Origin of the sequence: Actinoplanes sp. NBRC 103695, from assembly GCF_030269485.1 — a bacterium.
Classification (GTDB): domain Bacteria; phylum Actinomycetota; class Actinomycetes; order Mycobacteriales; family Micromonosporaceae; genus Actinoplanes.
Genome location: NZ_BSTL01000029.1, coordinates 57,672 through 115,342 on the forward strand (window position 1 = coordinate 57,672; position 57,671 = coordinate 115,342).

The 57,671-nt window shown below is 71.6% G+C and carries 45 protein-coding genes and 1 pseudogene (2 of these 46 cut by a window edge); 20 read left to right on the plus strand and 26 right to left on the minus strand.

Annotated elements, in window-relative coordinates:
• The 3 genes in view from alr to QSK31_RS38430 are tightly spaced (at most 11 nt apart) and all read right to left on the minus strand, a layout consistent with a single transcriptional unit that may run on beyond the window.
• Positions 1-6: the start of an alanine racemase gene (alr, locus tag QSK31_RS38420; RefSeq protein WP_285689639.1), read on the minus strand. 1,101 nt of this gene lie to the left of the window's left edge; the window shows 6 of its 1,107 coding nt (coding positions 1-6); it begins with the start codon at positions 4-6; its stop codon lies off the left edge, out of view.
• A gap of 11 nt (positions 7-17) precedes the next feature.
• Positions 18-1,091: a D-alanine--D-alanine ligase family protein gene (locus tag QSK31_RS38425; protein ID WP_285689640.1), complete on the minus strand. Its 1,074-nt coding sequence runs from the start codon at positions 1,089-1,091 to the stop codon at positions 18-20.
• Positions 1,088-2,458: a UDP-N-acetylmuramoyl-tripeptide--D-alanyl-D-alanine ligase gene (locus tag QSK31_RS38430; protein WP_285689690.1), complete on the minus strand. Its 1,371-nt coding sequence runs from the start codon at positions 2,456-2,458 to the stop codon at positions 1,088-1,090. The genes QSK31_RS38425 and QSK31_RS38430 overlap by 4 nt, the downstream gene beginning before the upstream one ends.
• 112 nt (positions 2,459-2,570) lie before the next feature.
• Between QSK31_RS38430 and QSK31_RS38435 the strand changes: the two genes are divergently transcribed.
• Positions 2,571-3,290, plus strand: coding sequence for a TylF/MycF/NovP-related O-methyltransferase (locus QSK31_RS38435; RefSeq protein WP_285689641.1), 720 nt, complete (start codon positions 2,571-2,573; stop codon positions 3,288-3,290).
• A gap of 60 nt (positions 3,291-3,350) precedes the next feature.
• Here the strand turns inward: QSK31_RS38435 and QSK31_RS38440 are convergent, their stop codons facing one another.
• Both QSK31_RS38440 and QSK31_RS38445 read right to left on the minus strand, forming a co-directional pair.
• Positions 3,351-3,962: a response regulator transcription factor gene (locus QSK31_RS38440; protein ID WP_285689642.1), complete on the minus strand. Its 612-nt coding sequence runs from the start codon at positions 3,960-3,962 to the stop codon at positions 3,351-3,353.
• A 402-nt stretch (positions 3,963-4,364) separates the two neighbouring features.
• The gene (locus tag QSK31_RS38445; RefSeq protein WP_285689643.1) at positions 4,365-4,766 is read right to left on the minus strand and encodes a nuclear transport factor 2 family protein; all 402 of its coding nucleotides are present in this window, start codon (positions 4,764-4,766) and stop codon (positions 4,365-4,367) included.
• A 141-nt stretch (positions 4,767-4,907) separates the two neighbouring features.
• On the opposite strand from QSK31_RS38445, the gene QSK31_RS38450 reads away from it, so the two are divergent.
• From QSK31_RS38450 to QSK31_RS38465, 4 genes are read left to right on the plus strand one after another with little or no spacing between them, the layout of a single operon-like run.
• Positions 4,908-6,206 (plus strand): cation:proton antiporter domain-containing protein, encoded by a 1,299-nt coding sequence (locus QSK31_RS38450; protein ID WP_285689644.1) that lies wholly within the window; start codon positions 4,908-4,910, stop codon positions 6,204-6,206.
• Positions 6,203-6,394, plus strand: a complete 192-nt coding sequence (locus QSK31_RS38455) for an MbtH family protein (RefSeq protein ID WP_285689645.1) — start codon at positions 6,203-6,205, stop codon at positions 6,392-6,394. The genes QSK31_RS38450 and QSK31_RS38455 overlap by 4 nt, the downstream gene beginning before the upstream one ends.
• 19 nt (positions 6,395-6,413) lie before the next feature.
• Positions 6,414-9,701 (plus strand): non-ribosomal peptide synthetase, encoded by a 3,288-nt coding sequence (locus tag QSK31_RS38460; RefSeq protein WP_285689646.1) that lies wholly within the window; start codon positions 6,414-6,416, stop codon positions 9,699-9,701.
• The gene (locus QSK31_RS38465; protein ID WP_285689647.1) at positions 9,698-9,985 is read left to right on the plus strand and encodes a hypothetical protein; all 288 of its coding nucleotides are present in this window, start codon (positions 9,698-9,700) and stop codon (positions 9,983-9,985) included. The genes QSK31_RS38460 and QSK31_RS38465 overlap by 4 nt, the downstream gene beginning before the upstream one ends.
• Before the next feature lie 221 nt (positions 9,986-10,206).
• Here QSK31_RS38465 and QSK31_RS38470 read toward each other — a convergent pair whose 3' ends face one another.
• Entirely contained in the window at positions 10,207-11,139 is a 933-nt protein-coding gene (locus QSK31_RS38470; RefSeq protein WP_285689649.1) for a ParB/RepB/Spo0J family partition protein, read from the minus strand.
• 59 nt (positions 11,140-11,198) lie between these two features.
• On the minus strand, positions 11,199-11,954 hold the full coding sequence (locus tag QSK31_RS38475; RefSeq protein ID WP_285689650.1) for a leucyl/phenylalanyl-tRNA--protein transferase: 756 nt from the start codon (positions 11,952-11,954) through the stop codon (positions 11,199-11,201).
• An 82-nt stretch (positions 11,955-12,036) separates the two neighbouring features.
• Between QSK31_RS38475 and QSK31_RS38480 the strand changes: the two genes are divergently transcribed.
• From QSK31_RS38480 to QSK31_RS38495, 4 genes are read left to right on the plus strand one after another with little or no spacing between them, the layout of a single operon-like run.
• A complete protein-coding gene (locus QSK31_RS38480; RefSeq protein WP_285689651.1) occupies positions 12,037-12,804 on the plus strand; it encodes a thioesterase II family protein in 768 nt (255 codons plus the stop codon).
• Between the two features lie 44 nt (positions 12,805-12,848).
• Positions 12,849-13,865: a fatty acid desaturase family protein gene (locus tag QSK31_RS38485; protein WP_285689652.1), complete on the plus strand. Its 1,017-nt coding sequence runs from the start codon at positions 12,849-12,851 to the stop codon at positions 13,863-13,865.
• Positions 13,862-15,094: an ATP-grasp domain-containing protein gene (locus tag QSK31_RS38490; protein WP_285689653.1), complete on the plus strand. Its 1,233-nt coding sequence runs from the start codon at positions 13,862-13,864 to the stop codon at positions 15,092-15,094. Before QSK31_RS38485 ends, QSK31_RS38490 begins: the two co-directional genes overlap by 4 nt.
• 20 nt (positions 15,095-15,114) lie before the next feature.
• Positions 15,115-16,890: a PA domain-containing protein gene (locus QSK31_RS38495; protein ID WP_285689654.1), complete on the plus strand. Its 1,776-nt coding sequence runs from the start codon at positions 15,115-15,117 to the stop codon at positions 16,888-16,890.
• A gap of 41 nt (positions 16,891-16,931) precedes the next feature.
• On the opposite strand, the gene QSK31_RS38500 is transcribed toward QSK31_RS38495, so the two are convergent.
• The 4 genes from QSK31_RS38500 to QSK31_RS38515 form a co-directional block, all read right to left on the minus strand.
• Entirely contained in the window at positions 16,932-17,057 is a 126-nt protein-coding gene (locus tag QSK31_RS38500; protein WP_285689655.1) for a hypothetical protein, read from the minus strand.
• A 19-nt stretch (positions 17,058-17,076) separates the two neighbouring features.
• On the minus strand, positions 17,077-18,912 hold the full coding sequence (locus QSK31_RS38505) for a carbamoyltransferase family protein (protein ID WP_285689656.1): 1,836 nt from the start codon (positions 18,910-18,912) through the stop codon (positions 17,077-17,079).
• A 14-nt stretch (positions 18,913-18,926) separates the two neighbouring features.
• The gene (locus tag QSK31_RS38510; protein WP_285689657.1) at positions 18,927-21,026 is read right to left on the minus strand and encodes an iron-containing redox enzyme family protein; all 2,100 of its coding nucleotides are present in this window, start codon (positions 21,024-21,026) and stop codon (positions 18,927-18,929) included.
• 80 nt (positions 21,027-21,106) lie between these two features.
• Positions 21,107-22,150 (minus strand): SGNH/GDSL hydrolase family protein, encoded by a 1,044-nt coding sequence (locus tag QSK31_RS38515; RefSeq protein ID WP_285689658.1) that lies wholly within the window; start codon positions 22,148-22,150, stop codon positions 21,107-21,109.
• A 153-nt stretch (positions 22,151-22,303) separates the two neighbouring features.
• Here QSK31_RS38515 and QSK31_RS38520 point away from each other — a divergent pair, with 153 nt between their 5' ends.
• From QSK31_RS38520 to QSK31_RS38560, 9 genes are all read left to right on the plus strand, one after another.
• Positions 22,304-22,792 (plus strand): GNAT family N-acetyltransferase, encoded by a 489-nt coding sequence (locus QSK31_RS38520; RefSeq protein WP_285689659.1) that lies wholly within the window; start codon positions 22,304-22,306, stop codon positions 22,790-22,792.
• A gap of 168 nt (positions 22,793-22,960) precedes the next feature.
• A complete protein-coding gene (locus QSK31_RS38525) occupies positions 22,961-23,926 on the plus strand; it encodes a fatty acid desaturase family protein (protein ID WP_285689660.1) in 966 nt (321 codons plus the stop codon).
• Positions 23,923-25,617, plus strand: coding sequence for a SidA/IucD/PvdA family monooxygenase (locus QSK31_RS38530; protein WP_285689661.1), 1,695 nt, complete (start codon positions 23,923-23,925; stop codon positions 25,615-25,617). The genes QSK31_RS38525 and QSK31_RS38530 overlap by 4 nt, the downstream gene beginning before the upstream one ends.
• Positions 25,614-25,814, plus strand: coding sequence for an MbtH family protein (locus tag QSK31_RS38535; RefSeq protein WP_285689662.1), 201 nt, complete (start codon positions 25,614-25,616; stop codon positions 25,812-25,814). Before QSK31_RS38530 ends, QSK31_RS38535 begins: the two co-directional genes overlap by 4 nt.
• Positions 25,815-25,828: 14 nt before the next feature.
• On the plus strand, positions 25,829-26,914 hold the full coding sequence (locus QSK31_RS38540) for an amidinotransferase (RefSeq protein WP_285689663.1): 1,086 nt from the start codon (positions 25,829-25,831) through the stop codon (positions 26,912-26,914).
• A gap of 5 nt (positions 26,915-26,919) precedes the next feature.
• Positions 26,920-28,710 carry an ABC transporter ATP-binding protein gene (locus QSK31_RS38545; RefSeq protein ID WP_285689664.1) on the plus strand — a complete coding sequence of 597 codons (1,791 nt, stop codon included), beginning with the start codon at positions 26,920-26,922 and terminating at the stop codon, positions 28,708-28,710.
• A complete protein-coding gene (locus tag QSK31_RS38550; protein WP_285689665.1) occupies positions 28,707-30,488 on the plus strand; it encodes an ABC transporter ATP-binding protein in 1,782 nt (593 codons plus the stop codon). Before QSK31_RS38545 ends, QSK31_RS38550 begins: the two co-directional genes overlap by 4 nt.
• Before the next feature lie 63 nt (positions 30,489-30,551).
• Positions 30,552-35,411, plus strand: a complete 4,860-nt coding sequence (locus QSK31_RS38555) for a non-ribosomal peptide synthetase (RefSeq protein ID WP_285689666.1) — start codon at positions 30,552-30,554, stop codon at positions 35,409-35,411.
• 4 nt (positions 35,412-35,415) lie between these two features.
• Positions 35,416-39,123, plus strand: a complete 3,708-nt coding sequence (locus tag QSK31_RS38560) for a non-ribosomal peptide synthetase (RefSeq protein ID WP_285689667.1) — start codon at positions 35,416-35,418, stop codon at positions 39,121-39,123.
• A gap of 103 nt (positions 39,124-39,226) precedes the next feature.
• On the opposite strand, the gene QSK31_RS38565 is transcribed toward QSK31_RS38560, so the two are convergent.
• The 11 genes and pseudogenes from QSK31_RS38565 to QSK31_RS38615 all read right to left on the minus strand — a co-directional run bounded on the left by QSK31_RS38565 (position 39,227) and on the right by QSK31_RS38615 (position 50,880).
• Positions 39,227-39,895 (minus strand): FMN-binding negative transcriptional regulator, encoded by a 669-nt coding sequence (locus tag QSK31_RS38565; protein WP_285689668.1) that lies wholly within the window; start codon positions 39,893-39,895, stop codon positions 39,227-39,229.
• Between the two features lie 25 nt (positions 39,896-39,920).
• Positions 39,921-41,723, minus strand: a complete 1,803-nt coding sequence (locus QSK31_RS38570; RefSeq protein ID WP_285689669.1) for a gamma-glutamyltransferase family protein — start codon at positions 41,721-41,723, stop codon at positions 39,921-39,923.
• Positions 41,720-42,895 (minus strand): 3-methyl-L-tyrosine peroxygenase-related protein, encoded by a 1,176-nt coding sequence (locus tag QSK31_RS38575; protein ID WP_502873075.1) that lies wholly within the window; start codon positions 42,893-42,895, stop codon positions 41,720-41,722. The genes QSK31_RS38570 and QSK31_RS38575 overlap by 4 nt, the downstream gene beginning before the upstream one ends.
• A pseudogene (locus QSK31_RS49300) lies at positions 42,868-43,149 on the minus strand (VOC family protein); the annotation flags it as partial. The gene QSK31_RS38575 and the pseudogene QSK31_RS49300, both read right to left, overlap by 28 nt.
• Positions 43,150-43,177: 28 nt before the next feature.
• Positions 43,178-44,041 (minus strand): aspartyl/asparaginyl beta-hydroxylase domain-containing protein, encoded by an 864-nt coding sequence (locus QSK31_RS38585; RefSeq protein ID WP_285689672.1) that lies wholly within the window; start codon positions 44,039-44,041, stop codon positions 43,178-43,180.
• Positions 44,042-44,117: 76 nt separating this feature from the next.
• Complete coding sequence (locus QSK31_RS38590) at positions 44,118-45,008, minus strand: LLM class flavin-dependent oxidoreductase (protein WP_285689673.1); 891 nt, start codon at positions 45,006-45,008, stop codon at positions 44,118-44,120.
• Positions 45,005-46,402 (minus strand): FAD-binding oxidoreductase, encoded by a 1,398-nt coding sequence (locus tag QSK31_RS38595; protein WP_285689674.1) that lies wholly within the window; start codon positions 46,400-46,402, stop codon positions 45,005-45,007. The genes QSK31_RS38590 and QSK31_RS38595 overlap by 4 nt, the downstream gene beginning before the upstream one ends.
• Complete coding sequence (locus tag QSK31_RS38600; protein WP_285689675.1) at positions 46,390-48,708, minus strand: non-ribosomal peptide synthetase; 2,319 nt, start codon at positions 48,706-48,708, stop codon at positions 46,390-46,392. The genes QSK31_RS38595 and QSK31_RS38600 overlap by 13 nt, the downstream gene beginning before the upstream one ends.
• Positions 48,705-49,637 carry a hypothetical protein gene (locus tag QSK31_RS38605; protein ID WP_285689676.1) on the minus strand — a complete coding sequence of 311 codons (933 nt, stop codon included), beginning with the start codon at positions 49,635-49,637 and terminating at the stop codon, positions 48,705-48,707. Before QSK31_RS38605 ends, QSK31_RS38600 begins: the two co-directional genes overlap by 4 nt.
• A gap of 45 nt (positions 49,638-49,682) precedes the next feature.
• Positions 49,683-49,964 carry a hypothetical protein gene (locus tag QSK31_RS38610; RefSeq protein WP_285689677.1) on the minus strand — a complete coding sequence of 94 codons (282 nt, stop codon included), beginning with the start codon at positions 49,962-49,964 and terminating at the stop codon, positions 49,683-49,685.
• Positions 49,954-50,880 carry a chlorinating enzyme gene (locus tag QSK31_RS38615; protein WP_285689678.1) on the minus strand — a complete coding sequence of 309 codons (927 nt, stop codon included), beginning with the start codon at positions 50,878-50,880 and terminating at the stop codon, positions 49,954-49,956. The genes QSK31_RS38610 and QSK31_RS38615 overlap by 11 nt, the downstream gene beginning before the upstream one ends.
• 128 nt (positions 50,881-51,008) lie before the next feature.
• On the opposite strand from QSK31_RS38615, the gene QSK31_RS38620 reads away from it, so the two are divergent.
• Positions 51,009-52,508 carry a M1 family metallopeptidase gene (locus QSK31_RS38620; RefSeq protein WP_285689679.1) on the plus strand — a complete coding sequence of 500 codons (1,500 nt, stop codon included), beginning with the start codon at positions 51,009-51,011 and terminating at the stop codon, positions 52,506-52,508.
• 55 nt (positions 52,509-52,563) lie between these two features.
• Here the strand turns inward: QSK31_RS38620 and QSK31_RS38625 are convergent, their stop codons facing one another.
• Positions 52,564-52,929, minus strand: a complete 366-nt coding sequence (locus tag QSK31_RS38625) for a VOC family protein (protein ID WP_285689680.1) — start codon at positions 52,927-52,929, stop codon at positions 52,564-52,566.
• Positions 52,930-53,051: 122 nt separating this feature from the next.
• Between QSK31_RS38625 and QSK31_RS38630 the strand changes: the two genes are divergently transcribed.
• A complete protein-coding gene (locus QSK31_RS38630) occupies positions 53,052-54,905 on the plus strand; it encodes a Xaa-Pro dipeptidyl-peptidase (protein WP_285689681.1) in 1,854 nt (617 codons plus the stop codon).
• A gap of 19 nt (positions 54,906-54,924) precedes the next feature.
• Here the strand turns inward: QSK31_RS38630 and QSK31_RS38635 are convergent, their stop codons facing one another.
• The 3 genes from QSK31_RS38635 to QSK31_RS38645 all read right to left on the minus strand — a co-directional run.
• Positions 54,925-56,082: a UDP-N-acetylglucosamine--N-acetylmuramyl-(pentapeptide) pyrophosphoryl-undecaprenol N-acetylglucosamine transferase gene (locus tag QSK31_RS38635; protein ID WP_285689682.1), complete on the minus strand. Its 1,158-nt coding sequence runs from the start codon at positions 56,080-56,082 to the stop codon at positions 54,925-54,927.
• Between the two features lie 228 nt (positions 56,083-56,310).
• On the minus strand, positions 56,311-57,303 hold the full coding sequence (locus tag QSK31_RS38640; protein WP_285689683.1) for a Gfo/Idh/MocA family protein: 993 nt from the start codon (positions 57,301-57,303) through the stop codon (positions 56,311-56,313).
• Positions 57,296-57,671, minus strand: the end of a protein-coding gene (locus tag QSK31_RS38645; RefSeq protein WP_285689684.1) for a ThuA domain-containing protein. 401 nt of this gene lie beyond the right edge of the window; only the last 376 of its 777 coding nucleotides appear in the window; its start codon lies beyond the right edge, outside the window — the gene reads right to left on this strand; its stop codon occupies positions 57,296-57,298. The genes QSK31_RS38640 and QSK31_RS38645 overlap by 8 nt, the downstream gene beginning before the upstream one ends.

A 57,671-nucleotide genomic window follows, 5' to 3' on the forward strand; every position in this document is an offset into this window, starting at 1 on the left:
CGCCATCGGTGCCCTGCTCATCCGGTGGGCGCGGTCCTGCGTGCCAGGGCGGTGTCGATCAGGATCCCGAGCAGTTCCGTGTACGGGACACCGGCCGCCCGCCACGCCGCCGGGAACTGGGACACCGACGTCAGGCCGGGCATGGTGTTCACCTCGTTCAGCACGACCTCGGTGACGCCGTTCGCGCCGGCGTGCACGAAGAAGTCCACCCGGATCAGTCCCGCGCAGCCCAGCGCCCGGAAGGCCCGCACCGCCGCGTCGGCCAGGTACCACCCGGTGTCGGCGTCGACCGGCGCCGGGATGCCGAACTTCGTGGAGCCGTCCCGGTACTTGGCCGTCGCGCTGAAGAAGTGGTGCCGGTGCGCGTCCATCAGGATCTCTAGAGGCGGGCCCGCCTCGACGCGCCCGTCGGGATGCTCCAGGACGGCGATGTCGATCTCCCGGCCCGGCACGGCCGGCTCGACCAGCACCTTGGTGTCGCCCGCGAACGCCGTGGCGACGGCCTGGTCGAGGTCGGCCCAGTCGGTGACCCGGGTGACGCCGACGCTGGAGCCGCCCGAGGCGGGCTTGACGAAGACCGGCAGGCCGAGGCGCTTGCGCTCGACGTCGGTCACGGTGTCCTCGGGGTCGCGCAGCACGAGGCCGTCGGCCACCGCGATGCCCTCGGCCTTCAGGAGCGCCTTGGTGATCTCCTTGTCCATGCCGGTCGCGCCGGCCAGCACACCGGCGCCGACGTACGGCACGCCGAGCAGGTCCAGCAGCCCGGCGACGGTGCCGTCCTCGCCGAGGGCGCCGTGCAGCACCGGGAAGACCACGTCCACCGACCCGAGCGCCTCGATCGCCGCGGCCATGCTCGCCGCCCGCGTGCTGACGTCGTTGCTGGTCAGCGCGACCAGCTGGTCGGCGTCGAGCTCGGCCGGGAACTCGGCGACGGTCGCGACGTGCCACGCGCCGTCCTGGCCGATCCGGACGGGCACCGCGCGGAACCGGCCGCGGTCCAGGTTGTCCAGCACGCTCACCGCCGACCGGCAGGACACGTCGTACTCGGTGTTCTGGCCGCCGAAGACGACGCCCACCACGATCTCGGTCATCGTCCACCCTGTTCGATCAGCCGATCCGCCGCGGCCTGCAGACCCACGGCGTTGGACCCCTTCATGAGTACGACGTCACCCGGCGCCAGCCGAGGGTGCAGGAGCGCGAGCGCCGTGGCGGCGTCCGGCACGTGCTCGGCCTCCACCCCGGCCTCGCGAGCCGCCGCGACGATCCGGCCGGCGTCGTCGTTGCCCACCCCGATCAGGTAGCGGACACCGGCGTCCACGGCGGCGTTGCCGACGGCCGTGTGGTGCCCGGCCGACTCCGGGCCGAGCTCGTTCATCTGCCCGAGCACGGCCACCAGCCGGCGGTCGCGGGCCAGGCCGGCGGCCGTGCGCAGAGCGGCGATCGCGGAGGCGGGGCTGGCGTTGTAGGCGTCGTCGACCACGGTCACGCCGCCGGCCGTGTCGCGGACGTGCATGCGCCCGCCGGAGACCCGGTCGGCGTGGCTGAGCGCGTCTGCCACGGCCGCGACGTCGTCGGTGAGGGTCAGCGCCGCCGAGGCCGCCGCCAGCGCGTTCGAGACGTAGTGCTCGCCGTGCAGACGCAACGCCACCCGGACGGAGCCGGTGGGGGAGCAGAGGCGGAAGGATGCGCGGCCGGCCTCGTCGACGGTGACGTGCTCCGCGCGTACCGAAGCATGGGTTGTGGTCCCGAAGAGAGTGACCGGCGCGCTGGACCGCGCGGCCATGGCCGCCACCCGCGGATCGTCGGCGTTGAGCACCGCGTGGCCGCCGGCCGGCAGCGCCTCGACCAACTCCGCCTTGGCCGCGGTGGTGTTCTCCAGGCTGCCGAACTCGCTGAGGTGCGAGACGCCGACGCTGGTCACGACGCCGATCCGCGGTGCCACCAGCCGGGCCAGGTACGCGACGTCGCCGAGGTTGCGGGCGCCCAGCTCGGCCACCAGGTAACGGGTGTCCGGCCTGATCAGCGATACCGTCGCCGGGACGCCGATCTCGTTGTTGAGGTTGCCGGGCGGCGCCACCGTCGGGCCCAGCCGGGCCAGCACCTGCCCGAGCAGATCCTTCGTCGTGGTCTTGCCCACCGACCCCGTGACGCCGATGACGGTCAGGTCCGTCGCCCGGCTGATCAGGGTCGCGGCGAGCCGGCCGAACCCGGCCAGGACGTCGTCGACGACCACCGCGGGAACGCCGACCGGCCGACCGGCCAGCACCGCGGCGGCGCCCCGGGTGACCGCCAGCTCGGCGAAGTCATGACCATCGGCACGTGCCCCCGGGAACGCCACGAACAGATCACCGGGCCCGACCAGCCGGGAGTCGTAGCGTGCGACACCGGTGACCAGCCGGCCCGGGGCGGCGTCGTGCAGTGCTCCCCCGACGGCGTTCCCGATGTCCTGCAGCGTCATGGGCAACACGTGCGGCACCGTATGCGCGCGGGCGGGTACAAGATCAACGTCCCTCTTTCGGGACGGACCGTCCGCATTGCGCCCGGCGACATCGCCTTTGAGCATGCGACCCATGACTTTGGAAAGCGCACTGGCGTTCGGCGGCACCCAGGACGACTGGGCGGCCACCCGAGGCCGGATCACCTATCCGACCCGGGCGCAGGTGCTGGAGACGGCCTTCTTCCTGTCCCGCGCGGTGCCCGGCAACATTATCGAGTTCGGGACGTACCAGGGCTATTCCATGCGGGTGCTGCGCGACGAGCTGTGGCGGGCCAAGGTCTGGGACCGGCGCCAGCGCGGCAAGCGGCTCTACGCCTGCGACTCGTTCGAGGGTCTGCCGGAGGGCTACGAGCACCTGGCCAGCGGCACGTTCGCGACACCCGTGCCGAAGCTGCGCGGCGTACGCATCGTGAAGGGTTTCTTCGACGCGTCGCTGACGCCGGAGCTGGCGGCGGAGGTCGGCCGGGTGAGCCTCGCGCACCTCGACGCCGACCTGTACAGCTCGACGGTGACCGTCCTGGACTGGCTGGGCCCGCTGCTCGGGCCGGGCAGCCTGCTGCTGTTCGACGAGTTCCTCGGCGAGGACCCGGCCGAGGCACGGGCGTTCGCCGAGTGGTGCGAGAAGCAGGGGATCAAGGTCGCCTTGCTGGCGCTGTTCGGGCGCGAGCCCAGCGGCAAGGGCGACAGCAGCGACCGGCGGGCGCTCTACCAGATCGTCGGCGACCAGCGGATCGACAAGCCGGCGCCGCTCACCCCGGACCGCTGGCGGCGCCGCCTCTCGTCCACCTGGTGAGCTGTGTCAGGGGCTGACGCTCGCGTCGTCAGCCCCTGACCGGGATCGGTCAGCGGCATCTCAGGCGACGCGGACGGTTTTGGCCATGCGGGCCAGCAGTGCGATGCGGGTGAGCTCGGCCTTGTTGCCCACCCCGAGCTTGGCGCGGATGCGTTTGACGTAGGTGTCGACGGTGTGCGGGCTGATGCCGAGGCGGGTGGCGATCTGCCCGTGGGTCAGGCCCCGAGAGATCTGGATGAGCACCTGCTCCTCGCGTTCGGACAGGTTCAGTGCGGGCGGGTCGGGATGCTCCGCGAGGTTCGGGGCGCAGTGGCCCTCGGGTACGACATGAGTTCCGGCCGTGACCGCCTGCAGCGCGTCGACCAGTTCCTCGCCGGACACCCGCTTGTCGATCAGGCCGGAGGCGCCGGCCCGCAGGTATTCCTGTGCGGGCAAAACTAATTCGCTGACCATCACCAGGGCCTGCGTGGTCCGGGCGGTCTCGGCGATGTAGTCGAGGATGCCGGCCGGCGCGAGTGCGTCGGCGTCGATCAAAGCAGCGTCGGCGAGCCAGGAGACGGGATCGGCCGGAGAGGTCCGGGTCTGGACGATGGCGATCCCTCCTTCGGTCAGGACCTGGATGAGCCCGACTAGATAGACCGGAGAGCTGATGAGCACGTCAACCCGAAGCACGGCACCCCCACAAGCGATCGGCTCGAATATCCAATTGCCCCCGCGCCGTCCGCTGGCGGACGGCGGGCCGGTGTCGTGCAAGGTGTCCCCCCACCGTGGACGACGCCAGCTCTGTTCGAACCATAACGATCATGTGCTCTTTTGGGAGAGATGTGTCGGTCGCGCCAATCGGGGACATTGACGCACTGCAATGTCTGCTGTACGGTGCCGCGTTGATCTCCATTGGACGCTCTGGCCTGGGCGGACTCTCCGGCTCCGGAGGAGGGCACTCGTTCGCAGGCAGCCCCCTGGCAGGCTCGATGCATCCTGGATCGCTGCGGTGTCGTACGGCGGGCTGAGGGGTGAAGTCGGGGTAAAGGCCGACGCATGACGGAAAGGCGACAGTTCGCCCGGATCCGGTCGTCAGGCTCCGTGCGGCGTCATCTGGAAACTGATGAACCGCCACCCGCGCTGGTCGTCGCGGCGCAGAATCTGAGTCGCCACGCCCTCGATGGTGCGTTCGCCGCCGTCCGGCGTACGCAACCGGTTGATGAGCGGCCCGGTGATCACCGCGACGTCGCCGACCAGGCGGATGAGCAGCTCACCTCGCGTGACGCCGAGGTAGGGGCGGCGGTTCGCGGTGTGCTCGATCAGCTCCGCCTTGGTGTGCGTGATGCCGTGTGCGTGCGTGTGCACCAGGGTCTCGTCGAACAGGTCGTCGAGCGCGACCAGGTCGACGGCGACGAGGGCGCGCTGCCGCCGCCGCTCGATCTCGTGAAGCTCCGACGTCACCTGCGCGCCGGGTGGATGAACGGCAGTGTCCATGTCGACTCCTCGGGGTGAGGCGGCCATCTTCCGTCGTGGCCGGGCCAGGCTGCCGGTCGCCGGTTCACGTGACTCCGCCGCCCTGCCCGTTCCCACCTACGGTCGATCACAGGTGCCCGTGGGTGCGAAGGGACGGTTCGGATGGACATCGATGACATCACCACGTTCGTACGCGCACTCGTAGTCATCATCGTGGTCGCCCGCCTCCTGGGCCTCCTCTGCCGGCGGCTCGGCCAGCCGGAGGTGATCGGCGAGATCGCCGGCGGCATCCTGCTCGGCCCGAGCCTGTTCCACGGCGCGATCACCCGCGAGCTGTTCCCGGCCGGGATCCGGCCCACACTGGCCACCGTGTCGGCCGTCGGGGTCTGCGTCTTCATGTTCTTCGTCGGGCTGCACCTGGCCGACGGCAGACTGCGCGGGCAGGGACGCACCGCCCTGGCCCTGTCCGTCGGCTCGATGGTGGTGCCGTTCGTCCTGGGGACCGTCTTCGCCTTCGGGATCGCGGACGACCGGTCCGGCCGCACCGCCGTGCTGTTCTGCCTGTACGTCGGCACGGCCATGTCGATCACCGCGTTCCCCGTGCTGGCCCGGATCCTGACCGACCGCGACCTGATCGACACCCCGATCGGCAGCCTGGCCCTGGCTACCGCGGCGATCGGTGACGTCCTGGCCTGGGCGATGCTGGCTGTGCTGGTCGCCCTCTCCCGGGGTGACGGGCCGCCGGGACGGGTCCTGTTCGTGATCCCGTTCGTCGCGGTCCTCGTCGGTCTGGTACGGCCGCTGCTGTCCCGGCTCGCCACGCGGGGAACCGCGGTGCGGGAGCGGGGCAGGGGAATCCGGATGGCCGTCGGCGCCGGCGTGTTGATCGGGCTGGCCGGGGCACTGTGGCTGTCGTCGGCGGCGACCGACTGGATGGGTCTGCACCAGATCTTCGGCGCCTTCCTGCTCGGCGCGATCATGCCCGCGGCCGGCGGCTCGGCCCTCCGCACGCGGGTGCTCCCGTGGATCGAACGCATCGTCCGGATCGTGTTGCTGCCCGCCTTCTTCGTGGTCGCCGGCCTCGCCGTCGACCTGTCCGGCATGGACGTCGGCGCGTTCGGCCTGCTGGCCCTGATCCTGCTGGTCGCCATCGCCGGGAAGATGGGCGGAGCCTTCGGCGCCGCGAAGCTGCTCCGGGTGTCCACCCGGCACAGCGCCGCCCTCGCCCTGCTGGTCAACACCCGCGGGCTCACCGAGCTGATCGTGCTGGCCGTCGGTCTCCAGATCGGCCTGCTCGACCAGCGTCTCTACTCCTTGATGGTCCTGATGGCGCTGGTCACCACATCGATGGCGGGCCTGCTGCTGCCGTTCGTGTACCCGTCGTCGATGGCGCGGCAGGACCGGGAACGACGGGTGGGCGCCGTGCCCGCACCGCTGGTCGGAAAGGAATCGACGCCATGAACCCGTTCGACGACCCCGAGGGCCGTTTCCTGGTGCTCGTCAACCACGAGGAGCAGCACTCGCTGTGGCCCAGCCACCGTGCGGTTCCGGCCGGCTGGCGGATCGTGCACGGCGAGGACAGCCGGCAGGCCTGCCTGGACCACATCGAGCACCACTGGACCGACCTGCGCCCGCTCAGCGCCCGCTGACCGGGGAGAAAGGGCATCCGTGCTTGCGATCCACGACTTCCTGGAAGAACTGCGTCTGGCCGGCGTCCAGTTGTGGCTGCAGGACGGCCGGTTGCGCTACCGGCCGGCCGGCGGCCTCGACGGTGCGCGGCTGGCGGTGCTCCGGGAGCGCCGCGACGAGGTGATCGCCGCGATGCGCGCCGACCCGGCGCCGCGGGCCCGGCCCGGCACCGTCCCGCTGTCCGAGCACCAGCAAGGCATGTGGTTCCTCGAGCAGATGGGTGTGATGGGCCCGGCGTACAGTCAGACGGCGCTGTACCGCGTCGCCGGCGACCTGGACGTGGACGCGCTGCGGTCGGCGGTCGCCGAGATCCTGCGGCGGCACGAGATCCTGCGGACCGCCTTCCCCGCGCGCGACGGGGCCGGCGTCCAGGTGGTGGAGCCGGCCGGAGACCCCCGCTTCACCTTCCACGACCTGTCCGGCCGGCCCGCCGCCGAGCAGGAACACTGGCTGGACGAGCGCAAACGGGCCTACGCCGAGCATCGGTTCGACATCGCCGAGGCGGCAAACTTCCGGACCGAGCTGATCCGGCTCGCCCCGGCCGACCACGTGCTGGTCTTCCACTCGTACCACCTGGTCATCGACGGGCCGTCGCAGGCCATCTTCAATCACGAGCTGCGCACGCTCGTCACGGCGTACCGCACCGGCATCCCGGCCGAGCTGCCCGAACCAGTCATGCAGTACGCCGACTACGCGCTGTGGCAGGCCGCCCGGGACGACGGCGAGGCGAAGCGGCACCTGGACTACTGGACGGAGCGGCTGGCCGGAGCGCCGCACACGCTCGACCTGCCGACCGACCGGCCCCGCCCGGCTGTCGCCGAATTCGCCGGTGGCGTGGTCGAGGTGCCGGTGCCGGCCGAGGTGGCCGGGGCGCTGCGCCGGCTGGCCCGGCAGGAGCAGGCCACGATGTTCACGGTGCTGCTGACCGCCTTCCACACGCTGCTGTACCGGTGGAGCGGGCAGACCGACGTCAGCGTCGGGATGATCGCCGACGGGCGGGCGCACCCGGACGTCGCCGGCACCATCGGCCACTTCGTCAACCCGGTCGTGCTGCGCGGAGACCTCGCCGGGCAACCGACCTTCACCGCCCTGCTCGCCCAGCTCAAGTCGCGGCTGCTGGAGGCTCTGGAGCACCGGCACGTGCCGTTCGACCGGCTGGTGGCCGAGCTCCGGCCACAACGGGACATGTCGGTGCAGCCGCTGTTCCAGGTGCTGTTCACCTATCTGGTGGCGGAGCCGTTCGAACTCCTGGACGGGCTGACCGTCACGGCGATCGAGCCCGCCGATCAGAAGGCGATGTTCGACATCACGCTGCTGGCCTCGGAGAACGAGGCCGGCGACCTGTATGTCGGCATGGCCTACCAGAAGGCGCTGTTCGATCGGGTCAGCATCGAGCGGCTGGCCGGCTACCTGGTCACCCTGCTGAGCGCGGTGGCCGCCGAGCCGGGCGTACCCATCGACGATCTGCCTTTGATGTCGGCCGCGCAGCGGCGCGAGGTGATCGAGGACTGGAACGACACGGCTCACCCCTTCGACGACGAGATCTGCCTGCACCACCTGGTCGAGCGGCAGGCCGCGGCCACCCCGGACGCGGTCGCGGCGGTGTTCGGAGACGGCGAGCTGACCTACCGCGACCTCGACCAGCGGGCCAACGCCCTGGCCCGCCACCTGCGGGAGCTGGGCGTCGGCCCGGACGAGCGGGTCGGCATCGGGCTGCCCCGCTCGCTCGATCTGGTCGTCGCCAACCTGGCCGTGCTCAAGGCCGGTGGCGCCTGCGTGCCGATCGACCCGACCTACCCGGCCGCCCGCCGGGAACTGATCGCCGAGGACGCGGCGCTGCGGCTGCTGATCGACCCGCCGATGCTGGCGAGATTCGGCGCCCCGGTCAGCGCCACCGGCCCGGCCGACCTCGCCTGCCCGGCGAACATCGCCTGGGTGCTGTACACCTCCGGATCCACCGGCCGGCCCAAGGGTGTGGCCATGTCGCACCGGGCGCTGCACAACCAGGTGCAGTGGCAGCAACGGCAGGGGGCCGGGGGCCGAGGGCGGACGCTGCAGTGGGCCGCCCTCAGCTTCGACATCTTCTACCAGGAGATGCTGACCACGCTGTCCGTCGGCGACACGCTCGTGCTGGTCGGCGAGGACGTCCGGCACGACTTCGGCCGGCTGCTCGACGTCATCGACGAGCAGCGGATCGAGCGGATCTTCATGCCGTTCGTGGCCCTGCACGGGCTCACCGAGCTGGCGGTGCGCCTCGACCGGGTTCCGCGGTCGCTGCGCGCGGTGCTCACCGCGGGGGAGCAGCTGCAGGCCACCCCGGCCGTCCGGGCCTTCTTCGCGCGGCTGCCCGGGTGCACCCTGTTCAACCAGTACGGGCCGATCGAGGTGCACCTGGGCACCTCGCACCAGCTCGACCACCACCCCGAGCGGTGGCCGGCCCTGCCCCCGATCGGCCGGCCCTTCGACAACGTGCGGGCGTACGTGCTGGACCCGGGGCTGCGGCCGGTGCCGCCCGGGGTGGCCGGCGAGCTGTTCATCGGCGGCGCGGCGCCGGCCCGCGGCTACCTGGGCCGGCCCGACCTCACCGCGGAGAAGTTCCTGCCCGACCCGTTCCGCACCGGCGAGCGGATGTACCGCACCGGCGACCGGGTCCGCTGGAACCCGGCCGGGCAGCTCGAGTTCATCGGGCGCTTCGACCACCAGGTGAAGGTCCGCGGGTTCCGCGTCGAGGTGGCCGAGATCGAGGCGGCCCTCACCGGCTGCCCCGGGGTGAAGGAGTGCGCCGTCGCCGCCCACCGCTACGGCGTCGGCGACCGGCGTCTCGTGGCCTACGTCGTGCCGGACCCGGGCGGGGCGCCGTCCGCCGCCGAGATGCGTGCCTTCCTGGACACCACCCTGCCCGACTACATGGTGCCGGCCGTCTACCTGACGGTGGCGGAGCTGCCCCGTACGCCCAGCGGCAAGCTGAGCCGTGCGTCGCTGCCCCGGCCGGACGACGACGCCGAATGGGCCGGCGCGGCGCGCTACGAGCCACCGGAAACCCCGCTGGAGCAGCACATCGCCGAGATCTGGGCCGAGGTGCTGTCGGTACCCCGGGTCTCCCGCCGGGACAACTTCTTCGAGCTCGGCGGCCACTCGCTGCTCGCTGTCGGCGTCGTCACCCGGCTGAGCGAGGTCACCGGGCGTACGGTCACCCTGCGTACCCTGTTCGAGGCGCCGGTCCTGGCCGACCTGGCCGCCCGGCTGAGCGATGCCGGGCCGCGATGACCAGCCAGCCGGCCGTCTTCTGCGTGGCCTGCCCGATTCGGCGGTTCCGGGTCGGCGCCTTCGACGTCGAGCACCGGCCCAAGGCGTCGACCCGGTTCGACCCGGCGACCGGGTCCCGCACGATCCCCGAGTCGGGCATCCCGGTCTGCGTGCACCCGGAGCGGATCGGGTTGCCGCCGGGGGCCTACGCGAGCGCGGGGGCGCCGCTGCCGTACCTGCGGAAGCTCTGGCTGCGGATCCGGCTCGCCCTGACCGTCACCACCGGCCCCCGCGGGCGCTACTGATTTGGACCTGGTGCTTTCGCCGGGGTGCCTGCTCACTCTCGCTGCCGCCAGTCGCGCTCGGCGCGGGTAAAGCCCGGCTGCAAGGCCCCCCGGGTGCCTGCTCACCCTTGCTGCCGCCGCTTGCGGCCGTGGCTGGGCGCGGTCGGTGGTAGGAGCAGGCGCGATTGGTAGGCGAGGCGAGCAGCGGTGGGGCAGGACGGTGTCCGGGGCCGAAAAGAGTCTTAGCCGGCCTGGTCGTCCTCGAGCCCCATCGCCAGCTGGATCCAGGCCGCCGCGCACGACCGCGCCAGCGAGCCGAGGTTGAGCCGGGAGTGCGGCGGGATCCGGCCCAGCGAGAGCGGGATCTCGTCCGGCAGCAGCACCCGGGAACCGAGAAAACGCAGCAGCACCCGGCCGGATTCGGTGTAGCGCAGGGACGGATCCCGCTGGATGACCTCCAGCAGCGACCGCAGCTCGTCGGACGGATCGTCCTCGGGCAGCCGCACGGTCATCTCCCGGTTCGCCTCGCGATCGGCCCGCTCCGGCCGGGTCCGGCGGTCCAGCACCGGGTCCTCGCCGGCCCGTATCCGGGCGCGGACACTGCGGGCGGTCTCCACCGAGATGCCGGCGTCCCGGGCGATCCGGCGCAGCGTCGCCTCCGGATGGCTGGCGATCAGCTCGGCAGCGGCCTGCCGCCCGGCCGAGGCGTCGATCGGCCGGACCCGGCCGTCCTGGCCGATCCGCGCCTGGACCGGCGGCACGCCGATCTCGCGGCGCAGCGATCCGACGGTCTTCGCGGCCAGACCGGCGGTCACGGCGATGGTCCGGTCGGAGAGGTCCGGCCGGGCACGGATGATCCGGACCGCGGCCGCGCGCCGGTCGGTGAGCGTCAGCGGCAGCCCGTGCGACACATTGGACCGGACCGCGAGCAGGAACGCCTCGTCGTCGTCACCGTCGAAGAGGACCGCCGCGATCTCGGGCTCGCCGCGCAGCCGGGCCGCGGCGAGCCGGTGCATGCCGTCGATCACCCGCATGGTGGCCCGGTGCACCAGGATCGGGGGCAGGTCCGCCTCGGTCTGCGCCAGCGCTCGCGCGTGCGCCATGTCCACGCCCGCGGACCGGGGCGAATCGGCCTCGCGGATGGCCGAGATCGGCAACCGTACGACTGAGGTCACCACCCCATCCTGAGCACGCCGCCGGACGCGGGGGACTCACCTGTTTAGGGGTCAGCCGATCACCCGGCGGGCGTGCGCAGGAATCCCAGGCGGCGAACCTCCTCGGCGCCGTCGGCGGGCCGGACCGGATCGCCGCCCCGGGCCAGCGCGGCCAGGAAGTCCGGCCGCGGCACCGGCCCGGCGCCGCGCTGCTGGTTCAGCTCGCTGTCCCACTCGACGTCCAGCAGCGTCACGCCGGTGCCGAGCAGCCGGTACTCGAGGTCGAGCAGTGCCACCTTCGAAGCGTTGGCCCGCCGGTGGAAACAGGTCTCGAGCGCGAAGACCGTGCCGGTGCCGACCCCGACGGCACCGCCGATCAACTCGTCGCCGTCCCACACCTCCACGCTGTGCGCCCAGCCCTGCTTGTGCAGCTCCACCATGCACTCGCACAGCTCGCCGGTCAGCCACTCGGGGGTGCGGTCGCGACGGCACTCGTCGAGCACCAGGTCGAAGCACCGGTTGACGGTGGTGGTCCACGGCAGCCGGTTACGCAACAGCTTCATGAGACTGCGTGGTTTGGTCAGTCGTCCGTACGGGATGACCGGGCGAGGGTCGGGCGACCACCAGGTCAGCGCGTACGGGTCGGGGAGCGGGGAATCGAGCACCGCGGTCGTGCCGGCGGCGACCGAGTCCTCGTACAGGAAATGGTTGGCCTCGATCTCGGCCCCGGACGCCGCCGGCATCGGGAAGGCGCCGTGCCGGTAACCGCCGAGAACCGTGGCCGCCTCGATCCGCCCGCCGATCGCGACCGGCAGGTCGGCCGGTGCACCATCCATGCCGAGTCCGTCCCAGACGCATCCCTCGCAATCAGCCACGTCCGGATTGTGGCCTGAAGACCGTGACTGACGGGAGTCCCCGATGACCGTACCCACGACAATGGACACCAACGGCGCGTCGGCGCGCTGGCTGCGCCGGCCACACCCGCGCCCGGAGCCGTCGGCCCGCCTCGTCTGCCTGCCGCACGCCGGCGGCTCGGCCGGCGCCTACAACTCCTGGCCGGCGCGGCTGCCGGCCAGGATCGAACTGGTCGCCGTGCAGTATCCCGGGCGGCAGGACCGGCTGGCCGAGCCCTGCGCGCGGTCCGTGACCGAGATCGCCGACGCGCTCGTCCCGGCGCTCGCCGGGCTCGCCGACCAGCCGCTGTACCTGTTCGGGCACAGCATGGGCGCTCTGGTCGCCTACGAGCTCGCGATCCGCCTGGAGAGCGGTGGCGGGCCGGACCCGGCCGGACTGTTCGTCTCCGGTCAGCTGGCGCCGCACCGGTTCTCGCCACCGCCGGAGGGAGCGCTCGACGATGCAGGCGTCGAGGCGGAGGCGCGGGCGTCCGGCTGGAGCGACCCGATGGTGTTCGACCACCCGGAGCTGCGCGAGCTCGTGCTTCCGGCGTTGCTGGCCGACGTCCGGGCGGCGCTGTCCTACCACCGTCCCGATCCGGTGCGGCTCCGGTGCCCGATCGCCGCGTACGGCGGCACCGGCGACCCCGGCGACGTCACGGCCGAGCTGACCGCCTGGGGTGAGACGACCACCGGCCCGTCCGCCTGGCGGGCGTTCGACGGCGACCACTTCTACCTCCAGGCCCGGGAGGCCGAGCTGATCGCCGACATCCTGTCCCGGATGTCTAACTGAGGAGAGTCATCAGTTGGACACCCGTGACCGAAGGGACTTCAGGCGTGAGCAACGCGGATCTCGCGGAGCGGTACCGCTTCGCGCCGGACATCCTGGCCGAGGTCCGGAGGGCGTCCCGGCCGGACAACTGGCACGGGCCGCTGGAAGCCGTCCGGCACTGGGTCTGGATCGCCCTCTGGTGCGCGGCCACGGTGCTGACGTGGCGGCACGCCCCCTGGTGGGCGGCGGCTCTCGTCTACGTCGCGGCGGCGTTCTTCATCGGCGGCCGGCAGCGAGGCATCGCCGGGATGCTGCACATGGCCACGCACCGGGCGTTCATGGCCGACCGCCGCATCGGCAGCGTGATCGGGGCGGTCCTCGGTGGATACCCGGTGCTGCAGAGCTACACCGGTTACCGGGCCTCGCATCTCGGCGAGCACCACGGCCGCCTGGGCGACCCCGACCGTGACCCGGACTACCAGCAGTACCGGGACAACGGCCTGTGCGGCGACGACCTGAGCCGCAAGGCGTTGCGCCGTTATCTGCGCAGCGTGGTGACGCCGAAGGCGACCGCCTCGTACGTCATGTACCTGCTGCGGCACCGGATCGTCGCGGCCGGCGAGACCGTGGGGGAGCGGGCTCTGCGCGTGGTGCTGCTGGCAGGCGTGCTGGCCTGGGCCGTGCTGGCCGGTTGGTGGCCGTGGCTGCTGCTGTTGTGGTTCGTGCCGTTGGTCACCACCCAGGTCTGGATCGGCGCGGTGGCCGAGCTGATGGAGCATTTCCCGATCATCGAGACGAATCCCAGGATGGACATCTACATGACCTGGAACCGCGTCTACGGCTTCCCGACCCGGTTTCTGCTGGGCGAGATCGACGGCGAGGGCTTCCACCTGGTCCACCATCTCTTTCCCCGGACGCCGATGTGGCAGCTGCGGGAGGTCGACGCGATCCTGCGGCGTGACCCGGTGTACGCGGCGCTGCCCCGGCTGGGCGGCGCGCTGGGCGGTCTGGAGCACATCTACCGCTCGCTGCCGCCGAGCCCCGGCCAGAAACGCGCCGGCACCGTCCTCGAAAGCGCATGACCGGCCCGGTGGTCGTGGTCTACACGGCCGGCGCCGCCACCCCGATCGAGCTGGCCGCCGACGCCGAGGACCACGAGCTGCTGTTCGCCGCGCCCGTCGGCGACCTGCCGGAGGGGCTGGCCGAGCTGCTGGCGGTGGTCGGCCGGCTCGTCGACGTGACCGACGAGGCGGCCGGGGCCGCCGCGCTGGCCGCCCATCGGCCGGCCGGCATCGTGGCGTTCTCCGACCGCGATCTGCCGCTGGCGTCGCGGTTGGCGGCCCGCCTGGGCCTGCGCTACCACTCGGAAAACACGATGTGCGCGGCCACCGAGAAGGACATCCAGCGGGAACTGTTCCGCGCGGCCGGGTTGCGGGTGCCGCGGGTCCGCGTGATCGACCGGCCCGGGCAGGTGGTGGACGCCTTGGCCGCGGTGGGCGCACCGGCCGTGCTCAAACCGGTCCGGGGCGCGTCCAGCCGGCACGTGTACCGCCTGGACGGCCCGCAGGACGCGCTGCGGCACGCCACCGGCGCGTTCGCCACGGGCGAGGCCGAGCGGTACGTGGTGGAGGAGATGCTGGTCGGCTGCCCGTCGGTCGCCGGGCCGGACGTCGGCGACTACGTCTCGGTCGAGATGCTGTTCTTCCACGGCGAGGTCGTCTACCGGATGCTCATCTCGCGGCTGCCGCTGCGGGAACCGTTCCGGGAGACCGGCTTCTTCGTGCCCGGCCTCCTGCCCGCCGACGTCGAGCACGAGGCCTACCGGATCACCGAGGCGGCCTGCCGGGCCCTCGGCGTCGAGGACGGCTGGAACAACGTCGAGCTGAAGCTGACCGCCGACGGTCCGGTGGTGATCGAGGTGAACGCCCGCCTGGGCGGTTACGTCGCGGCCATGCTCTACCGCTCGTACGGCGTGGAAGCCGTCAGGATGGCGTTCGACGTGGCCGTCGGTCGCCGCCCGGCCGTGCCCGCCGGCCCGGCCGCCGCGGTCGCCTTCTGCTACCAGATCCTGCCACCGGTGGGCGACTGGCGGCTCGAGTCCTGGGGGAGGGTGGCCGAGCTCGAGGACCACCCCGGCATCCTCTCGGTCGTGCTCGCCGCCGGCCTCGGCGACCGGATGGACTGGCGGCTGGGCAGCCAGGGCGCGATCGGGGTGGTGGAGGGGCTGGCCGACCGGCCGGAGGCGGTGCTCGCCAGTGTCCGCGCGATCGAGAAGACGATCGCCGACCAGGTGGTCTTCAGCCCATGGTGACCGAGGATCAGGGAGATCTCATGCTGGAAGAAGGACGGCTGCCGGCCATCGCGCACGGGGTGCGGCTGGTGGGCCGGGCGCAGGTCAACAACCCGTCGGGGGCGGGCCTCGAGCGGCACATCGCGGACCTGGCCGCATACGGCGACCACGCGTTCCTGACGGCGTACCGGGAGCCGACGTGCGAGCGGACCGGTGCGTACGTCATCGACATCAGTGATCCGGAGAAGCCCTTCGAGGTCGAGAGCGCGTTCATGGAGACCACGCCGGGCAACTATGTCGGCGAGGGCCCGAGCGTGATCGAGATCGACAACGAGCACTTCCGCGGCCCGTTGTTCATCCACCCCAACGAGATCTACGCCCAGGCCCACGCGCCGGACCCGACCGGCCCGCGTCAGCGCGGGGGCATCAACATCTGGGACATCACCGATCCGGAGCATCCCGAGCTTCTGGCCGCACACGCCGGCGACTACACCGACGCCGGTGGGGCGACGGTCTCCCAGGCCGTGGAGGTGTACTTCACCTGCGCCTGGACAAATACCGCCACCGGCCGCGCGTACGCCGGTCTGGTGGACGTCACGACGGCGAACGACACCTGTGTGCTGGACATCACCGACCCCCGCAACCCCGTTCTGGTCAACGCCTTCGATCTGAAGGCGGCGCCGTTCGGCGTCACCCAGGACATCTCGAAGGGTCTCACCTCGGTGTTCGGGCACGCGCTGACGGTGCGGGCGGTCGGCGACCGGTACGTCATGGCGGTGTCGTACTGGGACGGCGGATACGTACTTCTCGACGTGACCGATCCGGCGCCGGGCCGTGTCTCGCTGATCGCCCGGTCGGAGCACGCCGAGTTCGACGAGGAACGGGCCAAGCACGGGCAGCAGTCCCCGCCCAAGGGTGGCGCCGAGCACAGCGACCTCTCGCCCGACGCCCGGTTCCTGGTCGGCGCCGACGAGGACATCAACCGGTACCGCCTGCTCGGCACCATCACGTCGGGCCCGTACGCCGGCACCGGGTACACCGCGGCCTGGAGCCCGGGTGCGGGACCGGTCGACACCGGGACCGCCATCTCCGGCACGCCGACCTTCGTCGGCTTCGGCTGCCCGGGCACGGTCCAGCCCGGGTCCGGCATCGCGCTGATCGAGCGCAACGTGTCGATCCTGACCGCCGGGTCGGCCCCGGGCTGCTCGTTCCAGGAGAAGCTGGACGCCGTGGCCGAGGCCGGTTACGACGCCGCCATCATCTTCAACCACCTGGGCCCGGACGCCCTCCAGCAGTTCCCGACGTCGGCCCTGGGCAAGATCCCGCTGATGTTCGTCAACCGCCTGACCGGCCTGAAACTGCTCGGGGTGCCCGGCGTGACCGAGGAGACGGCAGGCGCCACCGAGACACCGGCCGCGCCCACGCTCTCCTCGACCGAGATCCGGGCGGTGTTCGACGGCTGGGGTTACCTCCGGCTGTTCCGGACCGAGATCCCGCCCGGCGGCGGCGCCGGCTCGATGACGCAGATCGGCACCTACGCCATCCCCGAGTCGCAGGACCCGAGGTTCGCCGCCGGGTTCGGCGACCTCACGGCCTCCCACGTGGCGATCGACCCGGACCGCAGGTTGGTCTACGCCACCTTCTACGCGGGCGGTCTGCGGGTGCTCGAGTACGGCGACGACGGCCTGCGGGAGGTCGGCGCCTTCCGGGAGCCCGGCAACGACTTCCTGGGCGTGGTGCGCCACCGGATCGGCGACAAGCACTACCTGCTGGTCACCGACCGGAACTACGGCCTCTACATCCTCGAGGTCCTCTGAGCGGACGACGATGGCGCGCCCCTTAGGGGACGCGCCATCGTTCACGACCAGTAGCTCTGCCGGCCCGGTGACCAGTGCCGGCGCATCGGATCCCGGATGACCCGGGCGACCAGGCCGGCTGGGACCACGAGCAGGACGTAGGCGATGGTGAGCAGGGCTCTGCGCATCAAGGGATCCTTCGTGGAGTCAGTCGAGGGGGACTTCCGTACGCCAGTCCAGCTCCTCCCTCCACTCGGGCTGATCCGCCTTCTCCAGCAGGAATCCGCCGAGCGCGAGCACGTCGATGTTCGTCCGCATGAAGCACGTGTACGCCTCGTGCGGCGTGTTCACGATGGGTTCGCCGCGCACGTTGAACGACGTGTTCACCACGACGCTGCTGCCGGTCTCCTGTTTCAGCGCGACCAGCAGCCGGTGGTACGCGGGATTGTCCCGCTCCCGGACCGTCTGCACGCGCGCGGAGCAGTCCACGTGGGTGACCGCCGGAATCGTCGACCGGGGGACCTTGAGCAGGTCGAGACCGGTCAGGCCGGAGTCCGCCTCGACCGCGAGCCGGGCCGCCTCGGCGACCGGCGCGACCACGAGCATGTACGGGCTGTCCTGCGGAAGGTCGAAGAAGTCCTTCGCGTCGTCGGCCAGCACCGACGGGGCGAACGGCCGGAACGACTCCCGGAACTTGATCTTCAGGTTCATCACCGACTGGGTCCGCGGATCGCGCGGGTCGCCGAGGATCGACCGGGCGCCGAGCGCACGTGGGCCGAACTCCATCCGGCCCTGGAACCAGCCCACCACCTTGCCCGCCGCGATCGCCCGGGCGACCTCGGCCGGCAGCTCGGCCGGACCGAGCCGCCGGTGCGGGATCCCGCCCGCGGCCAGGTAATCGGCGATCTGGTCGTCGCTGTACGCGGGCCCCAGCAACGATCCGGACATGGCGTCGAGCCCGGTGCCGAGATGCGTGCGGCCGGCGCCCCGGTCGGCCGCCAGCGCGAGCGCCGCGCCCAGCGCGCCGCCGGCGTCGCCCGCCGCGGGCTGGACCCAGATCTCGTCGAAGAGCGACCCGGCGGCGATCTTCCCGTTGGCGACGCAGTTCAGGGCGACGCCTCCGGCCATGCAGAGACGGGACTCGCCGGTCCGTTCGCGAGCCGTCCGCGCGAGCTTGACCACGACCTCCTCGGTGACCAGCTGCACCGAGGCCGCCAGGTCGAACTCGCGCCGGGTGAGCTCGCCCTCGGGCTCCCGGCGCGCGCCGCCGAACAGCTTCTCGAAGCCGCGGCCGGTCATCACCTGCCCGCGCAGGAACTCGAAGTAGCGCATGTTCAGGCGGAAGGAGCCGTCGGGCTTGACGTCGATGAGCTTCTCGCGGATCAAGCCGGCGTACCGGGGCTCGCCGTAGGGCGCGAGGCCCATCAGCTTGTACTCCCCGGAGTCCACCTTGAACCCGCAGAAGTAGGTGAAGGCGGAGTAGAGCATGCCCAGCGAGTGCGGGAACCGGATCTCGGCCACCGGTTCCAGCCGGGAACCCCGGCCGTGCCAGAGCGAGGTGGTCGCCCATTCGCCGACGCCGTCGATGCAGAGGACGGCGGCCGACTCGTACGGCCCGGCGAGGAACGCCGACGCCGCGTGCGACTCATGATGCCGCCGGGCGCTGATCTCCGGCACCGGGCCCAGGCCGAGACCCTCGAGCTCGTGGCGGACGACGTCGAGGACCCGCCGCTTCGATTTCCACCAGCCGGGCAGAGTGTCCTGGAACGAGGCCAGCCCGAACGGGACGGCGCCCAGATAGGTGGCGAGGACCCGGCGGAACTTCAGCGCGGGGTCCTCGTAGTAGGCGATCGCCGATACGTCCGCGAGCGTGGCGCCGGCCTCCCCGAGCGCGTACGCGACGGCCTGGGCCGGGAAGGCCGGATCGTGGCGGCGGCGGGTGAAGCGTTCCTCCTGCGCGGCCGCGACGATCCGGCCGTCGGAGACGAGCGCCGCCGCGCTGTCGTGGTAGTAGGCGGAGATTCCGAGGACCAGGTCAGGCATGCGATGACCTCACTTCATGCTCGGCGAGCCGCGGTGCGAGCCCAGAATCCGGACGGCGGGTTGAGCGACCGGTACCCGGTCCGGATCCGTTCCCAGACCTCCGCCCGAGCCGCGGGCGCCTGCTGCGTCAGGTATCCGTCGATGGCGTCGGCCGCCCAGGCGGAGTGCCCGGTCGCGACGTTGTCGATCGTGTTGTGGATGTCGACGAACAGGGTGCTGAAGCCGTACTCCCGGAGGGACTGCCTGGCCCGGCGGTAGCTCCCGCCGACACCGGACAGCTCCATCGCCAGGTTCAGGCCGAGGATCTCCGCCTCGAAGGTGCGCGGGAACCGGCCGACCGCCAGCCAGTAGACGGGCAGTTCGAACGACTGGTCCCACAGGTCGGGCCAGGCAGCGAACTCCGGTGACCGGGTCGGCGGCAGGTCGATGCCCATGTCCTTCAGGGCGTCGCGGAAGATCAGCGGGTGGTTCAGGTTCAGCTCGCCGTTCCCGAGCTCGTCCCAGTAGGTCTCGAACAGGAAGTGGCCGCGCTCGGTGGAGGCGAGCTGGTAGTCGGTGTAACCGGACAGCCAGGCGCCGTCGATCAGGGTGGTCGGCGCCAGTTGCAGCGTCGAGTCGATCACGTCGGCGCGTCTGGGCAGGGCCACGCCCTGGTCGTGCTGGAAGTCGTCGTTGTGCAGGTCGTGCTGGTCGAGCAGCCAGGGCCGCAGCCCGCCGGCCGGTGGCTCGGCAGGCAGGGCGGGATCCGACGAGTTCATGCCGAAGCGGGAGCGGGCGAGCCACTCCTCGACGTAGCGAAGCGCGTATCGCCGGGTGGCCGGGGTCATGGCGCGCCGCATCAGGTACGTGTACGCCTGCCGCAGATCCGCCGGGGCGCGGCCGGTGTCCGTCTCCGGGACCGTCCGCAGCCTGATCCGCCGAGGCTGGTGGGCCGGCGGCTTCAATGCCGCCCGCTCTCCGGGATCGGCCGGCAGCGCGTCGATCCACCGGTTGATGGTGTCCACGTCCTCGTCCGGGAACACCCGGAACATCGGTCCCCGCTCCGACAGCAGCCGGCCGGTCAGACTGCTCGCCCCGGACCGGCCGGGCCGGATGATGCGGCTGCCGGCCAGCACGGCCAGGAACGGGACCGGGTCGGTGCACGCCTCGGTCAGCCACTCCTTCAACGGCCGGCCCTCCACCACGTACCGGCCGTGGTAGGACGACGCCTCCCGGGCCCGGGACCGCACCAGCTCGGCCATCTCGAAGGCCGGGTCGCGCGCGGCGTCGAGCTCCTGGTAGGTCTCGTCGCACCAGTCCCGCAGCGCGTCGAAGGCCCAGGCGAATCCTCGGTCGATCGCGGTCGCGCCGGGCGGGCCGGCTCCTTCGGCGAACGCGGCCGCCACGGCCCGGGCGTCCTCGACCGCGGGCGCCCGGTCCGAGGTGCGCGCGAGGCCCGGATCAAGCGCCGTCCAGTCGGCCACGTGCGGCAGCCGGCTCCGGACGCCGTCGAGCGGCGGGAGCACGCCGGCCTCGCGCAGGCACAGATCGAGACCGATGATCTCGCCCTGGTAGACCTCCGGGTGCCGGCTCATCGTCAGCGCGATCGCCGGGAGGTAGAACGACTGGTCGGCGATCCGGCGGTCCTGCGCCAGGTGACTCGCCGGGTGGGCGTGCACCGCCACGCGGAGGTGCTGCATCAGGGAGAGGTACGCGCTGCCCCGCGACGCCCGTGGATGTCCGGCGCCGACGTCGGCGGCGAACAGCATGAGCAACCCCATGGAGATCGCTTCCTCGAAGTTCCCCGGCTCACTCATCCACTGCAGCCAGGCCCCCGACAGCGACGCGAGGGGCGCACAGGCCAGGGCCGCCCGGCGCATGAGCACGCCGGCGCAGCCCTCGCTCTCGGCGGTGTCGAACAGCGCGGCGAAGCGGGTCCGCTCGGCGGCCGCCCACTCCCGGACCGCCGGGCCGAGGGCGGCCACCGCGGAGAGGGGGACGCGGTCGAGCTCCGCCACGATCGCGGGCCGGAGAGCGTCGGGATGAGGCGAGCTCTCCGGGTCGCAGGCACGCGCGAACACCGTCTGGATCGGCAACGCCGCCGGATCGTCAGAACATCGGGTAGATGGAATCATCGCGCTTCCTCCTCTGCTTGCGTCGAAAAAACCGGGCCATCACTCGCCGCAGAAATGCCACGGTGACCTCACCTCCCCTCTCAACTCAGCTCGAGGCTCTCGGCCAGCAGCCCCGCGGTGATGTCGTAGCCGTTGTCGTTGAGATGCCCGCGATCGACGAAGAGCCAGTCCGACGGACCGGTCGCCGCGGCGAGCCGCGACACCATGTCGACGAACGGCACGCCCTTGCGCTCGCAGGCCGCGGCCAGGGCCGACGCGTAGGCGGCGCCGGTCGCGATGCTGCCTACCTCGCCGTACCGGTCCTCCCAGGTGCCGTACTCGGAGAATTCGTCGAACTCGTCGAACAGCAGCTTCTCCTGGGGCGACGGCTTCTCCCGGAGCCAGGTCGCGAGGGGCTGCAGCACGAAGCTGACCCGGGCGCCGGTCGCGGCGGCCAGCACGAGCCAGCTGTCGAGGTGCCGCACCGTGAGGTCGACGGCGGACTCGATCACCGTCGACATGGGCGCGCGGACCTCCATGCCGGCCGATCGTGCCGCGGTCGCCGGCTGCTTCGGACCGGTCCGCCAGCGTGGGCCCTTGACCGGCTTCGCGTACCGCTTCCGCAGCTCCTGCATCTTCTCGAAGTACTCGTTGCAGAAGTAGAACGCGCCCTGCCCGTGCAGCTCCAGATCGGTGATCTGCGCCATGATCAGGTTGTTGAAGCCGCTGAAGATGACGATCTCGTCGATCGGCGGCAGCAGGTGCCGGTACAGCGTGTACAACACCAGCTCCTGTGTGGAGTTGAAGTACGGCGCGCCGAAGTTCAGCCAGGGCCGCGACGGCGCGTGCTTCATCCAGAGCCGGGAGGCGAGCGTGGTGCCGTCGCCGGTGGCGCCGAAGCCCAGCGTCCCCGAGCCGCCGACCAGCAGGCGGATCGGCCCGTCGAGCCGCTCCGAGCCCACCGACGCCTGCGTGCCCGGGCCGTGCGACATGCGGAATCCGTACTGGTCGGTGTTGATGGTGGCGGATCGGAAATTCGGCCGATTGAAATACATCAGATAGGGGAGATAGACCATTTCCCCGCGGTCCAGGAATTCAAGATATTCCGCCGTCTGGGGAGTCAACAGGTCGCTCTGCCGTACCAAGACGGGGCCTCCTTCGATCGAACCATCGAAGAGAAACGTATCCCCGGGTGATTGGTGCACGGTGTCCCTGAAATACGGGTCCGTCGACTCAATATGGACGGCCGTGTTAGTCTCGCAGACGCTTTTGATCCACTATGACCTCCTGGAGGCACGGTGACCGAGAAGGTGGCCGGGGGCGCGTCACTGCGACCTCTGCGCGAGGAAGACCTCCCGACGCTGTTCGAGATCCAGCTCGACGACACCGCCCAGCGGCTGGCGGCTTTCACCGACAAGACCGCCCACGATCGCGACGCCTACCTGGCCAAGTTCCGGAAGATCCTGGCCAACGACGAGATCACCAACCGGGTGATCGAGGTCGACGGCACGATCGTCGGCAGCGTCGCCGCCTTCCCGATCCAGGGCGACATGGAGGTCACGTACTGGATCCACCGGGACTGGTGGGGGCGGGGCGTGGCCTCCGCGGCCCTCGCCGGGCTGCTCGACGAGGTGACGGTACGGCCGGTGTTCGGCCGGGTCGCCGAGGACAACGCCGGCTCGGTCCGGGTGCTGGAACGCAACGGTTTCGTGCGCGTCGGCACCGATGAGGGGTTCTCCGAGGCACGTCAGGAGACCGTCACGGAGCTGGTTTTCAAACTGAATTGAATGGACCGCGTGGAAATCCCGCACCCGAGTCATCGGGTGCGGGTTTTTTTATTGCCATTTCAACCATGCGATCACCGATGTCGCCGGTTCAGGTGACTGCGCCGTCTGCCGGGCCGCTGCCTATGTTCGATCGGACAGCAGCCGAACCGCAGGAAGGTGATGGTGAACGTGGTCGACCGAAAGCCTCGGCGTTTCTGGCGCAACAGTCCGGCCGATGCGATCCTGCTCGGGATCTGCGTCGTGCAGTTCGCCGGCACGATCGCGCTGGCCGCGCTGACCCCGGCTGGGCTGTTGCCGCGGCTCGCCTCGGCGATCCTGGTCGCCGTCATGATGACGTACTCGTTGATCGTGGTCACGCACCTGTTCGTACACCAGCCGTGGTTTGCCGACGACCGGCTGAACTCGGTCATGTCGATGGTGAGCTCGGCCAATATCGCGCAGTCGGTGCAGGCGTACCACCTGAGCCACGTCCGTAACCACCACCGTTACAACAACGACCGCAAGCGCGACGGGACGACCGCCGATCTCAGCTCGACCTTCCGGTACAGCCAGGACGACGAGCACGCCCCCCTCCTGCGCTATCTGGCCTTCAGTCTCGTCGCGTCGATCCAGGATTACGCGATCACGGTGGCCTCGCTGGTCCGCCTGGGCGGAGTCGGTCCCGGGGAGGCCACGCTGCGGGACCTGGCCGCGCGGCATCCGGCCCGGCGGGCGGCCGAGCTCGGCCAGATCCGCTGGGACCGGCTCGCGCAGCTGGCCTTCACCGCGCTGCTCGCGGTCCTGTCCTGGCAATGGGTGCTGATGTGCTATCTGCCCGCGGTCGCGGTAGCGCTGACGCTGGTGAACGTCCAGAACTACTACCGGCACTTCGGCGCCGAGCCGGACAGCCGGTACGCGAACTCGGTGAGTCACTACGGCCGGCTGTACAACCGGCTGACCTTCAACGACGGATACCACCAGGAGCACCATCTGCGCCCCACGACGCACTGGAGCCGGCTTCCCGAGGTGGCGGAGCGGTACCAGGAGCAGCTCGACGAGGCCGGTCGCGTCGTGTCCCCGGTGCCGGCCGTGGTCGGGTTCCTGGACATCGGCCGCTCGGCCGAGCACTCACCGGCGACCCTGCCCGCCCGATGAGCCCGGCCGGCGGGCGGGGCACCGCGGACGACCCGTACGACGTGATCGGGCTGGGCTTCGGACCGTCCAACATCGCGCTCGCGATCGCCGCCCAGGAGATCGCACCGGATCGCAGCTGCCTGTTCCTGGAGCGGTCCCCGGACACGCGCTGGCACGAGGGCATGCTCATCGACGGCGCCCGGATGCAGATCTCCTTCCTCAAGGATCTGGTGTCGCTGCGCAACCTGGCCAGCCCGTTCACGTTCCTGCAGTACGAGAAGGCCAAGGGGCGGCTGGAGAAGTTCGTCAACCTGGCCGAGTTCCGGCCGACCCGGCTGGAATTCCAGGACTACCTGCGGTGGGTCGCCGCCCAGTTCTCCGGCGTGGTCCGCTATCGCACCGCGGTCCGCGAGGTGACCCCGGTCCGTGACGACGACGGCGCCCTGTCGCTGTTCCGGGTCACCGCGGCCGACACCGCGAGCGGCGAGATCGTCGAGTACCACGCCCGGAACCTGGTGCACGCGCTCGGCGGCGTGCCCCGCGTGCCGGAGACCGTGACGACCGGCCCGACCGTGGTGCACTCCAGCGCGTTCCTGTCCACGATCCCGAAGACCTTCACCGACCACGAGCGCGACTGGGAGTTCGTGGTGGCCGGCGACGGGCAGAGTGCCGGCGAGATCGCCTACTACCTGCTGGACCGGTACCGCAACGCCGGTGTCCACCTCGTCCTGCCCGGGTACTCGCTGCGTGCCACCGACAACAACCCGTTCGCCAACGAGCAGTTCTTCGAGGCCAACGCCGACGACTTCCAGGCCCGCGACGAGGCCAACCGGCGCGACTACGCGGGCAGCCTGCGGACGACCAACTACGGCGTGGTCGAGGAGGGCTTCCTCGACGAGTTGTACCGGCTGGTCTACGCCGACGAGGTCCGCGGCCGGACCCGGTTCGTGGTGCACGACGGCTCCCGGCTGACCCGGGCCGAGGACGACGGCGCGGGCGTCCGGATCGGGGTCGACAGCCGCTTCGGGCGTGGTTCGTCCGAGCTGCGCGCCGACGGCCTCGTACTGGCCACCGGTTACCGCCGGGAACTCGACCCGGCGATGTACGGCGACGTCCTGCCCTACCTGCGGACCGACGCCGCCGGGCGGCCGGTGGTCTCCCGGGAGCATCGGGTGTGCACCACCGGGGAGCTGGCCTGCGGCCTGTACGTGCAGGGCTTCGCCGAGGCGACCCACGGGCTCGGCGACACCCTGCTGTCGCTGCTGCCGTTCCGGTCCAAGCAGATCATCACGGCCATCGCCAAGGACGGCGGGTCGCTGGCCCGCACGTTCTCGCCGGCCCAGGACGACACCGCGACGTTGCTGGAGCTGATCGAACGGTGCGGCTCCGGGACGCTGGTCAGCGCCGGCCCGGGCGAGTTCCCGTCGGCCACCCGGCTGCCGCTGGTGCTGGATCGAGGCCGAGGCCGCCACGGCGTCCTGTTCGGACAGCTGGACCGGGCCGATCCGCGGCTGGCCGCGCTGACCGGCGGCAAGGTGCTGGCGGTGTTCCGGCCGGACGTCACCCGAGCCGGGACACCCGCGTCGATCGACGTCCGCGGCGGCCTGCGACTGGTCACCGACCAGGACCGGTGCCCCGGCGGCGCGGTCGGGCTGGAGATCGAGATCGAGGCGCTGTCCGCGGACCGGACCGAGAGCGAGAGGCAGTCATGAGCGACACCGACGAGACGTACGTGATCGTGCGCAACGACGAGGAGCAGTACTCCATCTGGCGCTCGGGCCGGCCGGTGCCCGCCGGATGGGAGACGGCCGGCGAGCCGGCGCCCCGGGCGGACTGCCTGGCGCGGATCGCCGAGCTGTGGACGGACATGCGCCCGGCCAGCCTGCGGGCTGCCATGGGCGATCGATGAGCGGAGCAGACACCGTGGCTGCTGAGCCGGAGGACACGATCGGGTCGCCGGTGCGTTCGTACAACGAGTGGGATCCGCTGGAGGAGGTCATCGTCGGCGCGGTCGACGGCGCGCATTTCCCGCCGTACGACGCCGTGACCGCGGCGCCGCTCTCGCCGGCCCAGCGCGCGGTGTTCAAGGAGCGGGCGGGCCGTCCGTTCCCGGCCGACGAGGTCGCCGCCGCCCGCGACGAACTGGACCAGCTGGTCGACATCCTGAAGAACCAGGGCGCCCGGGTACGCCGGCCGGAGCCGCGTGACCACGGCCGGTCGTACGGCGCGCCGGGCTGGTCCAGCACCGGGCTCTACGACGCCATGCCGCGTGACCTGCTGCTGGTGGTCGGCGACCGGATCATCGAGGCGCCGATGGCGTGGCGGTCCCGGTACTTCGCCAGCTCGGCGTACCGGTCGCTGCTCAAGGAGTACTTCCACGGCGGCGCGCGGTGGAGCGCCGGCCCGCGCCCGGAGCTCGCCGACGACCTGTACGTCGAGGGCTGGACCGATCAGCCGGACGGGGAGCCGTTCCGCTCGGTCATCACCGAGTTCGAGCCGACCTTCGACGCCGCCGACTTCATGCGGTGCGGCCGGGACATCTTCGTCCAGCGCAGCCACGTCACCAACATGATGGGCATCGAGTGGGTACGCCGGGAGATCGGCGACGAGTACCAGGTGCACGTGGTCGAGCTGGCCGACGACCACCCGATGCACATCGACGCCAGCCTGATGCCACTCGCACCGGGCAAGCTGCTCATCCACCCCGACCGGGTGGTCGAGGTGCCGGCCCAGTTCAAGAACTGGGAGGTGCGCCGCGCGCCGGAGCCGGTCATCCCGGACGGTCACCCGCTGTACATGACCAGCAAGTGGATCAACATGAACATCCTGATGGTGGACGAGACGCACATGGTCGTCGAGGCCCAGGACATCCCGATGCGGCGGCTGGCCGAGAGCTGGGGCATCACGCCGATCCCGTGCCCGTTCCGGAACTTCAACAGCTTCGGCGGCTCCTTCCATTGCGCCACCACCGATGTCCGGCGGCGCGGCGAGCTCCGGTCGTACATCTAAACCTGATGATTGAAGGAACGATGGCGCAGCAGGAATCACCAGCGCGGCCAGGCCTGATCCGCCGCACGCGGGCATTGCTGCTGGCCGCCTTTCGCGCCCATCCGGGCCCGATGATCGCGGCGCTGGCCGGCTCGGTGCTGTACGGAGCGGGCATGGTCGCCTGGTCCGTCGCACTCGGCGAACTGGTCAACACCGTGGTCATACCGCGGTTCGGCGACGGCCACGTCATCACCGGCGCCGCGCTGGCCATGGTGCTGGCCGTGCTCGCGATCGGTGTGGTCCAGGGCGGCGCCGGGCTGGTCCAGCGCTGGGCCTCCACCGCGGTCCGGGCCCGGTTCGACGCCGGCCTGCGAGAGGCTGTGGTCGAGCGGTACGACGCGCTGCCGATGGCGTACCACCAGGCGCACCCGACCGGGGAGAAGCTGGCCCGCGTCACCACCGACCCGGAGGCGGCCGCGATGCTGCCGGCCCGGATGCCGTACGTCTTCGGCATGCTCCTGCTCTTCGTGGTGACCGCGGGCTGGTCGCTGGTCGTGGACCCGGTCCTGGCACTCATCGGGGGCGCCATGATTCCCGCGCTGCTGCTGGTCAACTCGTTCTACCAGAAGCAGGTGCAGGCGCCCGCCGAGCAGGTCCAGGAGCGGCTGGGCCGGGTGACCGCGGTCGCCCACGAGAGCTTCGACGGCGCGTTCCTGGTCAAGACGCTCGGCCTCGAGCACGCCGAGCGGGACCGGTTCGCCGCCGAGTCGGGCCGCCTGCGCGACGCCAAGATCACGCTGGCCGTCCGGGAGACGATGCTGGACTCGCTGGTCGACCTGATCCCGATGGCCACCTCGCTGATCATCGTGGTCGCCGGCGCGTTGCGGGTGAACAGCGGCGCGATCACGGTCGGCACCCTGGTCAGCTTCGTCAACCTGTTCGCCCTGCTGGTGGTGCCGCTGCGCACGATCGGCAACATCCTCGGGCACGTGCCGCGCACGCTGGCCGGATACGCCCGGGTCGAGACCGTCCTCGCCGAGAGCCCGCCGCCGCCCGTGACCGACCCGCAGCCGCTGCCGGACGGCCCCCTCGACCTGAGCGTCCGCGATCTGACCTTCGCCTATCCGGACGGCCGGCCGGTGCTGTCCGAGGTGAGCTTCGACGTACCGGCCGGCGCCACCGTCGCCATCACCGGGAGCACCGGCTCGGGCAAGACCACGCTGTTCCTGGCCCTGGCCGGGTTGCTGCCGCCGTCGGGGGGCTCGGTGCGGCTGGGCGGGGCCGACCTGTACCGGATCGCCGCGGCCGATCGGGCGGCGGCGTGCGCCGCTGTCTTCCAGGAGCCGTTCATCTTCGCCGGCACGATGGCTGAGAACGTCCTGCTCGACTCACCCGGATCCGAGCGGCTCACCGACGCGCTCCGGCTCGCCGCCGCCACCGCCCTGGTCGACGGCCGGCCCGAGGGGCTGGACACCCGGGTCGGCGAACGGGGGGTGAAGCTCTCCGGCGGCGAACGACAACGCCTCGCGCTGGCCCGGGCGCTGGTCCGCCGGCCCCGGTTGCTCCTGCTGGACGACGCGACCTCCGCCGTCGACGCCACCACCCGGCAGGAGATCATGGCCGGGCTCGCGGCCGAGCTGCCGTCCACCACCACGATCGTCGTGACCAGCAGCCCCGCCACATTGGCCCTGGCCGACACGGTCGTCTACCTGGACCGCGGCCGGGTGGCCGGCGTGGGCCCCCACGCCGACCTGCTGCGGATCGACGCGTACGACCGGCTGACCCGGGCCTACGAGCGGGAGCGGGTGGTCGCGTGAGCACGGTCCCGGCCGACGCCGAGAGCATCACCGGTTCGACGTTCGCGGTGGTGCGCCGCGGGCTCGCCGCCATCCCGGAGATCCGCGACGGCCTGCCCGTCACCATCTTCTTCGCGCTGCTCAGCGGGTTCGGCCGGCTGGCCGTGCCGATCCTCGTCCAGCAGCTCATCGACCGCGGTCTCAGCACCGGCCACATCGACACCGGTCAGATGACCCGGCTCGGCGTGGTGGCGGCGGTGGCCGTCCTGGGCACCGCCCTGGCCACCTGGGCCAGCCACCTGCGGCTCGCCGTGGCCAGCGAGCACGCGCTGTTCGGCCTGCGCGTCCGCGCGTTCAGCCACGTGCACCGGCTCAGCGTGGCGTACCACTCGGCAGAGGCACGCGGGAAGCTGGTGTCCCGGGTGACGTCCGACGTCGAGACCCTCAGCCAGTTCCTGCAGTGGGGCGGCATCGCCTGGGTCGTGAACGGCGCCATCATGGTGGCCTCGCTCGCCGCCATGGCCTACTACGACCTCTGGCTGACCCTGGTCACGGTCGCCCTGACCGTGCCGTTGCTGCTGCTGATCAGGTCGCTGGCCGGCCGCCTCGGCGCCGCACACTCCGCGGTCCGGGGCCGGGTGGCCGACCTGCTGACGGTGATCTCGGAGACGATCCAGGGCGCGGCCGTGATCCGCGCCTACCGCATCACCGGGCCGAGCCTGCGGCGCACCACGGCGAGCATTCACCGGTGGCGGGACGCGAACACCCGGGCCGGATACCTCGGCGGCACGCTGTTCTCCCTGGCCGACCTGTTCGCCGTGATCATCGTGGTCGGCGTCGTCGCGGTCGGCCTGGCGATCGGCCCGTCGACCGGCCACAGCGCCGGCGAACTGGTCGCGTTCATCCTGCTGGTGACCCTGTTCCTGGCCCCGATCGCCGAGTTCACCCAGATCATCGACTTCACCCAGAACGCCGTCGCGGGCTGGCGGCGGGTCCTGGCGTTGCTGGACATCGCCGAGGACGTCGCCGAACCGGTCGAGGGCCGGCAGCTTCCGGCCGACCCGCCCGAGGTGGTCCTGGAGAACGTCTCCTTCGGCTACCCGGACTCCGGCCCGACCCTGATCGACGTGTCGTTCGACGTGCCCGCCGGCCGCCAGGTGGCGCTGGTCGGCGCCACCGGATCGGGCAAGACGACGCTGACCAAGCTGATCGCCCGGCTCGCCGACCCCGACCGCGGCCGCATCCTGATCGGCGGTGTGGACGTGCGCGAGATCGCGACCGGCTCGCTCCGCTCACGCCTGGTCGTCGTACCTCAGGAACCGTTCCTCTTCGACACCACGATCGAGCAGAACGTCCGCTGCGGACGGCCGTCCACCACCCGCGACGAGATCGAGCGGGCGTTCACCGACCTGGGCGCGGGCGCGTTCCTGGCCGGTCTGGAGCACGGCCTGGACACGCCGGTCGGGCAGCGCGGCGAGAGCCTGTCGGCCGGGGAGCGGCAACTGGTCGCCCTGGTCCGTGCGCACCTGGCCGACCCGGCCTGCCTGCTCCTCGACGAGGCGACCTCGGCCGTGGACCCCGAGATCGAGCTGACGCTCATCGAGGCGCTGCGCCGGCTGACCGCGGGCCGCACGTCGGTGACCGTGGCGCATCGGCTGGCCGTGGCCGAGCGGGCCGACGAGGTGATCGTGCTCGACGGCGGCCGGCTGGTGGAACGCGGCGGGCACGACGAGCTGGTCTCCGCGGGCGGCGTCTACGCCGGCCTGTACGACAGCTGGCAGCGGGCCACGGTCGACTGAACCGGCTTCTCGATTCACTGACACGGATGTGGAGGACCGATGTCCGATCTTTGCGTACATCACTTGATCGAGGCTCAGGCCGCGCGGACCCCGGACACGGCGGCGGTCATATCCGGTGCCGGTGTGCTGAGTTTCCGGGAGCTCGACGATCGCGCCGGCGAACTGGCCGCCCGGCTCGCCGAGCGTGGGGTGCGGCCGGAGGTCCGGGTCGGTGTCGCGGTCGAGCAGTCGTCCCCGCGCTGGCTGGTGACGCTGCTGGCGGTGTGGAAGGCCGGCGGCGTCTACGTCCCGCTCGACGCCTCGCTGCCGGCCACGCTGGTGGAGGGGATGCTGGCCGACGCCGAGGTGGAGCTCGTGGTCCGCGAGGATCTGGACGCTCTTACCGGCCGGTCCGGGCACAGCGCGCCGGCGATGTGGCCCGGCAATCTCGCGTACTGCACCTTCACCTCCGGCTCGACCGGGCGGCCGAAGCCGGTCGGTGTCTCGCACGCGAGCCTGGCCGGCCACGCCACCGCGATCCGGGACGAGCTGGACCTCGGCCCGGCCGACCGGTTCCTGCAGTTCACCTCGATGCACATCGACGCCTCGCTGGAGGAGGTGCTGCCGGCGTGGCTGGCCGGAGCGGCGGTCGTGCTGCCGGACGCGCCCCGGCCGACCAGCGTCGAGCTGACCGGGCTGATCTCGGCGCACGGGGCCACCGTGGTGAGTCTCCCGAGCGCGTACTGGCACCAGTGGACGGACGATCTCGTGGCCGGGATCGTGGCGCTGCCCGAGGTCGTGCGCACCGTGTTCGTCGGCGGCGACAAGGTACGGATGGACCGGTTCGCCGCCTGGGCGAAGGTGGTCGGCTCGCGGCCGGTGGACTTCGTCGCCGACTACGGGCCGACCGAGGCCACGATCAGCTGCACCACCCACCGTCCGGACCCGGCGAACCTGTCCGGCGACGGGCTCGTGCCGATCGGGCGGCCACTGCCGGGAGTGACCGTGCACCTGCTCGACGACGAGCTGGCGCCGGTGGCCGACGGCGAACCGGGCGACCTGTGGATCGCCGGTCCCGGGCTGGCCCGCGGCTACCTCGGCGTGCCGGACATGACCGCCGACCGGTTCCGGCCGGACCCGTTCGGGCCGGCCGGCACCCGGATGTACGACACCGGTGACCGGGCGAGCCGGCTCCCGGACGGGACCCTGCAGTTCCTCGGCCGCTCCGACCGCCAGGTCAAGATCCGCGGTTTCCGGATCGAACCCGGCCAGGTGGAGAACGCGGTCCGCGCGTGCGCCGGGGTGCGCGACGCCATCGTGGTCGCGGCCGACGACCCGGTCTCCGGCGCGCGGCTGATCGCGTACGTCGAGGGCGACGAGACGCCGGGGCTGCGCGCCGAACTGGCCGGCCGGTTGCCCGGCCACATGCTCCCGCACACCATCGTGTGGCTCGACCGGATCCCGCGGTCCCCGCTGAGCGGCAAGGCGCTGCCGTCCGAGCTGCCGCCACCGCCCGCGCCGTCCCCCGGACCGGCCGGTGAGGGCGTCGCCGGCCTCGTCGCCGAGGTGCTGGGCCGGCCGGTCGGCGCCGAGGAGGACTTCTTCGCCGCGGGCGGCGACTCCCTGCGCGGGCTGCAACTGCTCAGCCGCATCGCCCGGGCCACCGGCGCGGCGCTGACCTTCAACGACCTGCGGTCGGCGCCGACCGCGACCGGCCTGGCCGCGCTGATCGAGGGCGCGGACCGGCGGGACCCCGGCGACGGGATCGTCGCGGCCGCCGGTGGGCACGACGAGCTGCGTCCGGCCTCCCGCGGCCAGGCCGCGCTCTGGTACCTGGACGGGCTGCAGCAGGGCGCCGCGACCTACGCCGTGCCGCTCGGCTACCGGATCTCGGGCCCGCTCGACCTCGATCGGATGGACGCCGCGCTCAGCACGCTGGTGGCCCGGCACGAGTCGCTGCGGACCACTCTCGAGGAACAGGACGGCCGAGTCCAGGCCCGGTTGCGGCCGCCGTCGCCGGTCCGCACCGAGGTGACTACGGTCTCCGGGCCCGCGGAGGCGACGCGGCGGGCCGAGGCCGACGCGGCCCGCCCGTTCGACCTGTCGGCCGGCCCGTTGCTGCGCTCGTCCTGTTACCGGATCGGCGACGACGAGCACCTGTGGCTGCTCAATGTGCACCACAGCGCGTTCGACGCGTGGTCGCTCGGGGTCTTCCGGCGGGAGTTCGCCGCGCTGTACCAGGGGCGCCCGGTGGCCGCTCCGTCCGTGCGGTTCGCCGACTACGTGGCCTGGCAGGAGCGCTGGCTGGAGTCGGAGGAGGCGGCCGGGCAGCGCCGGTACTGGGCGGACCGGCTCGACGGCGACGCGCCGGGGCCGGAGCCGGGCCGGCCGACCGGCGCGGACGGCCAGGGAGGTTTTTCGATCCCGCTCGCGCTCGGCCAGGTCAGTGAGTCCGATGTGGAGCGGGTGGCCCGCGACTGTGGCTCGACCCCGTTCGGCGTGCTGCTCGCCGGCTTCCTGGCCACCCTGCATCGGATGTCCGGCGGCGCCGACGACATCGTGGTCGGCGTGCCGATGGCCGGCCGGGTCCGCCCCGGCACCGAGGATCTGATCGGCTACCTCGTCAACACGGTGCCGCTGCGGATGCGGTTCACCCCCGGCCTGCGTTTCCGGGATCTGGTGGCCCGCACCGACGAGGCGCTGGCCGAGGCGTTGACCCGGCAGGACCTGCCGTTCGCGGAGATGGTCGGCGGCCTCGCGCGCGGTGCCGACGCCGCCGAGAACCCGGTCTTCCCGACCATGTTCGTTCTCCAGTCCACCCCGGTCGACACCGACGGCGACATCGACGGTCTGAGGATCGAGGAGCAGACCGTTCATTCGGGTACGGCCAAGATGGCGCTCACCTGCACCCTGCGGCTGGACGGAGGAACCCTGGCCGGTGAGGTCGAGTACGCCACCCGCCGCTTCGACCGCCCGTCCGCCGGCCGCTGGCAGGACGCCCTGGTCACCCTCCTCGCCTCGGTGCTGGCCGACCCCGGGGCGCCGCTGACCGAGTTGCCCCTGCTGCCCGCCACCGCGGCAGACGCCCAGCTGGCCGCGATCAACGCCGGGCACGAGGACCGGAGCGCCGCCCGCACCCTGTTGCACGACGGTTTCCACGCGGCGCTGGCCCGCGATCCGTCCGCGGTGGCCGTGCGGGAGGGCATGTCCGCCATCAGCTACGCCGAGCTGGACGCCGGGGCCGAGTCGGTGGCGATCGAGCTGGCCGCCGCCGGCATCGGGCCCGAGGACCTGGTCGGGGTGTGCCTCCCACGCTCGGTGCAGTCGATCGCGGCGCTGCTGGGGGTGCTCCGTGCGGGGGCCGGCTTCGTGCCGCTGGACGCCGGGTACCCGGCCGAGCGCCTGCGCTGGATCGCCACCGACTGCGCGATGGCCGCGGTGATCGCTGCCGAGCCGGTGCCGGCCGGGCTGGAGAACGTACCGCGGATCCACCCGGTCGACGGGTCCTCCGGGCGCGGCCAGGTGACGACCCATCCGCGGAACACGGCCCATCCGCGGAACACGGCGTTCGTCTACTACACGTCGGGGTCCACCGGCCGGCCCAAGGGCGTCGTCATCGATCACGGCTGCGCGGCGTCCCGGGTGGAGTGGATCACCCGCCGATACCAGCTCGCGCCGGGCCGGCGGGTGGTGCACAAGACTCCGCTGATCTTCGACGTGGCGATCTGGGAGATCTTCTCGACGCTCGCCTCGGGCGCCGAGGTGGTGCTGGCCGAGCCGGGCACCGAGACGGACGTGCCGTACCTGGCCGGGCTGCTCGCCGCGCCGGGCACCGTGCTGGCCCACTTCGTGCCGTCGATGCTGGACATGTACGTCGCGGCCGCCCCGGACACCGGCTATCCGGACCTCGGCTGCGTGCAGACCTCCGGCGAGGCGGTGCCGGCGGCCCTCCTGGAGCGGTTCGCCGCCCACTTCGACGTCGACCTGCACAACGCCTACGGCCAGACCGAGACCTCCGAGGTCGCGCTCTGGACCGGCCGGGCCTGGCCGGGAGACGGCGGCGTGCCGATGGGACGGGCGGTCAACGGCTACCGGCTGTACGTCTTGGACGAGGCGCTCCGGCCGGTGCCCGCGGGCGTGGTCGGCGAGCTGTACGTGGCCGGCGTGGACGGCCTCGCCCGCGGCTACCTCGGGCAGCCGGAGCTGACCGCGCAACGGTTCCTGCCGCATCCCGCGCCGGTGGTGCCGGGGGAGCGGCTGTACCGCACCGGCGACCTGGCCGCCCGGGACGACGACGGCCTGCTGCACTACGCCGGCCGGGCCGACGGGCAGGCCAAGGTCCGCGGCGTACGGGTCGAGCCCGGCGAGATCGAGGCGGTGGTCGGCAGCCACCCGGCGGTCGGGCGGGTGGCCGTGGCGATCCGCGAGGACGAGCCCGGGGTCAAGGAGATCGTGGCCTACCTGGTCGGCGCGGACGCGGTCATCCCCGAGGTGGCCGAGCACGCGGCCGGTTACCTGTCCCGGTATCTGCTGCCGTCGGTCTACGTGAAGCTGGACGCGTTGCCGCTCACCGCGTCCGGGAAGGTCGACCGCACGGCCCTTCCCGCGCCGACCAGCCGGGACCGCGAGGCCCGCGCCGACGGCGTCTCGGAAACCACCTCCCTGATCGAGGCCGAGGTCGCCGGGATCTGGCGCGAACTGCTCGGCGTCGGCCGGATCGGAAGAACTCAGAACTTCTTCACCGCCGGCGGCACCTCGCTGTCGGCCATGCAGATGCTGCACCGGATCAAGGCCCGGTTCGGCGTGTCCATCACCGTCCGGCAGTTCTTCGACGCGCCGACCATCGCGGGCGTGGCCGCGCATCTGGAGAAGGCTCTGGTCGCCGAGGTGAACGCGCTGTCCGACGACGTCATCGCCGAGCGACTCGGCGCAACGGGGGAGTGACCTGATGACCACATTGGACACAAGGAAGCAGCGGCTGCTGATGAGCCTGCTGCGCCGGCAGCCGGCCCAGGGCCCGCGCATCGCCCCGGTGCCGCCGGGCACCGCCGTGCCGCTCAACTCGCCGCAGGCCCGGATCTGGTTCTCCTGCCGGCAGTACCCGGACAGCTCCGAATACAACATGCCGGACATGCGGGTCCTGGACCGCGCGCTGGACCTCGCGACGTTGCGCGCCGCCACGGCCGAGCTGATGGCTCGGCACACCGTCCTGCGGGTGCGGATGTTCGAGCGCGACGGCGTGCCGATGCAGGTGGACAGCGGCCCGATCGATCCGCCGGTGACCTGGCACGACCTGCGACATCTGCCGGCCGGCGAGGCCGCGGCGGAGGCCACCAGGATCAGCAACCGCTCCGTCCAGCGGGCGTTCCCGCTCGACGAGCCGTGCTTCTTCGAGGTCATCGGGTTCGCGCTGCCCGGCGGCCGGTCCATGGTGACGACCAACTTCCACCACCTGGTCGTCGACGGGCTGTCCCGGCTGCGGGTCGTCGGTGAGCTGGACGCGTTGCTGGCCGGTCGGCCGCTCGACCCGCCGCCGGCGGCCGGGTTCTTCGACTACGTCGCCTGGGAGCACGAGCACACCGACGACGAGGTGGTGCGGCGCGACCTGTCCTACTGGATCGACAAGCTGGCCGGTGACCTGCCGGTGCTGGACCTGCCCCGCGACCACCCCCGACCGGCCCGGGCCAGCCGGACCGGGGACACCGTGCCGTTCACGATCCCCGGGTCGCTGATGGCGCCGTTGCAGCGGCTGGCCGCGGACGAGGGATGCACCCTGTTCGTCGTCGTTCTGGCCGCGTACAAGCTGTTCCTGGCCCGGATGGCCGGGCAGCGGGACATCATCGTCGGAGCCCCGCTGGCGGGCCGCGACCACGAGGTCGCCGAGTCGATCGTGGGCTGCTTCGTACGGTCGGTGCCGCTGCGTACCGACCTGTCCGGTGATCCGACCTTCCGCCAGCTCGTCCGCCGCGTGCACGAGACCCTCCTGGAGGCCCACGACCATCAGGCCGTGCCGTACGAGGAGGTCGTGGCCGAGCTCGGGCTGCCCCGGCTGTCCGGCGTCCACCAGGTGTTCCAGACGATGGTCAACCTGGTCCAGTCGGGCGCCGCGGTCGGCGAGCCGGCCGAGATGGGCGCCGACCTGGACACCCTCGCCGCGATGTGGGACCTCGCCCTCAGCCTGACCGCGGACGGCGACGGGCTCCGCGGCGTCATCATCTATGCCTTCGACCTGTTCGACCGGCCGGCCGCGCTCCGGTTCGCCGAGGTCCTCCAGGGCCTGCTGGTGGCGGCGGCCGAGGAGCCGGACGCTCCCGCGTTCGAGCTGCCGCTGATGGCGCCGCAGGAGCGGGAACGTGTCCTGCGCCAGTTCGACAGGCCGGCCCGGCCGCACGTCCGGCACCGCACGGCGGCGGAGCCGTTCGAGGAGCAGGTCCGGCGCACACCGGACGCGGTCGCCCTGCGCGCCACCGACGGCGAGGTCAGCTACGCCGAGCTGAACGCGCGGGCCAACCGGCTGGCCCGTCACCTGCGCGACGCCGGGGCCGGCCCGGACTCGGCCGTGGGGATCCGTCTCGCCCCGGGCGCCGGCCAGATCATCGCGTTGTACGCCGCGGCCAAGATCGGGGCGCCGTACGTGCTGATCGAACCCGAGCGCCCGGACGACGCCGGCCCGGCCGTCGAGCTGACCGATCAGGAGCTCGATCCCGGCCGGTGGGCCGGGCTGTCCTCCGACGACCTGCCGGTCGACGGAGCCGGATTCGACGTGCTCCACCTGGCCGGCACGCCCGCGGCCGCCTACCCGGTCGCGGCGTTCCTGGCCGACGTCGCGCGCCTGCAGTCCGACCACCCCCTCGGCCCCGGCGACGTCGCACTCCTGGAGACCCCCGACGGCTGCTTCTGGCCGCTGTCGTACGGCGCGGCCGTCGCGATCTGCCCGCCCGAAGTGCACCGGGACCCGCGGCGGCTGCCCCAGTTCGTCGCCGAGCTCGGCGTCACCGCACTGTCGGTACGGCCGTCGATGGCACCGGACGTGGCCGGATTCCCGGGCACGCTGGTCGCCGGTCACCGCCTGCCCGAGACCGGCCGGATCGCCGGCAAGCGCGCGTATGTCCTGGACGAGGCCCTCGCCCCGGTGCCCGCGGGTGTCGCCGGCGAGCTGTACGTCGGCGGCGAGGACGGCCTGGCCCACGGCTATCCGGCGCGGCCGGCCCGGACCGCGGAACGGTTCGTGGCCGACCCGTTCGGCGTACCCGGCGCCCGGATGTTCCGTACCGGCGAGCTCGGCCGATACCGCCGCGACGGCGTGATCGAGCACCTCGGCCCGATCGACCGGCAGATCCGGATCCACGGCCTGCGCGTCGATCCGGAGGAGATCGAGGCGGCCTTCACGGACCAGGACGACGTGTGGCGCGCCGTGGTCACCGCCGCACCGGACGGTGGCCTCGCCGCCTTCGTGGTGCCGGACGAGGACGAGGAACCGTCGGCGACGGTCGTCGCCGGCCGGGCGGCCCGGCAGGTGCCGGACTATCTGATGCCGGCCACCGTCACCGTCGTGGAGCGGATTCCCCGGACCGGCGGCGGCGACATCGACCTGGCCGCACTGCTCGACCTGCGCGACAACGCCGGCGGCGCCGACGCCGGCGGCGTGGGAAGCACCGACCGGCCCGAGACGGAGCTGGAGACCCAGCTGGCCGAGATCTTCGCCCGGGTGCTGCGCCGGGACTCGGTCGGGGTCACCGAGAGCTTCTTCGACATGGGCGGCCACTCGCTGCTGGTGTTCAAGCTGATCGAGGAGTGCTCGACCAAGCTCGGGCTGTGGCCGACCGTCCAGGACGTGTTCACCGGACCGTCGGTCCGTGCGCTGGCGGCCACACTGGCCGCGATGCCGGCGGCCCCCGCCGTCCCGGTCGGCTCGCGGGGCGCGGATGCGCTGGTGGCCCTGGCCGAGAACCCGGGCGCGCCGCTACTGGTCCTGGTGCACGCCGCGAGTGGTTCCGTGCTGCCGTTCTACGAGGTGTCCCAGCGGCTCGGCTCGGAGTTCGCGGTGTACGGGCTGCAATCCACGCCCGGCGAACCGGCGGCCTCGATCGAGGAGATCGCCGCCCGCTACGTGCCGGCGGTGGACGCCGTGCGCGGCGTCGCCCCGGTCATCGTGGCCGGCTGGTCGATGGGCGGGTGCGTGGCGCTGGAGATGGCCCGGCTCTGGCGGGACCGCGGCGAACCGGTCGCCGCGACCCTGATGCTGGACACCTGGGCGCCGCCGTCGTTCATGGCCGCGGAGGCGGACGAGGCCCAGGTCCGGGCATCGATCCTGGAGCTCGACGTGCTACGGCTGGAGGGCGCCGACACCACGGCGGTGGCCGCGCTCGACGGGACGGTCGAGCGCAACCGGGCGGCGTTCCTCGGCTACCGGCCGGAGCCCTATCCGGGCGAGGTCGACTTCCTGCGGGCGAGCGACCCGCTGCCGGCCGGCGCGCCGTCGTTCCCGGCCGGCTACATGGACGGCGACCGAGGCTGGTCCGCCTTCGCCGCCGAGGTGGCGCCGGCCGAGGTCAAGGGCAGCCATCTGAGCCTGTTCGACGCGGAGCACGCGGACGAGCTGGCCGCGGCGATCAGCGCCGCCGTCGCCCGGCGGATGGGGTTCGAGGAGATCTGAGCGTACGCAGAGGAAGGGCGCGGTTCGCGAGAACCGCGCCCTTCGCCGTGCGTCAGAACGAGTGGTGCGTCAGAACGAGTGGTGCGTCAGAACGAGTCGTGCGTCAGAACGGGCAGCCGGGCGAGCCGTCGGCGTCGCCCATGCCGGCCTCCCGCATCAGATGTGCGATCGGCCGTCCGGCGCCGGTCTCGTCCGCCTCGTAGTGCCGGATCACCGACTCCCGTACGTCGGCCGGCTTCTCCTGGCTCAGCTTGAACAACGCCTCGACCGAGTCGACGGTCAGCCGGAACGCGCCGACGCCGGGCACGATCCTCCGGAAGTAGCCGACCGAGGAGGCCTGGTCCCAGCCCGCGCCGAAGCGGTCCTCGAGCCGCTCGGCCGTCCACCGGACGACCTGCAGCGTCTCCTCCGTATCGTGGATCAGCCGGATGCGGCCGCAGACGTGCACGGCCGCGAAGTTCCACGTCGGCGAGGACGGCTCGGACGGGTAGACCGCGGGCGTCACGAAGCCGCCCGGCCCGTCGAACATCAGCCGGGCGTGCGTGCCGTCGGCCAGGGACTTCCAATGCGGGTTGGCCCGGTTGAGGTGGCCGAACATCTCGGTGCCGGTGAGCGGACCGGAGTCGGGCTGCCCGGGGGCGACCAGGGCCGGTATGCGGCTGGCCCACGGCATGGCCGGTCCGTTGGTGGTGAACGTGGCCAACGGGTGCCCGTCGACGATCCGGCGGTGCCAGCGGTCGTCGGAGATCCGGTAGTGGCTGGGCACGAACATGGGCTACCGCCTCACCGTCGAAGGGCTACCGACATACCGCGTACGCCTGGCGGCCGCGCGCGCCGGTCGCGGCCCGCACGAATCCCGTGCCGGGGTCGACACCGGCCGCGCAGACCTTGCCGAGGGTGGACTCCGGCACCACGTCCAGCCGGTGTCCCCGCTTCTCGAGCCCGGCCAGCACCTCGGGGCCGTGCGAGCGCTCGATGACCACCACGCCCGGCCGCGAGACGCGCGGCGCGAACGACTGCGCGAAGTGGTCGATGTTCCATGCGGGCAGCTCGGTGGCCGCCTGCGGCTCGAGCCCGAACTCCGCGACGGCCAGGAACGCGTGCAGCGTCCACTGGTCCTGCTGGTCACCGCCGGGCGTGCCGAAGGCCAGGAACGGCTCGCCGTCGCGCAGCACGACGCTGGGGCTCAGCGTCGTGCGCGGACGCCGCCCGGGCGCGAGCGAGTTCGGGTGGCCCTCGGTGAGCCAGGCCGTCTGGCCGCGGGTGCCGAGCGCGAAACCGAGCCCCGGCATCACCGGCGAGCTCTTGAGCCAGCCGCCGCTGGGCACGGCCACGGCCAGATTTCCCCACCGGTCCACAACGGCGACGGTGCAGGTGTTGCCGGCGCCGGCGCGGGGCGCCGCCGGGTTCACGGTGGGCAGACCGCTGCGCAGGTGGGCCATCCAGGCGGGTTCGCCGGCGGCGGCCTGCTCCGGGGCGGCCTGAGGGATCCAGGGCTCGCCGCCGCCCGGCCGGCCGGGTACCGGGTCGAGGTTCGCGGCGTCGCCGATCAGCGAGCGTCGTCGCGCCGTGTACTCCGGCGACAGCAGCCCGGCCATCGGCACCGGCGAGTGGTCCGGATCGCCGTACCAGGCCTCGCGGTCGGCGAAGGCGAGCTTGGCCGACTCGGCGATCGTGTGCACGTACTCGGCGCTGCCCAGTCCCATGCCGCGCAGGTCGCATCCCTCGAGGAGGGCGAGCTGCTGCAGGAACACCGGGCCCTGCGACCACGGTCCGGGCTTGTGGACGGTGAAGTCGCCGTACGGCAGCGCGCACGTCTCCTCGACCCCGGCCCGCCAGGTCGCCAGGTCGTCACCGGTCAGCAGGCCGTGGTGCGGCCGGCCGGTCGAGTCGAACACCTCGGTGCGGGCGAAGCGGTCGATCGACTCGGCGACGAAGCCCTCGTAGAAGGCGGCGCGGGCGGCCTCGATCTGAGCCTCCCGGCCGGTCGCCGCGGCCCGCGCCTGGAGGACCAGCCGCTCGTAGGTGCCGGCCAGCGTCGTGTTGTGCATCCGGGAGCCGGCCGCCGGCTCGGATCCGCCCGGCAGCCAGGTGCGGGCCGACTCCGCCCAGTGCGTACGGAAAAGGGGAGCCATCGCCGCGATCGTCGATGCCGCGGCCGGCAGCAACGGATAGCCGCGGGAGGCGTAGCCGATCGCCGGCTCGAGAACGTCGCCCAGCGGCATCGTGCCGAACTCGGAGAGCAGGCGCATCCACGCCCCGAACGCGCCCGGCACGGTCGCCGGCAGCTGGCCCGCCGCGGGCATCTGCTTGATGCCGAGCGCGGCGAACCTGTCGATGGTGGCCGCCTGCGGCATCGGTCCCTGGCCGCAGATGACCCGGACCGTTCCCGACGAGCGGGGGTGCACGGAGATCACGACGTCACCGCCGGGACCGTTGGAGTGCGGTTCGACCACCTGGAGGGTGAATCCGGCCGCCGCCACCGCGTCGAAGGCGTTTCCGCCCCGCTCGAGGATGCTCATCGCGACCGTCGACGCCAGCCAGTGCGTCGAGGCGACGGCGCCGAACGTTCCGGTCAGCTGGGGGCGCAGGACGGTCATCGGCGTACGCCGTCCGCCGGCCCGCAGGCCTGCTCGGCGACGCTGTTCGCCGGCCCGCAGGCCTGCTCGGCGACGCCGAGAACGATGTCGAGGAGGCCGTTCTCACACTTGACCGCCTCGGCCTGGCGCAGCTCGGGTGGCCGTTCCTCGTCGCCGGGGCGGTAGAGGCCGTTGGCCGCCACGTCCTGCGCGATGGCCACCAGCCGCCGCAACAGCTGCGCCACCACCTCGGGCCGGGTGGCCGGGGCGCGCAGCGTCGCGAAGTAGGTGTCGTAGATCATCCCGGCCTGCCGGGTGCGCGGGCCGCGGACGGCCGCCTCGCGCAGCAGCGACTTTCCGTTGGTGACCAGCCTCGCGGCGACCCCGTCGTGCACCAGGTGCAGCAGCCTGATGGCGTCGGCCAGCTCACCGGCGTCGGTGCCGGACATGTTCGGCAGCTGCTTGCGTCGGAACAGGTCGCGGATCGGCCAGTAGTCGGGGGCCCAGGCGCCGCTGAAAGCCCGGTGCCGCAGCCGCATGCTCGGCCGGATCAGCACGCTGTACAGGTCGGGCGGGCAGGAACCGGTGTAGAGCAGCATCGCCGAGTAGCCGTCCACGTAGCGGCTGATCGAACCGGCGACCTCGGCCGCCGTCCGGCGGCCCTGGTTCAGGTCGTCGAGGAGTCCGGCGATCAGCCGCCACACCACGAAGCAGACCTGGTGCCCGGTGATCCACCGGAACCAGAACAGCTCGTCCGGCTCGTCGCAGCGGTCGACCTCGGGGGTCAGCAGGCCACGCTCGCCCAGGGTGCGGATGCGCCAGCAGATCTGGGCGTGGGCCTCGGGCGCGACCACGACCGCCGGGTCGTGCTCGGCGTGCGGTGCGCCGACGGCCGGGAGGACCAGCGGCTCCAGGCCGTACGCGAACCCGCCGAAGTCCCACCGCCCGGTGGCCGGCAGGTCGGACAGGGCCTCACTGACGACCGCCGTCATGACGCGGCCTCCGGCACGTAGGTGAACTCGAACTCCAGCCCGTTCACGTCGTACGAGTAGAAACTCCGCACGCCGTCCGCGTCGACCACGATGTCGGTCGGCTGCTCGTCCGACGCGTACCGGTAGCGGCCGGAGTCGTACAGCTCGATCCAGCGCCGCCGCAGCCGGTCCAGATCGCCGGGGGAGTCCACGGTGAAACAGAAGTGCTGGAACTGGACGGCGCTCTCGGCCGGCGCGGCGACCCGGCCGGGCCGCTCGAACAGGTGCACCCGCACGTCGCCGAGGACCATCTCGGTCAGCGTCCGGATACCCGGCAGCCGGCTCGTGGTCAGTTCGGAGAACTTGTCGAGGGTCCACGCCCGCTCGCACCCGAGAAAATCGGAATACCAGCGCACGCTGTTCTCGAGGTCGTTCGTCTGGACCCCGACGTGATGGAACCGCGGCGTCATTTCCATTTCTCATCACCTCGTAAGAAGACGGCGGTTATTCGTCGGCGGACCGTTCCAGCGTGTAGTAACGGCGCAATTCCTCGACGTGCGCCAGGACGGCCGGGTTCTCGGCCGCGCGCGCGATCTCCACCATGGTGTTCCAGACGAAATCGTCGCCGCCGTCGAACCGGTAATGGTTCTTGATGACGATGCTGAAGATCTCGTTGACGGTTTCGGAGGTGATGACCTCGGCGAGCCGCAGCAGGGCGGCTCGGCCGGCGTCGGTGAGCGGCGGACGCTCGACCGTCTTGGCGGCCGGGATGCCGTCGCCGGGGTGGTTGCCCCGGACCGTGATCAGCGGCTTGTCCGACGGCACGTCCACGAAGTCGAGCATCAGGTGGATCCGCTCCTCGGTGGAGAGCACCGCCACCGAGTGGATCTCCGAGGCGTCGAGGAACCACACCTCGCCACGGCCCATCCGGAACACGGTGCTGCCCTGGTTGAAGAAGCAGTTCTCGTTGGTGACCAGCGGGATGTGCATGCGGTGGGCGTTGCGCGTGTCGTCCGCGAGATCGCTCAGCTCCAGCAGGTCGCGGTGCGGGATGATCACGCTGTTCTGCACCTTGGCCAGCCGGACGAAGTTGAGCCGGTCCAGGTCGGCGACTCCCGAGATCAGCTCCCGCAGGTAGGGGAGCCGGTCGCCGAACTGCGTGAAGGCGGCGGGCCGGCCGTGGTCGTAGTTGGTGACCACACCGTCGCCGGCGTCGCCGCCGCGGGCCCAGAGCATGCAGCTCTTCCAGGAACCACCGAAGACATAATCGCTGTACGCCTCGGACCACGCGAAGGAATCGCTCTGCTCGAGGTCTTTCGCGAGACGGGTGTCGTCCAATGGCGTGTCGGCTACATAATGGGTTCGCATCGGATCACACAATCCCTCTCAGTTTTAATTAACAGGGTCTTCTGAGACGGTAAGCGGCTCTCTTTTCGGCACGGAGTCACGTGATTCGGTGACGATCCAGGTCCTCGGCCACCTTCTCCAGGATCCCGACCTTTCCCGGAAATGGTTCGTCCGGCCGCGGCCATTGCACGACGACATCGGTGATGCCCGCCTCGGCGAACTTGCCCGCCGCGTCGGCGAACGCGTCCGGCGAGTCGAGGACGCCGCCCACGGTCGGCCCGCAGACCAGCAGCCGGGACACCGTCGCCGGGTCCCGGCCGACCTCCACGCAGATCTTCTCGAGCGCCTCCACCTGCTGCCGGAGGACCGGGAGCGCCTCGTCGTAGGGTGCGCTCGCGAACCGGTTGGGCTCGCCGGTGGTCACCCAGTACTCGCCGTGCTCGGCGACCAGGCGCATGCCCCGGGCGCCGGAGGCGGCGATCGCGAAGGGCACGCGCGGCTGCTGCCTGCACAGCGGGTACGAGTGGACCTCGTCGGCCAGGTAGTAGCGGCCGTCGAACGAGGTGACCGGCTGCCGAAGGAGCCGATCGGTGAGCCGCACGTACTCGGCGAACCGCTCGGTGCGCTCGCGCCGGCTCCAGTGGGTCCGGCGGGTCATGGTGGAGTCGAAGCCCTCGGCGCCGGAGCCCAGCCCGAGGATGAGCCGGCCGTCGGCGATGTCGTCGATGGCGGTGACATCCTTGGCCAGGGAGACCGGGTGCCGCAGGTTGGGCGAGGCGACCAGGACGCCGAGCCCGATGCGTTCGGTCTCCACCGCCGCGGCGGTCAGCGTCGGCACGGCGGTGAACCAGTCTTTCGCGCGGAACGCCCGCCAGTTCAGGTGGTCGTACGTCCAGGCGTGATCGAACCCCATCTGCTCGGTACGGCGCCACTTCTCCCGTGCCGCCGGCCACCGGTCCTCCGGGACGATCATGATGCCGAATCTCACGTGTCTCCCTCGTCCGGCGACCTCGGGTCGATGTTGAAGTTGAAGCGGTAGAGGTTCTCGGGATCCACGCGCCGCTTCAGGGCGACCAGGCGCTCCCACCGCCGCCTCCCGTACGCCGCCCGCACGTTCGGCGTGCCCTCGTCGTTGAGGAAGTTGACGTACTGGCCCACCGAGTGCGGCGCCATCGCGTCGCTGAAGTCGCGGACCCAGGCGACGTGCCGGTCCCGGTCGTCGCCGGGCTCCCAGGCGCCGAACATGTTGATGTTGTGCCCGGCCTCGCGGGATCCGAAGGCGGTGTCGTCGGCGGGCACCCGCCCGGCCGCCCCGCCGAGGTGATAGACCGGCACGGCGGCCAGCGGCGAGGTGATCCGGGACGCGTGCTCGACGATCGTCTCGATGACCGGGTCGGAGAGCCGGTCGAAGTCGACCGATCGCCAGTAGTAGTGCTTGCCGGCCGGGGACGTCTTGTCGACCCCTCGCTGGAAGTCCACGTAGGACATCGGGCCCACGGTGTCGAGCAACGGTCGACCGAACTCACGCAGCGGGCGGAGGAACGCGTTGCCGGCACCGGTCCAGCAGACGTTGATGGCGATGACCGGGGATCCGTGCAGACGCTCGGGGACGGCCGGGATCGGCGGGCACAACCGGAGGTTGAGGATGGTGCCCAGTTCGTCCGGAGCGTCCGCGATCACGTCGCGGTAGTGGCGCAGGACGGCCGGTGCGTCGTCCAGCCGATGAATGATCATCCCGGCCTGGACGGCCGCCCCCACCTCGTGCAGCCGCAGACCGAACCGCACGACGGCCCCGAAGTTGCCGCCCCCGCCGCGCAGACCCCACAGCAGTTCCGGGTCCTTCTCCGCGTCCACGGTCACGAGCCGGCCGTCGGCGGTCACCAGATCGGCCTCGGCCAGGTTGTCCACGGTGAATCCGCAGCGGCGCATCAGGTGACCGATGCCGCCGCCGAGGGTGAGGCCGCCGACCCCGGTCTCGCTGACGATGCCGCCGGTCGTGGCCAGGCCGTGCGCCTGGGTGGCAGGGTCGACGTCCTGCCACAGCGCGCCGCCCCGCACGTGCGCCAGGCGGCGTTCCGGGTCCACCGTGACCGCCCGCATCCGGGACAGGTCGACGACCAGGCCGTCGTCGCACAGCCCCTGCCCGGCCACGCTGTGGCCGCCGCCCCGCACCGCGATGGGCAGTCCGCGCTCGGCGGCGAAGGTGACGGCCGCGGAGACGTCGGCCGGGTCCGCGCACCGGACGATCAGCGGGGGATGCTTGTCGATGTCGCCGTTCCAGACCCGGCGGGCCTGGTCGTACCGTCGGTCCGACGGGGTGATCAGTTCGCCGCGCAGGGCGCCGGCCAGCTTGTCGGTGTCGCCGGTCGTCAGCGTGTCCACGGCCGTCCTCCGGTTGTCGTGCCGCGGATCGTCGCGGCCACGTCGCGTACCGTTCCGTTGAGCAGCTCGGTCATGTCCGGCGCGGCCCGCAGGCTGGCCTGGCACTCGTCGCGCAGGCGGAAGGTGAGCAGCGAGTGGCCGCCCAGCTGGACGAAGGTGTCCAGCACGCTGATCGGCGAGCGGCCCAGCACCCGGCCGTAGATGTCGGCCAGGGTCGCCTCCAGCTCGTCGGCCGGTGGCACGAAGGTGTGCTCGCGCTCGGCCAGCTCCTGCCAGATCTTGATCAGCTCGTTCTGATCGATCTTCCCGTTCACCGTCGCCGGGAGGTAGTCGACCGGCACGACCCGGTCGGGCCGCATCTGCCGGGGCAGCCCGGAGGCCAGCTCGAGGATCGACTCGGGGTCCAGCTCGGCGGCGGTGCGGCCGGGGGCCGGCACGGCGAAGGCGAGCAGCCGCAGCGGTTCTCCGTGGGCGATCACCGCGCAGTCGCCGACCGCGGGGTGCGCGGTCAGCACCGACTCGATCTCGCCCGGTTCGATGCGCAGACCCCGGATCTTGACCTGCCGGTCGATCCGGCCGAGGTGCTCCAGCGCGCCGTCCTCGCGGAACCGGCAGAGGTCGCCGGTGCGGTACATCCGCGACCCGGGTGGACCGTACGGGTCCGCGACGAACCGTTCCGCGGTCCGGCCCGGCTGCCGCCAGTACCCGTCGGCCAGGCCGACGTCGCCGCTGATGTACGCCTCGCCGGGGGCGCCCACCGGCACCAGGTCGAGGTTCGCGTCGAGCACGGTGATCCGGAAGTTGTCGGCGGGCCGGCCCACCGGAACGGTCACGCCGTCCCAGCCGGGTTCCACGACGTTGTCGGTGACCGGTCCGGCCTCGGTCGGTCCGAAGGCGTTGACCAGGCTGGTCCCGGGCAGTGCGGCGTGGAACGTGCCGGGGATCCGCGTACTCATCGGCTCCCCGCCGCAGACCACCCACCGCAGCGCCGCACCGCGGGCTTCCTCCAGGAAGGCCGTCACCATCGTCGGCACCAGGAAGACCATCGAGACGTCGTGCTCGCGGGCCAGCCGGGCCAGGTGGCGCGGGTCGCGCTCGGCGCCGGGACGGCAGATCACCAGGCGCGCGCCGTGGTAGAGCGGCCAGAAGATCTCCCAGATCGAGATGTCGAATCCGGGGGAGGCCTTGAACAGGGCGGCGTCCTGGGCGTGGAACGGGTACTGGCGTTGCATCCAGAAGATGTTGGCCAGCGTGCCGCCGGTGGCGGAGGCCACGCCCTTGGGCCGGCCGGTCGTCCCCGACGTGTAGAGGATGTGGACCAGCGACGACGCGGTGCCCTCGACGACCGGGTTCGTGGCCGGCCGGAGCGACCACGCCCGCTCGTCGTGCACGTCGTGGACGTCCCAGGCGCCGTCCGGGATGCGAGCCCGGCAGGCCGGGTCGGTCAGCACGTGCCGGGGCGTGGAGTCGGCCAGGATGAAGGCGATCCGCTGGTCCGGCAGGTCGGCGTCGAGGGGGACGTACGTGGCGCCGGTCTTGACGGCGGCATGGAGGGCGACGACCTGGTGGACACCGCGCTGCAGGCAGATGCCGATCCGGGTGCCCGGCCCGGCGCCCTGCTCACGGAGGTGGTGGGCCAGCCGGTTCGCGCGCTCGTTCAGCTCCCGGTAACTGACCGTGCCGCCGTCCTCGTCGAGCAGCGCGATCCGGTCGGGGGTGCGCTCCGCCTGTTCCTGGAACGGCTCCGCCATCGTGCGATAAGGGATCTCGGGGTCCCGGTGCGGGTTGAGGCCGTGCAGGATCCGTTCGCGTTCCTCGGCGCCGACCAGGGGATGGTCGGTCATCGGGGCGTCGGGTTCGCCGGCCAGGCCGGTCAGCAACTGCAGGAACGACCGGGCCCAGGCCTGCGCCGACGGGACGTCGGCGTCGTCGGTCATGGTCTCGGCGTACAGGTGCCGGCCGGCCCGGGCGATCAGGACGGTCACGGCGACCGGCTGGTCGCCGGCGGCGCCGGGCGCGACGGCGTGCCCGCCGGCGGGGGCCTGCCGGAGCGCCTCGCGAAAGCTGAGGGACGCGTCCGGCGTGCCGGCCGCCGGCACGATCGCCTCGACCGCGCCCCGGGTGACCCGGACGCGGCATCCGGTGCCCGGGCGGGGCAGCCGCTCGGCCAGCACGCCGGCGCAGATCGACAGCGTGGCGAAGTCGTCGGCCCCGGCCGCCGCGGCGAGCTGGTGCAGGGTGCCCATCACACCGTCGGGCAGGGTGATCGGGCCTACGCAGTCCGTGGTCGACAGGTACCCCGTCACCGCGCGCTCCCCTCGAGGAGCCCGCAGGCGTAGAACCCGGGCGCCAGTGACTGCGCGAGGTACTTCTCCCCGGCCCGGACACCTGATCGCTCGTGGTAGTCGATCAGGTTGATCATCCAGTCGGCGTTCCCGCAGTGCCCGTACTCGGCGAGGGTGCCGGCGAAGTGCAGCTTGTCCGGCGGCAGACCGACCGACGTCGCGTTGAACACGGTCAGGGGCTTGTGCAGGTTGGCCGCGAACACCTTGGTCAGCTCGGCCGGCCGATGACCGCCGGAGCGGAACACGGCGGACAGCGTCCGGTCGGCGACGTTCTTCCGCGAGATGAAGGTGTCGTTGCCCCGCAGTCCCGCCGGATCCGTCTTGACCGCGGACGAGAGCAGCCGCAGCAGGCCCGGATCGTCGCGGGTCAGCACGCAGCTGACGGCCGCGTCACCGAACATGGCGTACGACCGGACGCGATCGCGGTCCTCCGGCACGAAGTCCAGGGCGACCACCACCACGTGTGTCACGTCCGGATCGGCGAACAGCCGCTCGCCGTGCTGCAACGCGGTCAGCGAACTGCAGCACCGCTGGTAGGAAACGAGGTGCGGTACGCAGGTGTCCATGCCGAGGGCCAGGAGCACGTCGCCCGCGAAGCCGGACGGCAGCAGCGCGAGGGTCGGGTCGCTGGTCGCGAACACGAGATGGCCGACGTCCGCGGGCGTGGTGCCGGCGTCCCGCAGACTCCGGCGCACGGCTTCCACGACGTAGTCCAGCGCGGGGCCCGACATCTTCCGGTACGTCGTACATCCCATCTCGGCGAAGTCGGTGCCGAACGACACCGTCTCCCAGAGGGTCTCGAAATCAGGGATGTTCTCCGGCTTGCACACCACGTCGCCGAAGACGGACGCGAACGAGCCGATGCCGATGACTTTGTGATCCGAATTCATGGTTCCTTCGATCGGCTGAGGACGAGGAAATGGCGGGCCCGGCGCTCAGGACCGGGCGGGCTCGGCCGCTGTCGCATCGATGTCGCGCAGCACCGAGGCGATGCCGTCGACGTCGTTGAGCCGCAGGACCCACTCCGGCTGCAGGGTGACGCTGCCGTCCGTGTACTTCTTGATGTAGTTCATCAACACGATGATCATGTTGAGCGAGCTGATCCCCAGCTCGTCACGCGTCTGCGCCCGCACGATCTGTTCGTGCCCGAGCTCGGCGCCGATGGGCTGGGTGACGAGGAAGTCGGCGAACTTCTGCCGGTAGTCGTCAGTGGCCATGGGTCTCGACCTTCGGGAACGGGAAGCCGTTGAGGTTGTTCGCGTGGATCCGGTTGTGGCCGTACTTGTCCTCGCCGGACACCAGGACACTGCCGTGGTAGTCCAGGCTGATCGCGTCGCCGAACCCGCTGAGGCTGTCGATGTGCTCGTAGACCCGGACCGACGGCGAGACGTAGCGCGACGCCAGACCCAGGCGCTTGTCCGGGCTCGTGTTCGGGTACGAGCCGTGGATGCACTTGGCCAGGAAGATGACGAACTGCCCGGCCTTCATCGGCATGTCGACGATCTCGTGCTTGTCGGGATCCCAGTCCTGGTCGAGCTTCAGCTCCGAGTAGTCGTAGCCGAAGAAGTCGTGCGACTTGCTCTCCACGTTGCGCGACATCGGCTTCGTCTCGTCGTAGTACCACTGCTTGTGGCTTCCCGGCAGGAACCGGAGGCAGCCGTGCGCCTCGTCGGCGTCGGAGAACGCCGTCCAGACGGTCAGCTCCTGCGTGGTCGCCGTGGACTCCTCGGTGTACCGCAGCGACGGATATGCCACGGTCTCCGACTCGAAGACGGTGAACGCCTCGACCTGGTGCCAGCCCGTACCCGCCTCGCCCGGCTGCTTCTCGAAGATGTTCGTCTTCCAGCAGATGATGTCGTCGCCCATCAGACTGCGGAGCTTGTGCACGATCGTCGGGTGCGCGATGTGCTTCGACAGCGCGTTGCAGTCGAGATGACGGTCGTAATTGATGATGGTCGACTCGTGCGGCTTGTTCTCGGACGTGACCATCTCGATCATGGCCTGACTCCACTCGAGCCGGGCCTCGTCTTCGGAGTAGAGATCGAACGGCCCGAGGAACCCGTTCTCCTGGAAGGACTTCACCTGCTCCGGGGTCAGTCCTTGGGTCACCGTTCCGTTGGCGCTCTCAGCCACTTTGATTCCTTTCGCTGATGGTGCCCGGGGCCTATCAGGCTCACCGTATGCGGGCTCGGAGGGAGGCGTCTTGTCACCGGAACCAGGGTCCGCTGACCGGATCCGCCGCGGACGTAACGTCGTTTTCCATGAACAACTTCATCGGCAGACGTATCGATGTCTTGCTGGCGGGCGGCGTGGCCGCGCTCGTCGGCATGGTGGGGGTGGTGACTCCGGCTTCCGCCGCCGGCGCCGCCCCGTCACCCGGTTCCGCGGGCCTCGGTGACCGGCTGTATCCGTTGCTGGGCAACGGTGGTTACGACGTGCAGGATTACGACTTGCGGGTGCTGCATCCGCGAAAGGATCCGAAGCAGACGGTCACCGGCACGGTGACGATCACCGCGGTCGCCACCCAGAGTCTTTCGCGGTTCGACCTGGATTTCGGCGGAGAGTCGGTCGGCGCGGTGACGGTCGACGGCAAGGCCGCGGGTTTCACCCGCGAAGGCGACGAACTGGTCGTCACGCCCAAGCGCACCCTGCGCAAGAGCGCGCGTTTCCAGGTCACCGTCAGCGATTTCACGGCGACTCCGATCCCGGCCAACGCCGAGACCCCGGCCGGGTTCGTGACCACGGCCGACGGCACGATCATGGCCGGTCAGCCGGACCAGTCGCACCAGTTCTTCCCGAGCAACGATCACCCCAGCGACATGGCTACCTACACGATCTCGTTGACCGCGCCGACGGGCTGGACGGCGGTCGCGAACGGCCGGCACGTGCGCGACCGGACCCGGGACGGCTACGTCACCTCGGTCTACCGGGAATCGAAGCCGATGGCCAGCGAACTGCTGCAGACCGCGGTGGGCGACTTCGTGGTGCACGAGCGCCCGGCGGCGTCCGGCGTGCCGATCCGTGACGTCGTCCCGCGCCGGCTCGCCGGCGATCTCCTGCCGAAGGCGGACGGCGAGCGCTCACAGATGAGCTGGATGATCGGCAAGGTGGGCCGGTACCCGTTCGAGAACTACGGCTCGCTGGTGATCGACTCCCAGCTGGGCTTCGCGCTGGAGACCCAGTCCCTGTCGCTGTACGACACGTCGTTGTTCTCCAGGCCGGCGTACATCCGCGATCCGGTGATGGTGCACGAGCTGGCTCACATGTGGTTCGGCGACAGCGTCGCTCCGGCGTCGTGGAGTGACGTCTGGCAGAACGAGGGCCACGCGACCTGGTACGAGCTGGAGTACGCGGAGGAGACCGGCGTCTTCGGTCAGTACAGGCAGGGATTCGCGAACCGCGAGGAGTACTTCAGGGACGTGTACGCGCGCAACGACGACTTCCGCGAGAGGTTCGGCCCGCCCGCGCGTCCGTTGAAGGCCGAGGTCATCTGGGATGTGTTCAACCCCAACGTGTACGACGGGGGAGCGCTCGTCCTCTACGCCCTGCGGCAGAAGATCGGCGGGCCGGCGTTCCAGCGGCTCGAGCGGGCCTGGGTGTCGGTGAACCGGGGCCGGTCGGCCTCGACGCAGGACTTCATCGCGCTCGCGTCCCGGATCTCGGGCCGGGACCTCCGGGGCTTCCTCAACGAGTGGCTCTACGGAGCGACCACGCCGGCGATGCCCGGTCATCCCGATTGGACCGTCACGGCCCACCGCTGACCGGGCGGGCCTGAACCGCCCCGGGCTCGACGAGCCCGGGGCGGGTGACGTCGTCCTACGGCCAGGCCATGCAGAAGATGTGGCCGGCCGGATCGGCGTAGACCCGGAATCCGGTACGGGCACCCGGATCGTCCGCCGACTTCAGCAACCGCGCACCCAGCTTGATCGCCTTCTCGTGGGCGGCTTCCAGGTCCTCGAGGTAGAAGTCGAGATGGACCTGCTGCGACGACGCGCCGTCCGGCCACGTGGGCGGGACATAGCCGGGCGCCAGCTGGACGGCCAGGTGCCAGTCCCCGTCGGCCCAGACGTTGTGCCAGGTCTCCTTCTGCTCGACGGTGCCGTCCAGGAGCCCGGCCCAGAACGCGCTCTCCGCCTCGATGTCCGCTGCCTCGAACACAATCGTCCGGCGCTTGAAGTTCATCAGGCCACACCCTCTCCGTCCGCTCTGCATCGACCGTGTTCATTGTGGTCGGTCGCGCGGGCTCGCCGTGCCCCACGTTTTGGGGAGTCGCGAGCGCGATCACGCAAAACGATCATGGTGTGGTGAAGAGGACACGAACGCTCGCCGTCGCCGTCACCGTGGGGGTGGGTGCCACCCTGGCCGTCTTCGGCGCACCTTCCACACCTTCCTCTGCCGCCCCGATGCCCCATGTTCGTGACGGGCGAACGGTTCCCGTCTATTCGTACGAGAACGCGATCCGGGAGAGCGTCTGGGTGCGGACGACGTTCGACAACGACGAGGACGGCGTGCCGGACAAGGTCGCCGTCGACATCGTCCGGCCGCGGGAAACGGCCGCGAAGAAGCTCAAGGTTCCGGTGATCCTCGAGGCCTCGCCCTACTATTCCTGCTGCGGGCGCGGCAACGAGAGCGAGCGCAAGGAGTACGACGCGAACGGCGTCATCACCCGGCAGCCGCTGTTCTACGACAACTACTTCGTTCCGCGCGGATACGCGTTCGTCTCGGCGGATCTGCCCGGCACCAGCCGATCCACCGGCTGCCTGGACGTCTTCGGCCGCGAGGAGGTCCTCGGCGCCAAGGCGGTCGTCGACTGGCTCAACGGCCGGGCCCCCGCCACCTACGGCGACGGCACACCGGCCGTGGCCACCGGCTGGACCAGCGGGAAGACCGGCATGATCGGCAAGTCCTGGGACGGCACGATCGCCAACGGCGTGGCCGCGACCGGCGTCCGGGGCCTCGAGACGATCGTGCCGATCGCGGGAGCCTCCAGCACCTACGACTACGAGCGGTACAACGGGGTGGTCCGGGACTTCAACTACCGGGATTACCTGTTCGACGTGATCGACGGGCGACCGCCGGCGGCGTGCACGGCCCAGGAACGCCGGATCACCGAGGGCAACGACGACGCCACCGGCAACTACAACGCGTTCTGGGCGGAGCGCAACTTCCGGCTGGACGCGCGGCGGGTCCACGCCAGCGTGTTCATCGTGCACGGGCTCACCGACACGAACGTGACGACCAGCCAGTTCGCGCAATGGTGGAGCCGGCTGCGCGTACCCAGGAAGATCTGGCTCTCCCAGGGCGGCCACGTCGACCCGTTCGACGTGCGGCGCGCCGAATGGGTCGGCACGCTGCACCGGTGGTTCGACCGATGGCTGCAGGGGCTGGACAACGGGATCGACCGGGAGGCGCCGGTGACGATCGAGACGGCACCGGGCGCCTGGGTCGACGAGCGGTCCTGGCCGGCGGCCGCGGCCCGGCCGGTCAGGGTGACGCTGGGCAACGGGAACGGCGTGACGGGCACGCTGGGTGGGAAGTCCGGCCATGCTCTGCGTACGTGGACGGACGCGCCCGAGCTCACCGAGCCGGCCGCCGTGGCGAACCCGGACACCGCGGTTCCCGGCCGGGTCGCCTTCCTCTCCGAGCCGCTGAGCGAAGGTGTGCGCCTCTCCGGAACCCCGTCGGTGACGCTGCGGGTCAAGGTCGACAAGCCGACGACCGAGCTGACCGCCCGCCTGGTCGACTACGGCACGGCGACGCGGGTGAACGACCTCAACGGGGCCGGCGGCCTCGAGACGCTGGACACGGAATCATGCTGGGGCCCCGCGACCACGACCGACGACGCCTGCTACAAAGACGTCGCCGAGGACCTGGTCACCAGCGACCAGGCGATCCTCACCCGGGGCTGGCTGGACGCGGCCCATCACGAGTCCGTGTCGAGGGTGACGCCGCTGCGCCCCGACCGGTGGTACTCGGTGACCGTGCCCATCCAGGCCGTGGACCAGCGCCTGGCCGCGGGCCACCGGCTGGGCCTGATCCTCCAGGCCAGCGACACGGAGTATTCCTCGCCCCGGACCACCGGCGCGGTCGTCCAGCTCGACCTGAGGGGCAGCTCCCTGACGCTCCCGCTGGCCGGCCGCCTGCCGGCACCCCGCTGACGCCGGCGCCTCGGCGCGCTCAGCCCTTGACGGCGACGGCGATGATCTCGGTGACCACCCGGTCGGCGGCGTCCGGGCGGCCGTGCGCAGCCGCCGCCTGGGAAAGAGCGGCGTGCCGGCCGGGATCGGTCAGGACCATCTCGATGGCACCCCGGAGATGCTCCGGGGTGGCCTCGTCCCCGTCGAGCACGATCGCGGCGCCGTCGGCGGCCAGTGCCCGGGCGGTGACCCGCTGCTCACCCCCCGCGGAGTACGGGTAGGGGATCAGGATGCAGGCCTTGCCCAGCGCGGTGAGCTCGGCGACCGTGCCGGCCCCGCTGCGGGCGACCACGACGTCGGCGGCGGCGAGCAGGTCGGGCAACTCCCCGTGGATGAAGTCGACCACGTGGTAGCGCCCCTTCAGCTCGGGGGGCAGGCCCGCGGCGACCTCCTGCATCTCGGCCAGGCCGAGGCTGCCGCACTGGTGCACGATCTGGCAGTGGGGGAGCAGGCCGGGCAGCGCCGCGGTCAACATCCGGTTGATCTGCTGCGCTCCGGCCGCACCCCCGGTGACCAGCACGAACGGCAGCGCCGGGTCCACGCCGCTCCTCGTCGGGTCGCCGGCCAGGATCTCCGGCCGCACCGGGTTGCCGGTCACCACGGCCTTCGCGCGCAGGCGTTCCGACAGGTGGTTCAGGGACGACTCGTGGCTGAGCAGGACCCTGGTGGCGAACCGGGCCAGGATGCGGTTGGCCAGGCCGAGGCTGAGGGTCTGCTCGTGCAGCAGGTAGGGCACGCGGAACAGCCACGCGGCGAACCCGATCGGCACCGACACGTACCCGCCGGTGGAGAGCACGACCTGCGGGCGGGCCCGGCCGACGGTGGCCACCGCCTGCAGCACGCCGAACGGGATCCGGAACGCGTCGACCACGTTGCGCAGCAGCTCACGGGGGTTCGGCGTGCGGCGTAGCTTGCCCGTCACGATCGCCTTGAACGGAACCCCGGCCTGGGTGGCGACCTTCGCCTCCAGCCCGTCGCGTACGCCGACCCAGAGCAGCTCGGGCTCGGCGCCGGTCGGGGCGAGCCGGGCCCGCAACGTCTCGATCGTGGTCAGGGCCGGATAGGTGTGACCACCGGTGCCGCCGCCCGTCACGATCAGGCGGAGGCGGCTCAGATGCTGGGCGCTGTACAGAGTCATTTGTGAAGAGCTTCGCAGATCATGCCGACCGCCTCGCGCACGAGGGGCGGGACAGGTTCCTCTTTATGCGGTTGGTAACGGCTCCATCGCTGCCAGTTTCGTGATCGTCTTCCGCAACGCCAACGACGCGACCCGCGTGTATGCGCGCGACCATCCGTCGGCGGCCGAGTTCCGGACGAGGGGCGTGCGAACCCCGGAGTTCTGAGGCCCACACGATCCCGGCGGCGCCTAAGGGCTGAGGACCTCGGCGATGGTCACGGTCCGCTTCTCGGCGGAGGAGCGGACCGCGGCCTCGACCATGGCCAGGCTGACGATGTTGCGGGCCGCGGCCGAGTCCGGCCGGGTGCCCGCGCGCACGCAGTGGACGAACTCCGCCAGGGAGCCCGCGATGCTCTCCGGCTCGGCGCCGACCTCGTCTTTCAGGGCGGTGCCGTCGGTCAGCTCGGCGGCCGGCGGGCCGGCGCCGTCCCAGGTCGCGGTGCCCTCGGCGCCGACGACACGCCACGACCCGTTCCAGGAGGTCTCCAGGCCGGGCGCGCACCAGCTGCCGCTGAAGGTGAACCGGCTGCGGTCGGCGAGGACGAAGCTCGCCTCGGCGGCGGCGTTGCCGGCGAACCAGCTCCACGGCGGGTTGTAGCTGTCACAGCTCACCGACACCGGGTCGGCGCCGGTCAGCAGGCGAGCCAGGTCGAACTGATGTATCGCCATGTCGACCAGCAACGGCTCGGCCATCTCCTCACGGAACCCGCCGAAGTGCGGCGCCTTGAAGAACTGGCAGTTCACCGTGCTGATGGCGCCGATCCGGGCGATCAGCCGGCGGAACGCGGCGAGTTCGGGGGAGTAGCGGCGGGACTGCGAGACCATCAGCAGCCGCCCGGTCCGTTCGGCCGCCTCGACCATCGCCCGGGCCTCCTCGACCGTGGGCGCGATCGGCTTCTCGCAGAGCACCGGCAGCCCGGCCTCGAGCGCTTCGACCGTGGTGGGCCGGTGCGCCTCGGGGATCGTCACGTTGATCATGGCGTGCGGGCGGGCCCGGGTGAGGACCGCGGCCAGATCGTCACCGGTGACCACGCCGGGGTCGCCCGCGGCCGTGCGGGCGAGCTCGGCGTCCAGGTCGACGAGCCCGGCCAGCTCGACGTCGGGGTTGGCCCGGATCGCGTCGAGCCAGGCCCGGCCCATCGAGCCGGCGCCGACCTGCAGCAGCCGCAGACGATCAGTCACCGATGGGCCCGGTGTAGCCGTGGCCGGTGAAGAACTCGCCGGTGTTGTAGCGCAGCAGGATCGGGACCTTGCGCTCCGGCAGGTCGGTGCGGGCCCACTGGACGCCGTTGGCGATCACCCGGCGGATGTCCTTGTGGTGGTACACCGGGTAGTCCTGGTCGCCGGGGGAGAAGAAGAAGATCTTGCTGTGGCCGCGGCGGAACGTGCAGCCGGAGCGGAACACCTCGCCGCCGCTGAAGGTGGACAGGAAGATCAGCTCGTCCGGGGCCGGGATGTCGAAGTACTCGCCGTACATCTCCTGCTGCTCGATGACGATCGGGTGGGGCACGCCCTGAGCGATCGGATGCGTCGGGTTGACCGTCCACACC

Excerpts from the sequence above, each read along its gene's own strand:
- QSK31_RS38535 (WP_285689662.1), top strand. The coding sequence starts at position 25,614 with ATGAGCGACACCGACGAGACGTACGTGATCGTGCGCAACGACGAGGAG.
- QSK31_RS38625 (WP_285689680.1), bottom strand. The coding sequence starts at position 52,929 with ATGAACTTCAAGCGCCGGACGATTGTGTTCGAGGCAGCGGACATCGAG.
- QSK31_RS38565 (WP_285689668.1), bottom strand. The coding sequence starts at position 39,895 with ATGTTCGTGCCCAGCCACTACCGGATCTCCGACGACCGCTGGCACCGC.
- QSK31_RS38435 (WP_285689641.1), top strand. The coding sequence starts at position 2,571 with ATGACTTTGGAAAGCGCACTGGCGTTCGGCGGCACCCAGGACGACTGG.
- QSK31_RS38620 (WP_285689679.1), top strand. The coding sequence starts at position 51,009 with ATGAACAACTTCATCGGCAGACGTATCGATGTCTTGCTGGCGGGCGGC.
- QSK31_RS38560 (WP_285689667.1), top strand. The coding sequence starts at position 35,416 with ATGACCACATTGGACACAAGGAAGCAGCGGCTGCTGATGAGCCTGCTG.
- QSK31_RS38610 (WP_285689677.1), bottom strand. The coding sequence starts at position 49,964 with ATGGCCACTGACGACTACCGGCAGAAGTTCGCCGACTTCCTCGTCACC.
- QSK31_RS38495 (WP_285689654.1), top strand. The coding sequence starts at position 15,115 with ATGCTGGAAGAAGGACGGCTGCCGGCCATCGCGCACGGGGTGCGGCTG.
- QSK31_RS38635 (WP_285689682.1), bottom strand. The coding sequence starts at position 56,082 with ATGACTCTGTACAGCGCCCAGCATCTGAGCCGCCTCCGCCTGATCGTG.
- QSK31_RS38545 (WP_285689664.1), top strand. The coding sequence starts at position 26,920 with ATGATTGAAGGAACGATGGCGCAGCAGGAATCACCAGCGCGGCCAGGC.
- QSK31_RS38500 (WP_285689655.1), bottom strand. The coding sequence starts at position 17,057 with ATGCGCAGAGCCCTGCTCACCATCGCCTACGTCCTGCTCGTGGTCCCA.
- QSK31_RS38455 (WP_285689645.1), top strand. The coding sequence starts at position 6,203 with ATGAACCCGTTCGACGACCCCGAGGGCCGTTTCCTGGTGCTCGTCAAC.
- QSK31_RS38510 (WP_285689657.1), bottom strand. The coding sequence starts at position 21,026 with ATGATTCCATCTACCCGATGTTCTGACGATCCGGCGGCGTTGCCGATC.
- QSK31_RS38425 (WP_285689640.1), bottom strand. The coding sequence starts at position 1,091 with ATGACCGAGATCGTGGTGGGCGTCGTCTTCGGCGGCCAGAACACCGAG.
- QSK31_RS38430 (WP_285689690.1), bottom strand. The coding sequence starts at position 2,458 with ATGACGCTGCAGGACATCGGGAACGCCGTCGGGGGAGCACTGCACGAC.
- QSK31_RS38505 (WP_285689656.1), bottom strand. The coding sequence starts at position 18,912 with ATGCCTGACCTGGTCCTCGGAATCTCCGCCTACTACCACGACAGCGCG.
- QSK31_RS38530 (WP_285689661.1), top strand. The coding sequence starts at position 23,923 with ATGAGCCCGGCCGGCGGGCGGGGCACCGCGGACGACCCGTACGACGTG.
- QSK31_RS38465 (WP_285689647.1), top strand. The coding sequence starts at position 9,698 with ATGACCAGCCAGCCGGCCGTCTTCTGCGTGGCCTGCCCGATTCGGCGG.
- QSK31_RS38475 (WP_285689650.1), bottom strand. The coding sequence starts at position 11,954 with ATGGATGGTGCACCGGCCGACCTGCCGGTCGCGATCGGCGGGCGGATC.
- QSK31_RS38605 (WP_285689676.1), bottom strand. The coding sequence starts at position 49,637 with ATGAATTCGGATCACAAAGTCATCGGCATCGGCTCGTTCGCGTCCGTC.
- QSK31_RS38480 (WP_285689651.1), top strand. The coding sequence starts at position 12,037 with ATGACCGTACCCACGACAATGGACACCAACGGCGCGTCGGCGCGCTGG.
- QSK31_RS38585 (WP_285689672.1), bottom strand. The coding sequence starts at position 44,041 with ATGCGAACCCATTATGTAGCCGACACGCCATTGGACGACACCCGTCTC.
- QSK31_RS38570 (WP_285689669.1), bottom strand. The coding sequence starts at position 41,723 with ATGACCGTCCTGCGCCCCCAGCTGACCGGAACGTTCGGCGCCGTCGCC.
- QSK31_RS38445 (WP_285689643.1), bottom strand. The coding sequence starts at position 4,766 with ATGGACACTGCCGTTCATCCACCCGGCGCGCAGGTGACGTCGGAGCTT.
- QSK31_RS38450 (WP_285689644.1), top strand. The coding sequence starts at position 4,908 with ATGGACATCGATGACATCACCACGTTCGTACGCGCACTCGTAGTCATC.
- QSK31_RS38490 (WP_285689653.1), top strand. The coding sequence starts at position 13,862 with ATGACCGGCCCGGTGGTCGTGGTCTACACGGCCGGCGCCGCCACCCCG.